A 57671-nucleotide genomic window follows, 5' to 3' on the forward strand; every position below is an offset into this window, starting at 1 on the left:
TGACAACGGGCTGTTTTGGTGGTCTTATGGCGGGAGGCCAAATGCGGTATCATGGGCGTATTGGTTTTTTGATCACAGGATCAGGTTCAGATGAGTCATCAGCAGCGTCCGCCTTCAATTCCGAGTGGCAGCAAATTCCGCAGTGAGCAGGGATTTACCGCGATCAAGGACGGGGTGAAAAAATCGTCCGGTGCGGTCGAGCAGGTTGTGCCGATGGCGCGTAAGCCCAAGTGGCTGCGGGCGCGCATGCCCGGTGGCGAGCGCTTTGAGGCGGTGAAGGCGAATGTGCGGGAGAACCGGCTGAGTACGGTGTGTGAGGAGTCACATTGTCCGAACATTGGTGAGTGCTGGAACAACGGCACGGCCACGATCATGGTGATGGGTTCGGTGTGCACGCGGGCGTGCAAGTTCTGTGCGGTAGATACCGGGAATCCCGGTGGCTGGCTGGATGTTGATGAGCCGGCGCATGTGGCAAAATCGGTGGAACTGATGGGGCTGCGTTATATTGTGCTGACCTCAGTTGACCGTGATGATCTGGACGACGGCGGCGCGGCGCATTATGCCGCCTGTGTGGCCGCGATCAAGGCGCGTACGCCGCAGGTAACGGTTGAAGCGTTGACGCCTGATTTCAGTGGCGACATGGAGGCAGTGGCCCGGGTGGTGGAGTCGGGGCTGGAGGTGTTTGCGCAGAATGTGGAGACGGTAAAACGTTTGACGCATCCGGTGCGTGACCCGCGCGCCGGTTACCAGAAAACACTGGATGTGCTGGCGTTTGCCAAGCAGCATCGGCCGCAGGTACTGACCAAAACCAGTCTGATGCTGGGGCTGGGTGAAACTGAGGCGGAAATTCTGCAGACCATGGATGACCTGCGTGCGATTGGGGTAGATATTCTGACGCTGGGCCAGTATCTGCAGCCAACTCGTAATCATCTGAAAGTAGAGCGTTTCGTCAGTCCGGAAGAGTTCAATCGTCTTCGGGAGCTGGGTCTGGCCAAAGGTTTTATGGAAGTGGCCGCCGGCCCGCTGGTGCGTTCAAGTTATCGGGCGGATCGGGTGTTCGAGAAGAACAATCTGGGTATGCCTTTGCCGGCGTTGCCTGAGCTGACTGAGAATGAGAATCTGATTCCGCTCAAGGCTGTTTAATACGCCCAAGGCTGTTTAGTACTTTCGTACGCTCAAGGCTGTTTTAGTCCGCTCAAGGCTGTTGTTGATCAGCGTCCGCCTGGCTGACGACGATCTGATTGCGGCCGTTTTCCTTGGCAACATAGAGCGCTTCGTCGGCGCGTTTTAACGTGCTTTCTATGCGTTCTCCTGGCTGGTAGACAGCCAGGCCCTGCGAGACAGTGATGCGTTCGCCTTCGGGCAATTCTGCAAAGCTCAGGCTGGCGACACAATCCTGGATGCGTTGGGCCGTCCGCTTGGCGGCGTCCAGTGTGGATTCCGGCAGAATGGCAATAAACTCCTCGCCGCCGAAACGTCCCAGAAAATCCCCCTTGCGCATGATTTTGCGTAACTCGTCGCTGATTTTGCACAGAATGGCATCACCGGCATCGTGGCCCCAGGTGTCATTGATGCGTTTGAAATGATCTACGTCGAGCATGCTGACGCACAGCTCATCCTCATCCGCTGTGCGTCGCTCCACCCGGGCGACCTCTTGTGACAGTTGATCCATCAGTGAGCGCCGATTGGGCAGTTGGGTAAGCGGATCGCGTGCCGCCAATTCGGCCAACTCACGGTTCTTGTCCTTCAGCTTGAGGCGCATGCTGGAAATGAAACTGCCCAGATAGGCCACGGTCAGCAAAACCGATGCGTAGGTAAATACAATAATGATCTCAATCCGCCAGTCCATGCGTTCTGGCGCGAGCAGTTGCAGTGCTGCCAACAGCGCCATATAACTGGTCAGAATAAAGGCGCCGACAGACAACATGCCGCGGCGTGTCATGACAAATGAACCAAACATCAGGCCGCTGGTCGCAGTCAACAGGAAAACAGTACGTGCCTGTGGGTCGGTGACAAAAAACATGATGAACACCGCCGGCCAGATGGGGGTGACAATTTGTGCTGCGGTCATGCTGGGGTCTTTGAAGCGCAGATTGATGTCGGTTTTAAGCAGGAGAATAAAGCTGAGATCGGCGGAAAAGATCAGCAGAAAATAGATGGCGACGGGTAATCCCGGCAGCATGCCGAACAGGTAAAGTCCCCAGATAACCAGCCAGGTGCTGAATTGAGCGCCGAAGCCCCAGGTCATGCGTTGCAGGCGCAGCCGCTGATCCTTGGCATTCGAGTCAATTGCCTGTTGCTGATCCAGATCCATTTTGTTCCCGGGGCTTTTTATATCGGCATTCAATATCGGCCGATTTTGTTATTTTGTTGGGTGCGTATAGTGTCTCGGCAAAGTCAAAATTTCAAGCGTTAAAAAACACCGCCGATACTATCGTCCTGGTTGTCAGAGAGTATAGCCATGGTATGGCGGGCCCGAGTCAATGTAAGATTGAATCTATCTATTGATATAGACCTGATAATCGAGAATTCATAATGAATTTACAATGTCTAGTGCACCTGCCGCGATCCTGGCCTGGTATTGCTGTTATGGCCCTGGCGTTGACATCCTGCATGTCCCGGGTGGCCAGCACGGATATTGAGTATCAGACAGTTGATGCTGGCGTAGCCTACAGCGCGGTGGAGGCACTGACCTATCGCGAGCCGCATGCCCGCATTGCTTATGGCAATGACCCACTGCAACACGGGCTGCTTTGGTTGCCGAAAGAGCAGGCAGGCAGTGCCCGGTCGGCGGACAAGGCGCCGGTAGTGGTGTTGATTCATGGTGGTTGCTGGCTTAACGCCTACGACATCAACCATACCTATGCATTGAGCACTGCGCTGGCGCAGGCCGGTTATGCGGTATGGTCACTGGAATACCGACGCAGTGGGGATGCCGGTGGCGGTTGGCCGGGGACTTACCAGGATGTGCTGGCCGGTATCAATCACATAGAGCAGTTGCAGAACTATCCGATAGACAACGGGCGTTTTGTTATTGTTGGTCACTCCGCCGGTGGTCACCTGGCCCTGCTTGCCGGACGTGAGACGCCCGCTGCCAGTGCCGTTGTGGGCCTGGCGGCAATCACTGATATTATTGCTTATGCTGCTGGCAGCAACAGCTGCGAAACAGCAACAGCCCGGTTCATGGGCGGTACACCACAGGAGATGCCTGCCGACTATGCGGCGGCCAATCCCGCCGACCATACCACTCATGCCACCACCTTGCTGTTGCACGGCGGATCTGATGCCCTGGTGTCGGTCAACCAGGCGCTGCTGGTGGGGGCGCGCACGCTCTTTGTCGAGAGCGCAGGCCATTTCGATTGGGTGCACCCGGGCACGCGCAGCTTTAATGTGTTGTTGTCCACTCTGCAAAGTGTGTTGGCAGAATGACAAACGACCAACTGACGCTTATGGACGATCACGATCCGTTGGCCACAAAGTATGCCGACTTCGAACTGCCGACTGATATCGTTTATCTGGATGGCAACTCACTGGGTTGCCTGCCGCGGACTGCCAGACAGCGCGCCCGGGAGGTTGTCGAGCAGCAGTGGGGGCAGGACCTGATCAAAAGCTGGAATCTTCATGGGTGGATTGATCTGCCGGTGCATGCGGGGGATAAGATTGCCCGGCTGATCGGCGCTGCATCGGGCCAGACCCTGTGCTGTGATTCGGTGTCTGTCAATCTGTTTAAACTGCTCAGCGCTGCCTTGATGATGCAGAATGGCCGCAATGTGGTGTTGTCGCAACAAGGCAACTTCCCGACCGACCTGTACATGGTGCAGGGGCTGGGTAATCTGCTGGGCAGCGACAAATGCACATTGCGTCTGGCAGACGATGACGACGACCTTGAATCAAACATGGATGACGATGTGGCGGTGTTGTTATTGTCACATGTCAACTTCCGAAACGGCACTCTGTACGACATGAAAAAAATCACGGCGCAGGCGCATGCCAGGGGTATTCTGGTGATCTGGGACCTGGCTCACAGTGCCGGTGTGGTGCCGGTGCAGCTGGATGAATGTCATGTCGATTTTGCTGTGGGTTGCGGATACAAATACCTGAATGGCGGTCCCGGTGCGCCCGCGTTTTTATACGTTGCGGCGCGGCATCAGGGCACGGTCACGCAGCCCTTGAGCGGATGGATGGGGCATCAGGCGCCTTTTGATTTTGACAATAAATATGAAAGGGCGGCGGGTATCAGCGCTTTTCTGACGGGCACGCCACCTGTTGTGTCTCTGAGTATTCTGGACGCAGCGCTGGATGTGTTTGCTGACATCGATATGCTCGCCGTGCGCAAGAAATCGCTGGCGCTTGCCGCGTTGTTTATGCAATTGGTTGAGCAGATGGCCGGGCAGACACCCGCGATGTCAGCGCTGGTGCTGATCTCGCCACGCGATGAATCAATGCGGGGGGCTCAGCTGGCATACCGGCATCCGCAGGCCTTCGAGATCTGTCAGGCATTGATTGCCCATGGCGTGATTGCGGATTTCCGGGCACCGGATATTCTGCGCATGGGTTTCAGTCCCCTGTTCCTGCGCTACGCCGATATCGCCCGCAGTGTGCAGGTTCTGACCACCATCATGCGTGATGAATTGTGGCGCGATCCGGCTTTTGCTGTGAGACACAAAGTCACCTGAACCCGAGCTTGCCTTGCTCGCCTTAACAGGCAGTGTTAGCCCGGTTTGGCGGTGAATCGCAGCCGGTACTTGCGACTGAGGCGGGCAATGGCGAAGCCACCGATAACACCCGGCGCCACCCAGAACACAATGCCCAGACCGGCGAAACTGCCGCTCTGCAACAACGGCTCCAGCAGGCTGGCTGCCCCGACCACAAAAAATGCCGTGTAGGCGCTGATGCCGCCAACGATAAGTGCTCCCAGGTGCTCGATCCACCACTCTTTGGGGTGCGCAAGGTCGGCCTTGAAGCTGTAACGCAGATAACCAATCGCCAGCCAGGTTTCAAGGGCGCCAAATATCAGCAATAAGGTATTGCCTCCGCGTGCCCCGACGACCAGCAGGGTCAGGCCGGCAGCCAGCAATGCCAGGCACAAGGCGACCTGCGAGGGCTTGCGCAGGATACGGCGATCCTCCTTGCCTCTGATAACGAGCCAGCCGTGCCGCGTGGCAGTCAGTACCAGTATGCTCAGCGACAGCAAAAAAGTGGCGGTGGAACGGATGCCTGCACTGATCGCGACCTGAGATTCGGGTGTGGTTACATCCGCCGCCGGGTGCATAGTCAGCGGCCGCCAAAGATCCAGCGATGCCATCAGTACCCCTGACCAGCCCACGGTGTACATGATAAGGGCGAAAATTCGGCCAACGCGCTTGTGATTGACGGATCCCTTTTTGCTGAGGGCGGGTACCCAGAATATGATCAGGGCGACGATGCCAACGGCGATATGCAGATAAAGAGCGGATTGATGCAGCCAGATCATAGGGCGGGTCTCCGTTGCCTGATGTTGGTAAATATCGAGGTTTATGATGAGATGCCTGTTCTGATAAGGACAGTGCCGAAAGGCATTTTCATGAGGGTGACTTATGACCTAGTGCTAGCGGAATTGTCTGTATGGCATACTGTAACTGGAATAACTGTCACTCAGCGATGTCCGTTCCGCTGTCGGAGCCCTGAATGAAAATACGTGTCATGTTGGCTGAAGATCAGAATCTGGTGCGCCTGGGTATTTGCAGTCTGCTTGAGCTCAGCGAGGACATCGAGGTTGTGGGGCAGGTCGAAGACGGCAGCCAGGTGGTCGACGGCATCAGGCAATTCAAACCGGACGTTCTGTTGATTGACATTCGGATGCCAAAAATGACAGGCATCGACGCTTTGCATGCCATGCGTGAAGCCGATTGTTTGGTGCCCAGCATCATTCTCACCACGTTTGATGACAGTCAGCTGGTGATGGAGGGCATCACGGCAGGTGCCAAAGGCTATTTGCTGAAGGACGTATCGCTGGAGAGCCTGGTGGGCGCGATTGAGGTCGTTCATGCCGGTGGCACCCTGATGCAGCCGGCGCTGACAGAACGCATTCTTAAGGGCCTGTCGACCATGGAGCCACGCTTTGACAATATGAGCGCGGCAGAGGCCCTGAGCGACAAGGAGATCGAGGTGCTGCGATTGATGGCCGGTGGTTTCAGCAATCGCGAAATTTCCAATACCATCCACAAATCCGAGGGCACCATCAAGAATCAGGTGTCCTCCATTCTGGAAAAGCTGGGCGTGCGTGATCGCACCCAGGCCGTCCTGCGGGCCATCAACCTGGGTCTGCTTTAAGGCTCAGGACAGGCTTTTGAAGGCGGCCAGTGCTGCCTCGCGTGAAGCCTTCAACGCAACGACCGGGTTGGGATAGTTCTCGTCCAGACGAATGCCGGCACTGCGCAGCACATCAGCAGGGGCATCAAACGGAGCGTGAATATGCTTGTCGGGCAGCGCCGCAAGCTCCGGCAGGTATCGCCTCAAGTAGTCACCTTCCTTGTCGAATTTCTGGCTTTGCAGCACCGGGTTGAACACACGGAAATAGGGTGCAGCATCGGCGCCGCAGCCTGCGATCCACTGCCAGCTTGCGCTGTTGCTGGCCAGGTCGGCATCCACCAGGCAGTCCCAGAACCAGGCTTCCCCCTCATGCCAGTGCAACAGCAGGTTTTTCACCAGGAATGATCCCACGACCATTCGCACCCGATTGTGCATGTAACCGGTCTGCCACAACTCGCGCATGCCGGCATCGACCAATGGTATGCCGGTATTACCTTGCTGCCACGCGCGCGAGCGCCCGGCGTCCTTTTGCCAGGGGAAAGCATTAAAGCGCTTCTGGATGGCGACGCTCGGCAGTTCAGGGTTGTGATACAGCAGAGAATAGGAGAATTCGCGCCAGCCGATCTCGGACAGGAAGGTATCCAGGTCGTTCTCCAGGCCGCCGACAGTCCCCGCCGACTGCGCTTCGTGCCAGACCTGCCGGGGCGAAATTTCGCCGAAATGCAGGTAGGGGGATAAACGCGACACGTTTGTCCTGGCCGGGAAATTGCGGCCTTCCTTGTAACCGTGCAGGCCCTCGTTGAGAAATTGTTGCAGTCGCTGCCAGGCTGCTTTTTCCCCGATGTGCCAGGTGGCGGCCATGGTCTGGTCCCAGGGTATTGTTGGCAACAGGCCCAGCCTGTCGATACCAGCCTGGCCCATATGATCTCTCAGCCAGGAGGCACTGTTTCCTGCTTTGCTGGCATCCATGACAGTATTGGCAAGCTGGCGTGGCACTGGCAAAGGCTGCGCGGGCGGTTCTGCTTTTAGACAGCCGCGTCGATAGAAGGGTGTAAAAACCCGATACGGCGTCTGGTCATCTTTTAATATACGCCACGGTTCCCACAACAGGGAGCCATTGCTGCTGTAGACCACGGTGCCATTGCCGTTGAGTTGTTTCTTGAGTTCACTGTCCCGCTTGATGCGCCAGGGTTCGTAGCAGCGGTTCCAGTAGACGTCATCTGCCTGCGCAGCCTCGACCAGCCTGGGCAGCAAGGTCAGCGGATCACCCTGCAATACCAGCAACTTGCCGTTCAGGGATGCGGACAGCGCGCTGAGCGAATGATGCAGCCACCAACGGCTGGCGCCGCCCATGGCCCATTCGCCACTGTTGCTGTCATCCAGTATGTAGACAGGAATGCTATTGCCGTTGTTGCTGGCTTCGTACAATGCGGGATTGTCGGCCAGACGCAGGTCCTGGCGGAACCAGACGATGTTGGTGCGTGGTGACGACATGGCAAAACCCTCCCTGTAAATGGCGCAATGATGTTCATACGCATTCCGGCGGGTCAAGGATCAACTGTGATCCGTCATTGCAGAGTGAACCGGCTCAACAAAATACGGCTCAAATCTGCTATCTTGTGTCTGTTCATGATCTTCACTGTCACCCGGGTCGTATATACCCAAGAGGATTTTATGTCTGTCAGCTCTGCTGAAAAATCAGTACATTCAGTGCGTGGAGAAATCCCCGTGATAAATCTGGTATCACCTCGCTACGCGGACAGCTGGACCCATACGCGCGCAGGAGAGCCGCGCGGCTACATTGATGCGAATCAGTTGCGCGAACTGTGGATACATACCGGCACCGCCTGCAACCTGGCCTGCCCGTTTTGCCTGGAGGGCTCAAAACCCGGTGACACGCGTATCCCCGCCATGACGCTTGATTTGCTCAAGCCCTTCATTCACGAAGCGGTGGATATTGGCGTTGAACAGTTTTCCTTTACCGGCGGCGAACCTTTTGTGATCCGTGATTTTGTTAACATCCTGGATTACGCCAGCCAGCATAAGCCCTGTTTTGTGCTGACCAATGGTACCCGGGTTTTGATGCAGCGCTCGCATCAGATCCTGCCTTTATTGAACAATCCCTACCCTATCAGTTTTCGCATCAGTCTCGATTACCCGGATGCCGCCCGTCACGACGAAGGTCGGGGCGAAGGCAGCTTTGCGGAGTCCCTGCAGGCAATCCGCTGGCTGCACGAAAACGGGTTCAAGGTATCAGTGGCGCGGCAGATGGAAGCCAATGAAAACAGCGCCGCAATCGAAGATGAGTATCGTTCACTCTTTCGCCGGCATGAAATACCACAGTCTGTGGCTTTCACTGCATTTCCCGATTTTGGGATACCTGGCACTGAAGATGGAAGTCCCGAAGTGACCGAGAGCTGCATGGATAAATATCCCACGCAGCAAAGCCGCGACCATTTTATGTGTACCCACACTCGTATGCTGGTCAATTCGGAGCGAGGTGTGCGGGTTTATGCCTGCACGCTGGTGGATGACGATCCGGATTATGATCTGGGCGGGAGCCTGGCCGACAGCATGCGTACGCGCATCATGTTGCGACATCATCGGTGTTTTAGCTGTTATAAATTTGGTGCCAGCTGCAGCGCCCCGGTTTAGGTAAATGGTTATGGGTAAGGACATCCACGCCGGATTCGAGAGCATTGCTACCGACGACTCCTCCGTGCACGCGCAGGCTCAGGCGTGGCTGCAGGTAGAGTATTCCCAGATTGACGCGGGCCAGTTCAGTGGCAGCATTGCCAGACGGGAACTGGGCCCGGTTACCACCTTTCTTGAGTATCAAAACAAATCGGTGCATAAACGTGCACAGGTGCCCTCGAATCGCTGTACGATATCGATGATTGACCATGGTCACGATGCTGCGCGTTTTATGCGGCACACGATGGAAGATGATAATCAGATTTACCTCATGCATGCCAATACCGATTGTGACCTGGTCATCCCTGGTGGTGTGTCCACGTGTTATGTGGTGATGGAGGAAAGCGAACTGATGGGCAGTATTCGCGCCCTGGGTGCCGAAGGCTGGGATACGGATGTGACTGGCTTGCAGGTGTTCAAATCTGGCAAAAGCCGTCAGTTGCTGGAACAGCTGACCGGTATTGCATTGCATCAGACACAACTCACAGATAGTGCGCAAAACCAAGGCGCGGAGCCGGGCAAAGCGCTGTTGCATCAGCTCGCACTTATCGTTCATAACGCCTCACTGGCCGGAGCGGACGGCGCGCCGGGACAACAACTGCGGCAGCGCAGACTTGAGGTCGTGCGAAGGACCCGGGACTATATTCTGAGCTGCCTGGATCAGCATGTCAGCCCCAGTGTGGTTGACATCTGCAATAATGTGGGCGTTGGCGCGCGCGTGTTGCAGTACAGCTTTAACGATTACCTGCAGATTACCCCGGTCGCGTATTTGCGTATTCTGCGCCTCAACAAAGTACGCCAGCAGTTAATGGCGCCTGCCCATAAAGAGCTGACAGTCACCGACATTGCCACCCGCTTCGGCTTCCTGCACCTGAGTAACTTCGCGCGAGACTATGCCAGCCTGTTTGGTGAGCGCCCCTCGGCAACGCTTCAGCGCGCGATGCGCTGAGCCTGCTCAAAAGGTTTTTCGCCCACCTGTGACACAACAAATCCTTCAAAAAAGCGGAAATGTGATAGTCGTCCCCCCGCGTTACCCGGATCATGACTGGTTATTTGTAATCATTCATGAATCAAGGGTCCACCGCCATGCCCCGCCTAGTTTCCAGATACAAGTGTCAAATCGTCAGAACTATTGTATTGGCCGGCCTGCTGTTGACCGTTGCTGACGCAGCATCGGCACAAGACCGGATTTACTGGGACGGCGGCAACACGATACAGAATGGTACCGTGGACGGCGGCGATGGTACCTGGGACGAGGTCTCCACTAACTGGACCAATCAAACGGGCACAGCGAATTACGGCGCCTATGGCCTTGGTGCCCTGCCGGACCGGCGGTTCACTGGCACGGGGGGCACGGTCAATGTCACCGCGGCTGCGGCACAGGCAGGCCGGATGCAGTTCAGCAGCAGCGGTTATCGCCTGGAGGGGGCCGCCGTTGATGTGCAGGGGCGGCTGGTACTGAGCACCGGCACTACCACTACCATAGCAAACGCCCTGACTGCCGATGGTCTGGAGTCGGCCAGCACTGGGGCGCTGATCATCGATGCCACAGGCACGCTGCAAATAGACATGGGCGAGTCGGTGGCGGCCATGGCCGGCAATATCACCAATAATGGGACGCTGGTGTTTAATCGCTCTGACGACCTGACGCTATCTAACCCAATCAATGGCTCAGGCCTCATCCGGCAACAGGGCGCGGGTATGCTGACATTAAATCGCGCAGGTGCGACGTATAGCGGCAATGTGGAAGTCATCAATAGCACATTCAGGCCTAACAATGTCGAAATCCTTGGGGTCGTGGCGCTGGATGGTGGCACCTTGAGGAATCTTCAACCGACGGATCCGCCCGCCGAAATAGCATTAAGAGCAGGTGGTGGCACGATTTTTGTCGATGTTCCGACTTTTGGTACGGGCAACAACATCAGCGGCATTGGCAAACTGACCAAGACCGGGGGCGGTCAGCTGCGACTGAAAGGCGACAGGACGTTCTCGGGCGGCATGGACATTAACGAGGGTTCGGTTGTTTTTCGTGACTCGGGCAGCGCGGTAACCTCCCCGTTTGGCAGCGGTCTGCTCACGGTGGCGGCAGGTGCCCGTCTGGACCTGGCCGACACAATGACTGTGCCAAACGCGGTCTCACTGGTAGACACCAGTGACTTGCGAATATCAACTGTTTTTCCGATAACGCTGTCTGGCAACATCAATTTTGGCGGTGGCTCCGAATCATTAAGATTGCTGGGAGGGACTACTTCTGAGCAAACAGTGAATTTTTCCGGCATATTGTCCAACGGGGGTTTTATTGTTGATGCGACTGCCGTCAGCAGCGCTCGCACACTGGAGTTCAGTGGCGCGGCCGCCAATACCTACACCGGTCTCACACGGTTGCAAACGGTCGCCGGGGCCGGTCTGCGTTTTCGTCTCAACAAGAGCGACAACGTCATGGCGGTTCCCGGTAACCTGACCGTGGATACGGGTACGCAGGTGGTTGTCGCCGCCCATGAACAGATTGTGGACACCGCCACCGTGGAGTTGGGGACGGGCGCCGTAATAACACTTGGTGACGGTTCGGCTGTTACCGAAACGATCAACGTATTAAGCGGCGCCGGTGCCATGGGGTTGACCTCTCTCAGTGAGGTACGTGTGGCCAGCGGTACCTTCAGTGGGGTTATCAGCGGCGACGGTTCTTTGGTGAAGCAGAGTAGCGGGACGCTGACGCTGTCAGGTGACAGTACTTACACCGGCAGTACCACTACCGCTGCGGGTCAGTTGCGGGTCAGTGGCAGTCTGGCCGGTGGTGTGGCCGTAGCCAGTGGCGCCACCCTGTCAGGAACCGGCACAGTCGGTGCTGTGCAGGTGGCCAGTGGCGGGATTGTGGCGCCCGGCGCGAGTGCGGGCACCCTGAGCGCTTCGGATCTCGAGCTTGGTGCAACATCAGTGCTCAATTTCGAATTAGCGGCACCTGGCACTGTGGGTGGAAACGTTAATGACCTGATTCAAGTCACCGGTGATCTGGTGCTGGATGGCTTGCTGAATGTTTCGGATCTGGGCGGTTTGGCGGTTGGCACCTATACATTATTCACCTACTCGGGTTCGCTGACGGATAACGGGCTGAGTATCAACACGGTACCAGCGGGATTTGTTTACAGTATCGATGCCACGCAGGCGAATGCAGTCAATCTGGTGGTGGCGGCTGTCGATTCAAAAATTGCCCTGTCAGTCAGCGTGCTTAACTTTGGTACGCGCAGCATCCATGCGGCAGCGACGACCCGGACGCTAAGCATTACTAATGATGGCAATGTGCCTGTCAACATAGGTGCGCTTGCTCTCGGCGGAGATCATGCCGCCGATTTCACTGTGGTGACCGATGCCTGCAGCAACAGTGCGCTGGCCGTAGACGGTGACTGCAGCATCAGCGTCAGTGTCGACGCTTCTGTCTCGGGCTTGCGTAGCGCGCAGTTGAACATCCCTTCCGATGCCGGGGATAACCCGCACGCTGCGGCACTGACCGTGCGCATGATCGGTGATCCCGTTCTTGGGGGGCTCGATGGCAGCAGCCAGACCTTCCGTATTGGCAATGGCCCGCTGCAGCTTGACCCGAACGCGGCCGCGCGCCTTGAGATGCCGGGTGCGGTGAATCTGGATGGCGGCAGGCTGAAGGTGGAGATGATCAGCGCCGCGAACGCTGCCGAAGATGTGCTGTCGTTTTTGACCAGCGGCGCTGTCAGCCTGTCGGCAACCACGGTAGGCAGCGATGTGCTGGTGAACAGTGTGGTGATCGGCACGCTGGATAATGCCATCGGTGCTGGCGAAGTACTCAGTGTCACATTCAGCGACGCGGCAACTGTCATTCGGGTACAGACGCTGATGCAGGCCATCACCTATCGGAATCTAAACAGCGCAGACCCGGTCAATGGCGTGCGTGAGGCACGGATAACGCTGAGCTATCTGGGTCAGGATATTGCGGCCACCGTGGCAATTGATGTGCAGCCACAACCTCCCGCGCCGCCACCACCGCCAACACCGGCGCCGCCGACAGTCGTGACGGGCAATGTCACCACGGATACAGCCGGGGAGCCCGGTCAGCCAGTGACTATAAGTAGTGCGACGGTTAGTGGCGATGTCTCTCTCGCTCATGTGATCATCGGATCTGGCGTGACCCTTGAGTCGGGCATCATGCTGGGCGCAGGAGTGATATTCCAGGCGCCCGGTCTGATTCAGGCTATTGGCGACATTGCCGTCTTCACTATTGACGGGGCGACCATCGAGCAACTGGCCAACGGCCAGCTACGGATTACAGCTGAAGGCTATAGGGCGTTGATACTGCCAGTGGAGATTGTGCAAGCCCAGGGGGCACAAACCGCCGGCATCTACTTCGGCAACAATGGTGATGTCTTGCTGTTTACGGAAACGGGTCTGGGTATCCGTGCCTATGCTTTGCACGTGGATACTGAACTACTCCAGAACCTGTTGTCGACGCTGGCGCTGCAGCCGACCTATACCTCGACAGGCAAATTGGTGGTCACACCATTTGAGGAGCAAACGGAAACTTCCGACCAGGTCAATGTCGCGAGGGTTCAGGCGCTGCAGAGAGAGGAGATTTATTTCAGCGCGCGCGCCGATGTAACGGCCATTTCGGCAGACCAGTCAGGAACCCCGGGTATCACGGCGTACACGGTGCCGGGCCTGGGGACTGCGCAGCAGCAGACCTCGGTGTTTACCGGTGAAGACGGAACGCTGATGCAGCAAGACCTGATGCCCACACCTGCTGACTGGTCTGCGCTGCAGGGTGCCTTGCTGGGTCTGGGTGGTGTGACCGCGGTGAGTATCGATACGCGTGGTGTGATTCAGGTCAGTATTGATGGGGTTGTTCTGCGCGGCGCGATGGACTACACCGTTGTGCGGGCTGCTGCGGATGGCAATGCGGATGCATTGGTGCTGGATACAGTGGGCGACCTCACCGGCAATGGCGTGGATGACTACCGTGTCACCTATGCCAATGGTGATAAACAGTACCTGTTCGTGTATGAGCAGGAGTAGCCAGCGTGGTCAGGGTTTAACAAGCAGGCGGTTGTTGGTGTCGCGGCTGCGTTTTATCACGTCATTGCTATCGGCAGTGATCTCTGATTTGCATAGCCGGTCGTATAATACGACGTTGACCGACGCCGCCAGATTCATGCAGCCGACCGTGGGTATGAATACGACATGGTCGGCGGCATCAATCAGGGTCTGCGGCAGGGAGCCATCTTCCGGTCCGAACAGATAAATCGCGTGCGGCGGATGGATGAAAGTCGGCAGCAGAGTGGCGCCTTCGGCAAATTCCACGCAGACCACCTGGGTGTCGACCGGCAGGTTTGCCAGCAGATCAGTGACATGTGTCAAGGGTATTTTTGAACTGATATTTTTGGTATCGGTCTGATACTTCACGGCGCGCGAAAAGCGCTGGCCGGTATAGCGCACCGCACCGGCCTGATAGCAACCGGCAGCACGCATGACCGAGCCGACATTTTCCGGGCTCTTGGGGTTGTGCAATGCAATTGTGACCGTCTGATATGACTGCATCATGATCAATGTTGACCTGGTTCCCGATCGGGCGTACGCATCAGTTGTCCTTGAATGCCGGCGGGCGTTTCTCAAAGTAGGCTTGCACCGCTTCATTCTGGTTGGGTGAGCCGATCAGTTTGTAGATTTCCTCGCGCTCAGCCGCAAACTGCTCAGCGGCCTCTGCCCTGAGCTTGCGGCTCAGCAGGCGCTTGGCGGCGCGCACAGCGTCGGGGCTGCGACTGGCGATCTCGGTGGCGAGGGTTTGCGCCGCCAACAGTGGATCCTCCGACAAATGGCTGATCAGCCCCAGCGTGTGTCCTTCGTCGGCCTGAAGAATTTTTGCCGTGTAAATCAGTTCGCGAGCCACATCTGGTCTCACCAAATGTGACAGCATCAACGTACCGGTCATGTCCGGAATCAGGCCCCAGAAAACTTCGCGCACCGACAGTTGGGTATCGGGGTGGGCAATACGGATGTCGGCGCACAACGCAATCTGCATGCCGCCCCCCAGTGCATGGCCTCGCAGGGCGGCAATCACCGGTACCGGAATTTCCTGCCAGACCCAGCACACCTGTTGCGCCAGATGAGTAATGGCGTCGTCGGCGACCATGGTGCCGATGGTGGAGGTTTTGCCATCACGCTGCGACATGCCTTTAAATGATCCGAAATCCAGTCCTGCGCAAAAGGATTCACCTTCGCCGGACAGCACCACGGCGCGCAGGCCCGGTAAAGTCTTTAACGCTTCGCCGGCCGCAGCCAGCGACTGAAACAGGGCGTCATCCAGCGCATTGCGTTTGTCTGCCCGATTCATGCGCACATCGGCGACGCCCTGGTTCACGCTGACCGTCACGCGGTTGTCCTTGATTCCGTTGATGTGCATGTGGCCTCCTGACGGGCACTAACTAACGTTACGTTTCTATAAATACGGGTGTCGCTGTGGCGGCGACAGGTGCGAGTGGCCCGGAAAGCGTGGATTATACGCGACGCCGCAGCCGGAACAAGCGGTTGTTCGGCAGAGCCTGTGCTATCGCGTCGCTGCGGTCGGATGGCTCATGACTCATGCGCTGGGCCTGGGTATGTGCGGTGTGCGTGATATTTGGTAAAAAGGTTAATTTTTTTGTCAGTGTATAAACTGAGCGTTCCTGCAATTTGTTAATTTACTATCTGTATTATTGAACGTAATTATTGTCATGTCTAAAAATGTGATGTTCATCACATGTTGGGATTGTTGTTTGTTGATAGCCTTGATTGATCAGTTCGACATGCGCAAAATGTCCAGATGTCAATTCACCCTGAAGCTCTGGGCACAGCAACGCTAACCCTGCCTGACAAGGCCTCTGTTATGACTGCTTGCACTGAAGTCTGTCTGCGGCGATCTGTGCCGTCGCACGATGCCCCGTTTCTTTTTGCACTGTATATCGCTACGCGAAGACAGGAGGTGGCGTCCTGGGGTTGGAGCGATGCCCAGACGCGTGATTTTCTGAGTATGCAATGGGAGCTGCAGAAAAAAGCCTATGATATTCAGTACCCCGATGCCTGCGATATGCTGATTATGTGCGGCAGGGAAGCATCGGGCCGATGTCTTATTCAAGAATCAGCAAATATTCTGCATTTGATTGACATCGCGCTGTTACCGGAATTTCGCGGCCTGGGTATCGGCAGCCATGTATTGCAGCTGTTGCAGCGTGCCGCCACGGAGCGTTGTATACCCCTTAAGCTTAGCGTTGCTATGAATAACTCCGCGCAGGATCTTTATCGTCGTCATGGCTTTTACGAAACCTACAGTTCTGAAACGCATATTGCCATGCAGTGGCAGCCGTCAGTCGCTGTGAACAGGAACATTTAGAACAGGACCATTTCTAGATTGTAAAACAGACTGGAGAATAATAATGAGTGATTCCTATGTTGGCGAAATCCGCATGTTCGGCGGCGACTTCGCACCGGTAGGCTGGCATGTTTGTGATGGCAGACTGTTGCCGGTCAGCGACTATGACGCGTTGTTCGCGCTGATTGGCACAGCCTACGGAGGGGATGGTCAACGAACGTTTGGTCTGCCGGACCTGCGTGGTCGGGTTCCTGTGCAAATGAGCAACAGCATGCAGTTAGGCGCCACAGGAGGCGTGGAAACGGTGACGCTAATCGCCCAGCAGCTGCCCGCTCACACCCATGTCGTCAACGCGAGCACGGCGGCAGGTAGTAGCAATTCACCAACCAATCATGTCTGGGCGAGCAGCGATGCCATAGCGCCTTATCAATCAGCCGCACCCACCGTCACCATGAGTCCGGACGCTGTCGCTGTGACAGGTGGCAACCAGTCACACGAAAACGTCATGCCGAGCCTGGTCGTCAACTTCATCATCTGTCTGTATGGCAATTTTCCGACCGGGTAGGTGGCGCAGTCGGAGCAGGTAACCTGATCACACAACAATACAAAAAGGAGCGGACTCATGGCGGAACCCTATCTGGGCGAAATCAGGGTGTTTTCATTCAACACCATCCCCAAAGGCTGGATGCGCTGCGAAGGGCAGTTGCTGCAGACTAATCAAAATCAGGCGCTGTTTTCTCTTCTGGGCGACGTGTACGGGGGCAATGGAAGTACAACCTTCGCGTTACCGGATTTGCGCGGTCGTGTTCCGATGCACGTATCACCGGCGCACAAGCAGGGCGAGGCCGGTGGTGAAGCAACTCATACCCTGACTATCAACGAGCTGCCGCCGCACAGTCACGCTGTGGCCGCCAGTTCCGCTGTCGGCACGGTAACCACGCCGGAGGGAAATGTGTGGGCGAACAGCGGCGACAATCCGATGTATGCCGAGCGTCCTGATACCAAAATGCAGGCGGACGCCCTGGCCCACAATGGTGGCGGTCAACCGCATGAAAATATGCAGCCCTGGCAGGTGCTGTCACTTTGCATCTCGGTTGAAGGCATTTATCCCTCGCGAAACTGAACAGGAGAACAACAGACATGGAGCCTTTTATTGGAGAAATTCGCCAGTTCGCTGGCACCTTTGCGCCGCGAGGCTGGCAATTGTGTGATGGGCAGTTATTGCCGATAAGCAACAATACCGCACTGTTCTCAATTCTTGGGACAAAGTTTGGTGGCGATGGCCGAAACACATTCGCGTTGCCCGATCTTCGTGGCCGGGCACCGATGGGGCAGGGAAGCGGCCCGGGCCTGACCCCGCGCAAGATGGGAGACAGGCCGGGGAAAGAATCGGTAGGGTTGCAGGAAGCACAAATGCCCTCGCACAGTCATACGGCCAATGCGTCTACAGTGGCATCCAGTACGCAAGCGTCCCCCGGCGAGAATGTGTGGACAGCGCGAGGCAGTGGCCGGGGCGGAGATGGTCACCCGATCTACAGTGCTTCGACCAATACAAATATGCACCCGATGGCGTTGGGAACAACTGGAAACGGGCAGCTGCATAACAACATGCAACCGTATTTGCCGGTCAACTTCATCATTGCTGTTCAGGGGTTGTTCCCGAGCCGTCCCTAGACACTGAATGCAGGAGTAAACAGTGACAGCCGGCGAAACGCCGACTGTCACTTATAACTATTCCGATGGGTAAGCTATAAGGCAAGCGCAATGAGTCATCTTTTAGAATGCAGGCCACCGATGTTAACTGCTTGCCGGAAAGAAGCTATTTTTCGTCTTTCTGCAACCAACGTCAATGTCAAAAACCGGGGAAGAAAAGCCTGGCATTGTCTGTTTCAAGGCGTTGCCATACTGCTTTTCTCGCTCACCAGCTTAGCGGTTCACGGGCAGGCGCTGGTTGAGTACGATATACGAAACCTCACCTGGAATGGCAGTCCCCTGGCAGCAACCACGGTTGATGCGAATGTCGAGGCCGGCGATATTACTGTGACCGGTCCTGCCGCGTTCGATAACGATTTCTGGGCAGGCTCGTCACAAAATATGTTTCTCACGGGCTGGGCTGGCAGCCAGAACATGAGCCAGGACTACTATGAGTTCACCGTATCAGCCGCATCCGGGTATGAACTGAACCTTGATAATGTCGCGGTGGGCGTGGCGAATGAAAACGACATTACCGATAGCGTAAACGAGTTCAGAGGACCGATTACGTTTCGACTCTACGCCAGTGTGAACGGCTTTGGCATCAATGACTACATTGCCGAAGTTGCTATTCCACATGAATCCGGGGGGGTCATCAGGCAACGTATTCTGTCTGCGGCGCTGGGTGCGGCGTTTAAAGGTATTACTTCGGCGACGTTCCGCGTCTACGCGTTTGGTGACGTTGGCGCCAGTGGGGCAGGAGGCATTGCCAACTTTAGTGGCGATTTTACCCACAGTAGCACAGAGTTCTCTCCTGTGATCGCCAGCGAGACTTCAAACGTCATTATCAGCGGAACCTCTACAACCGTGCCAGATGCTCCCACCAATGTGCAGGCGACAGCAGGTGACGCACAGGCGAGTGTCGCCTTTGACGCGCCGGCGTCCAACGGCGGGGCGGCGATCACCAGCTATACCGTGACATCAAGCCCCGGCGGTTTGACGCAGAGTGGCGGCAGCAGTCCGATCGTGGTGACGGGATTGACCAACGGCGACGCTTACACCTTTTCAGTGACGGCTACCAATCCTACGGGCACCGGTGCCGCGTCGACGGCCTCCAGTGCCGTCACGCCAATGGGTGCGCAGACCATAACGTTCGCCAACCCGGGTGCGCAAGACTTTGCCACCTCTCCGACGCTGACTGCCACCGCCAGCTCAGGATTGACCGTCAGTTTCAGTTCCACCACAGCAGGCGTGTGCACAATCACCGCCGGTGGCGCATTAACGCTTGTGGCGCCAGGTACTTGCACCATCAATGCGAACCAGGCGGGCAACCCGGAATTTAATCCGGCGCCACAGGTGGCGCAAACTTTCCAGGTGAATGCCGTGCTCCCGGGCGCGCCTGAGATAGGCACTGCAACGCTGAGTAGTGCGGAAGCAACAGTCACCTTCACGCCGCCCGCATTCACGGGCGGCGCCGCAATCACCGGGTACACCGTCACCTCAAGCCCTGGCAACATCACCGCCAGCGGCACCGGCTCGCCCATTACTGTCACGGGGCTCGGCAACGGTACCTCGTACACCTTCACGGTCACCGCGACCAACAGTGCGGGCACCGGGCCGGCATCGGCAGCGTCAAATTCCGTCACACCCACCGTCACACAAACCATCACTTTTGCTGACCCGGGCAACCAGGATTTTGGCACCAGTCCGCAGCTGGCAGCCTCGGTCAACTCGCCCCTCGATGTCGAGTACAGTACTGACACACCGGCAGTGTGCACGGTGACCACGGGTGGCGTGCTCACGTTTGTTGCCACGGGCAACTGTACCATTCATGCGGATCAGCCCGGTGCCAGTGGATACGAGCCGGCACCTCGCGTCACCCAGACCTTTGCTGTCAATGCTGTGGTGCCGGGCGCACCGACCGCCGTGACAGCGGTGGCGGGAGACCAGCAGGCTACCGTATCCTTTTCGCCGCCGGCGTTCGACGGTGGCGCAAGCATTACCGGGTATACGGTCACTTCCAACCCCGGCGGCTTCACTGGCACCGGCGCGGCCTCGCCGATTACGGTATCGGGCCTGAGCAATGGCACGTCGTATACCTTCAGTGTCACCGCCACCAACGCTGCCGGCAGCAGTGCTGCTTCGGCTGCGTCGACTTCCGTGGTGCCACGATCCGCTCAGACCATCACCTTCGCTCAACCAGCTGATCAGGACTTCGGTACCACGCCGCAATTAGGCGCAACGGCCAGCTCGGGTCTGACCGTGGTATTCAGCTCGACCACGCCTGCGGTCTGCACCGTCACCACTGCAGGTTTGTTAGGCTTTGTGTCGGCAGGAAGCTGCGAGATTGACGCGGACCAGTCGGGCGATGCCGCCTGGCTGGCGGCGACAACGGTTACACGCAGCTTCGAGGTGCTGGCCGTGGCGCCCGGCGCGCCAACCATTGGCAGCGCCACGGCGGGAGACGCCGAGGCGACAGTCACCTTCACGGCGCCGGGTTTCGAAGGTGGCAGCGCGATCACGCAGTATACCGTGACGGCATCGCCCGGTGGCCTCACCGGTACCGGCGTTGCCAGTCCGATCACGGTAGGCGGTCTCACTAACGGCACGTCGTACACGTTTGCGGTTACCGCTGCCAACGGCATTGGCAGCGGCGCCGCTTCGGCGGCTTCCAACGCGGTTGTACCGAAAGCTGACCAGGTCATTACCTTTGGCAATCCGGGTGTGCAAAACTACCATGAGACACCTACCCTGAGTGCCACGTCTGATTCGGGCCTGGCAGTGGTGTTTACAGCCGATGCCGGCTCCTCGGCCGTGTGCGACATTACCACCGGCGGCACGCTGAACTTCCTGGATGTTGGCAACTGTACGATCCATGCAAACCAGCCCGGCAGCAGTGCGTTCAACGCGGCTACCCAGGTCTCCCGGACGTTCACGGTCGAACAGGTCAACCGGGCGCCGGAACTCACCGTGGTGGCGACAGTGACCTATGTGCAAGGCGCCGCGCCGCAAAAACTGGATGCCAGTGCTGCCGTTGCTGATCCGGATCTGGATGCCCTGAACGCGGGTGACGGTAACTATACGGGCGCAAGTCTGGTCATCGCGCGCGACGGCGGTGCCAATGCCGACGATCTGTTCTCTCTGGTCGGCGTCGGCTCGCTGACTGTGGCTGGCGGGCCCGATGGCGGCGGATCAGTCAGCGTTGGCGGCGACATCATTGCCGTGATTGCCGATACCGGCGAAGGACAGTTGCAGCTGAGTTTTCAGAACAATGGCACCATTGCAACGCGCGCATTGGTCAATGAAACCCTGCGCGCGGTGCATTACGCCAAGGTCAATAGCAGTCCAACGGGAAGTTTTGTTATGGTCTGGACGTTCAATGACGGTAATTCTGTCGCGGATGAACAGGGCACAGGCGGCGCCAGGGACGATGCGGCATCCCAGACTGTTAATGTGCAACTGCCACAGCCAGCTGACCAGGGCAATGTTGTCAGCACCCAGACATCGGTGAATCACACCAGTGGTACGCTGACAATCACTGCGGGTGGCGTGGTGACCGGCGGCACCCTCGGCGGCACGGTCGTTAACAACGGCACCATCGGTGGCAATATCACATTGCTGGCGAATGTTACCGTCAGCGGCGGTACGATTTCCGGCCGGCTCACCGGAGACCCGGAGCAACCTGCCCTGATCAATGGCGGTAACATCACGGCCGGCGCAGAATTGTCCAATGTTGTGATCGGTGCTGATACGGTGCTGGAGCCGGGTGTCGAACTGGGCCCGAATGTGAAGTTCGAATCGGAGGCGTCCATCCCTCCGTCCATGGATCTGACGCGCGCGCTGAAGTCCGTTCCGTGGGGAACGGGTGATGAATTTCAGTTGGTGGATATGTCGGATGATGTCCTGGCAGGGAGCGAGAACCAGCCGCCGGTGCCCCTGATAAACTTCGTACAACTGATGCAGGGCCTTGCGCAATCCGACGTTGATGTTACGCAGAATGGCGAAATCGAGGTGATCACGGATGACTTCAGGAGTCTTGTGCTGCCCGTGTCCGTCAGCCAGGCTGACCCGGATACGCCGGAGGGCGTTTATTTCAACGACGATGGCGATATTGTCCTGATCACAGAAAGTCGTCGTGTTGTGGTGGCATATCCGGCACTGATAAACGAGTCTGCGTTTCTGGCTGCGCTGAATGCGCAAGGTCTTCAGCTGCAATATGATACGCGGGCGAACCTGGTAGTTGGTGCAGGCAATGACCAACAAAGTCTGATGGACGGTGGTCCGAACATTTTGTCGCTGGCGTCAAACCAGTACTACTCTGGTCGGCCCGAAGTCATGGCCGTACCTGCCCATCGCGGCACAGTCCCCGGGCTGGTTGACTACCCGATTGCCGGGCTGGGCAACGTAGGCGGAATATCACTGATATTCGAGAACGGCGAAGGAGACCTGATGGAGCAGGATATCGTGCCCGTGCCGTTAGACTCGAAGGCGTTGCGTGAGGCGATCGCAAACATCGATGGCGTAACCAGTGTCCGCATTGGTACCGATGGTGTGATCGTTGCCAGCGTTGATGGAGTAGCTATCAGGGGCCGCGTAGACTATGTGGTCTACCGTGCGGCAGGATCCCAGCGCGACGAACTGGGACTTCGCCTGGTTGGTGACATCAGCGGCAATGGTCTTTCTGACTATGAAATCACCTACACCAACGGAGATCAGCAAATACTATTCATCTACCCGGTTGAGTGACCGTGTTACCCATCGTTTGTCGGGTACATACAAACCTACATTTCCCTGAGTGAATTGTAGGCCTTGCTCAGTGCTATTCGCTCCAGTTCCTCCCCATCGTGCAGGTCCTTGAACACGTCGCGTACCTCGGGAACATTGCTGCTGTCGTGCAGCACAGACAGCAGTTCTTCAATATGGCTGTCGGCGCGGCTGCCAAGGCTGTAGATGTCATCCGGGCTCAGCCTCGCAGTTGTTTCTGGTTTCATCTGAGCTTCCATCTCGCTGAGGAGGTCATTGGGGTTCTCCGGATAGGACTTCTGCAGCATGGTGTCCAGAATGCGCTCGGGCGCATTTTTCTCATAACCGGACAGCGTTTCAACCAGACGCAGCTCGCGGCGCTGCATTTCTTCAGCCAGCAGTTTGGCGTACTTGTCGTCCACCATGGCGTTGAGGCGGCCATACATGTCGGCAAGCTGTGAATGGAAGCTGATCAATATCTTCAGCAGATCGGCTACGCTGTCATAACTGGGTACGCGAGTCATGCGTTTTCCTCCTGGGTCGTTTGTTTCATGTCTTATCCCGTACAAGATTACCTGTTTCCACCCCCGTTCGTCAGTTCGGATAAGCTCATAGTGTACTGATATTGCGTCGGAGAGGTTTATGTCTGTGCCGTTTTAGGAGAAAATGCAGCACTCTTGGCGCCGGATTTTCGGCGCGATGTCAGGTTTCCAGGGGACAACCGGCAATGATCTTGATGATCGACAATTATGACTCGTTTACCTACAACATCGTGCAATATCTGGGCGAGCTGGGGGCCGATGTGCAGGTGTACCGCAATGATGCGCTGTCATTGGCGGATATCGAGGCGCTGGCACCTGCGAAAATCGTGATCTCGCCGGGCCCGTGTTCGCCCAGCGAGGCGGGCATCTCCATTGATGTAATTAAACACTTCGCCGGCAGGATACCCATTCTGGGTGTCTGTCTGGGCCATCAGAGCATTGGTCAGGCCTTTGGCGGTGATGTGATCAGGGCCCGCCAGGTCATGCATGGCAAGCTGTCGCCGATCTGCCATAGCAATACTGGTGTGTTCCGGTCCTTGCCCAGTCCGTTTACAGCCACCCGTTATCATTCGCTGGTAGTGGACAGCAAGACCTTGCCTGAGTGCCTTGAAGTGACGGCCTGGACCCAGATGGAAGACGGCAAATTGGACGAGATCATGGGTTTGCGACATAAAACACTGGCAATTGAAGGGGTGCAGTTTCACCCTGAATCCATCCTCAGCGAGCATGGTCATCAGTTGTTGAAGAATTTTCTGCAAAGCTGATTCAGGCTGACAAAAACCGGCCCAGATAAACGAGAACGCATTTATGGATATCAAGCAGGCCATCCGGCACCTGGCCGAAAAACAGGATTTAAGCGCTGATGATATGGCTGGTCTGATGCGGGAAATCATGACCGGACAATGCACTGATGCTCAGGTGGGTGCCTTTCTGGTTGCCTTGCAGATGAAAGGGATAAAAACGCCTGAGTTGCTGGGCGCGGTGCGTGTCATGCGTGAACTGGCAACGCCGGTAGCGGTGCCGCCGGATGCACATCTGGTGGATACCTGTGGTACCGGTGGCACCGGCACGGATACCTTCAATATTTCGACATCGGCGGCCATGGTCGCTGCCTGCGCGGGCGCACGTGTGGCCAAACATGGCAATCGTGGCGCAACCAGTAAAAGCGGCAGCGCTGATGTGCTGGAGGCAGCCGGGGTTAACCTGGCGATAAAGCCGGCGCAGGTCGCTGAATGTATTGAGCAGATTGGTGTCGGGTTCATGTTTGCGCCCGGGCACCACAGCGCCATGAAACACGTTATTGGCCCGCGTCGCGAACTTGGTGTGCGCACCATTTTTAATATGCTGGGGCCGCTGACCAATCCGGCCTCGGCACCGAATCAGGTGTTGGGGGTATTTGATCCGGTCTGGATTGAACCGATACTGGAGGTCCTGAAGGAGCTGGGCAGCCGCCACGTCCTGGTGTTGGCATCGGAAGACGGTCTGGATGAAATCAGCATTTCGGCCACTACCCAGATCGGTGAACTGCGCGATGGGCACATTGTGCGGTACAGTGTCAGTCCGGCAGATTTTGGCATGAATCAGCGCGATGGTTTTGCCATGTTGCAGGTCAGCTCGCCACAGGAAAGTTATGAACTGGTACAGAGCGCACTGACCTATGACAACGAAGCGGCCGGCGATATAGTTGCGCTGAACGCGGGTGCGGCAATTTACGCCGCCAATCTGGTGGACGATTTGCCGGCAGGTGTTCTCCGTGCGCAAGCCATTTTGCGCACGGGTGAGGCCCTGCAGAAACTGCAGGCCCTGGCTGCCTTTACCTCCGCCATGAAAGGCTCGGATGCTTAACACCTCAGGGTTTGCCACTTCTGGTCCAATGTACGTTTGATGATGAGAATAACACTGTGAAAACCAGCACTATTCTGGAAAAAATCCTTGCGCATAAACAAATCGAGCTTCAACGCAACAGCCAGCGCGTCAGCCAGGCTTTTCTGGAGAAACAGGCAGTCGACAGCATGGCCGATCGCCGGGGATTCATCCGGGCGCTGCGCGCGCGTATGGAGATGCAGCAGGCCGCAGTGATCGCTGAGATCAAGAAGGCTTCGCCCAGCCAGGGTTTGATCCGCCCGGATTTTGACCCTGCCTGGATCGCGCGTCAGTACGCCGATGCGGGTGCCACCTGCCTGTCGGTGCTGACCGATGAGCAGTTCTTTCAGGGTAGTACGGCGTACCTGCAGCAAGCTCGGGCAGCGTGCGCGCTGCCGGTGATCCGTAAGGATTTCATCGTGGATCCTTATCAGGTAGCCGAGGCCGGCGCCATGGGTGCCGATTGTATTTTATTGATTGTGGCGGCACTGAACCCGCCGCGTCTGCGCGATCTGGCGGCCTGCGCAAAAGATTTTCAGCTTGATGTACTTGTTGAAGTCCATAATGAAACGGAGCTGGATATCGCCCTGTCTGCCGGCTTCGATCTGATTGGTGTCAACAATCGTAATCTGCATGATTTCCACACTGACCTGGAGACCACATTCCGACTGGCCGCACTGGCACCTGACGACAAACTGATCGTCACCGAAAGTGGTATTGCCACAGCGGCTGATGTCAAACGCATGATGTCACAGGGGATTTACGGATTCCTGATCGGCGAGACCTTCATGCGCGCGGAAAACCCGGGCGAGAAGTTCGCAGAGCTGTTCGCCTGACGCTAAATTCCTGAAGACTGCCGCCGATACACAGAGAAGGTTACTTTCATCCTTCTCTGTGAGCCGGGCATGGTTGCTTCATACTTTCTGTCGACGCTGTTTCTGTTATGTCTGATGCTGGCAGGATTAATTGTGGCGCAGCAGGCGGCGCTAAGGCAGGGACAGCATATTAATCGCCTGAGTCGCTTGTCGGCGCTGGAGTCCCGGCGTAAGCAGGTGCATCAATCTGCTCGCGCCCTGCAGCAGATGGAAACCGACCCGGAAGTGCTGGCGCTGCTGTTTGGCAGTCTGCTGGAAGACCTGCAAACCATCAAGGCGCTGGATCCGGCTCGCACTGATCTTGACAAACCCATCAAAGAGGCTGAGGCCGGCAGCAAGCTTAGCGGAAGCAGCAAGAGCTCGGGGAGCAGCGCGGCCGTGGCAACAGAGGAAGAGCTGACCATGACGCAACGCCATATTCAACGCGCCATGAAAATTTTTGCGACCTTGTACAAAAGCGACAAAATCAGCGCAAGTCAGTATCAGTCGTGTCGCGACAAGCTACGCATGCTTGGTTTAAGGGTGGCGGTAAATTCCTGTCTGTTAATGGCTCAGCGCGCAGCAGACAGTGAAGACACGATCAAAGCGATGTCATGTTTCCGGCGCGCCGAGAGCTTCCTGGGCATGAAAGGTCTGCCGGGGGCGGAGATCGCAGAAAAGCGGAGTTATATTCAGGCCGAGCGGGAAAAACTGATGACACAATCAGCCGCCGGGCGAGGATTGCTGTTAATGGCGACGCCGGATTAACGGGTACCGTAGACCACAATGGTCTGTCCGCTGACGGCAATCAATTGTTGTTCTTCCAGGGTCTTTAGCACCCGGCCCGCCATTTCGCGTGAACAATTGACCAGCCGTCCCAGTTCCTGGCGGGTAATCTTTATCTGCATGCCATCGGGGTGAGTCATGGCGTCAGGCTCGCGGCTCAGTTCTATCAGTGTCCGGGCCACGCGGCCAGTGACATCGTAGAACGCCAGATCACCTACCTTGCGTGTCGTATTGCGTAAGCGGCTGGCCATCTGCTGGCCAATGGTGAACAGGATCTCGGGGTGCAGGCGGATATACTGATTGAACTTCTCGTAGCTGATTTCGGCGAGCTCACACTCGGTCTTGGCCCGGCAGCTTGCGCTGCGTGCCTTGCGGGTGTCGAACAGCCCCATTTCACCAAAAAAGTCACCCGGATTCAGGTACGCCACGATGACTTCTTTGCCTTCATCATCTTCCAGTACTACGGATACCGTGCCACGCATGATGTAATAGAGAGTGGTCGGGACATCGCCTGCATAAATCAGCGTCTGGTTGCGGTCGTATTTGCGCAGGTGGCTAAAGCTCAGGAAATTTTCCAGATCTGCGATGTGCGGGGTGATGGCCATCAATGCCATTAATATTCTCTCCTGACCCTTGATTACTGACCCTTGCTAACACACTAATCCTACCCCATTGTGGACCCGCTTGCTAACCTTTGGCGATGGTCTGTGGTAATCTTGCGATCCTCGACAACAGGTGTCGGACGAACGGAAGGAGAGAGTTGATGAAGGCAACAGTGCGCTGGGTAGACAATGCCATGTTTCTGGGTGAATCGGGCAGCGGTCACACCGTGGTAATGGATGGTCCCGAAGCAAACGGCGGGCGCAATGTTGGTATTCGTCCCATGGAAATGCTGCTGATCGGCGCCGGTGGTTGTTCGTCTTTTGACGTGGTCAGTATTCTGAAAAAGTCGCGCCAGGATGTCAGCGGCTGCGACGCCGAGGTTACCGCAACCCGTGCCGACGCAGTACCGGCCGTGTTCGAAACCCTGAACCTGCATTTCAGGATCAGCGGTAAAAATCTCAGTGAGAAGCAAGTGGAACGCGCCGTTGCCTTATCCGCAGAGAAGTACTGCTCGGCCACCATCATGTTGGCCAACGGTGGCGTCAATGTCAGCCACAGTTTCGAGATCATCGAGATCTGACCGGCTCACCGGCAGAGCAACTCCAGGTCAACGGTTTTTAACAACAGACTGAGGCTCAGGCTCGCAATGTCCTGATCGGGGAATTGGTGTGCGAGCCGCGAACAGATATCGGCAAAACTGTCACCAGCACCAATGGCGCTGAGGAAGCAGTGCATGGGTGCGTTGATGCGCTGAAACTGCATGCGATGCTGCACCCGGCGGATCAGATAAAAATTTCCCTCAACATCGGTGTCCTGATTGACGCGTCTTTTCTGAGTGACCCGCTGTTCCTGAGTAACGCGTTCCACGCCAAACGGAACTTCGCCCGGCTGCGCCTCGCCACTGGCCAGATATTGCTGCATCGCGGCCCAGTATCCTTCCAGATCAAAATCGCTGCGCATCAGTGCCCAGTCATCACGTGCCGGCCAGCGAGTTGCGGGCCATTGTTCGGCCGGTAATTGCTGTAGATCTGCCCGCGTGAAAATGCTCTGATCGGCCCGGTCGAACAAGGTTATCAACCGTGTTTCCAGCTCGATTATGTCAAGCATGGCCGGCAGTCTGCCGAATTGTGGATGCTGGCGGGCGAACGCATGCAGATCTTCGCCCAGCAGTCCCATGGGGCCTGGCCGCGGCGGATGTTCCGCCAGATACGCAAGCCAGAGCCGGGCGTACACTTCTTCGCCAAGCGTATGGTAAAGAATGGGATACAGTTCAGAGGAGATGTTAATCAAGCGCTGATGATAGGCATTGTTATAAATGCCCAGCGCTTCAACCTGGCTCAGCTCGCGATGGGGGGCGAACATGCGTGTGATGTCAGCGCTGCTCTCGCGCAGATCCTGTGGGCGGGTAATCCAGTCCCAGAAGGCCTGTTGTTCGTCCTCCCAGCGCATGCTCATGCCTGGTGCTGTTCGGGTTGGCAGGGCGTCGGCTGCGCCGGTGCTGTGTCGGCCAGCGCTGCCAGCTGCAATTGCCGGGCCTGATCCAGCTCCCGCATCAGTTCGGTAAATGCCGGAATATGGTCGTCGCGCTCCAGCAGCGTTGCCACCGGGCCTGTGTGCTGGCAGGTTTTGCTGTATAGCGCCCACACCTCGTCGCTGACCGCCTGATCATGGGTGTCGATAATGTGGCTGACATTGTGGGTGTGCCCGGCCAGGTGAAACTGTTGTACGCAATCGGGCCGGATGGCCCGGATCTGGGCCAGGGGGTCCAGGCCCAGATTAAAGCTGCTGACGTAGATGTTATTCACATCCAGCAGAATGCGGCAGCCAGTTTTTGTGGCCAGTGCGTTGATAAAATCCGCCTCGCTCATGGTCGATGACCTGAACTGCAGATAGACCGAGGGGTTTTCCAGCACGATGGTTTGCTGCAGGGAGTCCTGAATCTGACTCACCTTGCTGGTCACCTGATCCAGTGTGTGTTGATTGTATGCAATGGGCAACAGGTCATGCGAGGTGCGGCCATGAAGGCCGGTCCAGCACAAATGGTCGGACACCCACTCTGGTTCGCATTCGGCGATAAGCTGCCTGAGCTGTTGCAGGTAGTGGGCGTCAGGTGCTTCGGAAGATCCGATGTTGAACGAAAGGCCGTGCAGGACGACGGGGTAGTGCTCCCGGATCTGGCGGAGGATGGCGCGCGGCCGACCACCAGGCGCGATATAGTTCTCCGTGATCAACTCGAACCAATCCACTGCTGGCAGATTCTCCAGCACGTAGTCATAGTGGGGGCTGCGCAGTCCGATACCGAAACCAAGCATAGAATCCCCCGCAGAGCCGGATGCTTTTACAGTGACGACAGGACGGTGCCGCCGAGTTTCGCGCACAGTGATTCGGACAGGGCCTTGTCGCCTGTGTAGACACCGACAAAGCCGATGCCATGGCAGGTATTCTGACCGGCACAGCTGCTGTTGGCGTTGCCTTTGCAGGCGCTGAGGCCGGCGCAGGTGAAAACGTCGTTACAGTAGGCCACGTGCACAGCCTCTTCGGCAAGATCGGTGTCCGGCATGGCTGTCAGGCTGGCAGCTTCGCTGCCGCCCATGACCTGGCACATGGCGGCGGAGAAGTTTGCATTGCCGGTGCTGACTGCAACAAAACCCACGTCGCCGCTGGCATTGGCGCCAGCGCCCGCCTCATTGCCCAGACCATTGCAGGCGCTCTGGCCGGCAGCGTGCACGCTCTGGCACAGGCTGATTTTGACCGGTGCCTCGGGGTTCTGGCTCTCAACGTCAAAGGCAGCCATGCTCGAGCCAGACATCATCAGAGCGGCGGCAGCGGATGCGAGCGTAAAACCGTCAGTCTTTGTCATGTGAAATACTCTCCCGGGTCGTCGATCATTATTTGATGATCCGAAACCCATTATGCGGCAAACATGCCTGAATGATCGCTGAACAAGGCGTTATCTGGTGTTATTACGTTGTTCAGGCTTTGCTGGATTATGGCACTGTAGTGTGCGATTACAAGCGACTGCGTCAATTTGTCACAAGTCGCTGAAGCTGTTCAAGGCTCTTTGGCGCAGCCGCTGAAGGCTCTTTACCCGAGACGCTGAGGGCTCATTACCCCAGCCGCTGAAGGCTCTTTACATCTGCTGCTGAAGGCTCTCGATACGGGCCTGCAGGCGGTCCAGGCGCAGGCGGAGTGCGTCGAGCTCGGCGGTAAAATGCTGTGTTTGCTGGCGGGTTGGCATCAGGCCGGCTTCTTCCTGCACAAAATCGGTGATATTGCGTCTTAACGCCTGACCTGCCTGCGCTGCAGTGTCGCGGGTGTGTCGCCAGCCGGTTGCTGTGGTGCGTGTCGCCACATCGCCGAGAACCGGCCCGAGCAGATCCTGCCAGTCGAGATCAAGCTGGTTCAGTGTCCGATGCAGGCGCTGGACAAGCTGGACGTCACCGCTGAGTTCGATATCGGGATCGTGCAGGGCGGTGGCCTGATCGTCACTGAACAGGAGCCGGCTCAGTGCGCGGCGGCTACCGGCAAGACTGGCGTCAGGTGTGTCCTGACTATTGGACATCAGCAGGATTCTGTCGGCGGTAATCAGCAGACTTATTTGCCAGCGGGGCATGCTGGTGCAGCGCACGGCGATGGTTTTGTCTTTGGCTGCTTTTGCCAGCATCTCGATGATGTGCGGGTCCCTGGCAATCAGTCGATTAATCGCAAATTCAATCGGTTGCAGGAGCGCCGTGCCTATTAATTCGATGCCTGGTAATTCGATACCTGGCAATCCGATACCTGATAGTCCTGATCGCGACATAACCATAGTGATGGGCGCCCCCTTACTTGTAACCGATATGAACGGCGCTGATGCCGCCCAGCAGGTTATGATATTTGCAGTCGCGGAACCCGGCATCCTGCATCATGTCGCGCAGTGTTTCCTGATCCGGATGCATGCGAATGGACTCGACGAGGTAACGGTAACTGTCGGCATCGCCGGTAACGGCTTTGCCCGCCACCGGCCATAACGTAGACCAGGCGTCATAGGCCTTGCCCAGCAATGGATTGACGGGTTTGGAGAATTCCAGGACCAGCGCCCGGCCGCCCGGTTTCAGAGTGGCGTACATGGAGCGCAGGGCGGCGTCTTTGTCTGTGACATTACGCAGTCCGTACGCAATGCAGATACAGTCGAAACTTTCGTCGCCAAAGGGCAACTGTTCGGCGTTGACCTGAGCAATGCTGACGTTGCCGGTAATGCCTTTGTCGATCAGACGGTCACGGCCCACTCTGAGCATGGAGTCATTGATATCGGCCAGCACCACGTGTCCGCTGTCACCGACCAGGGGGGCAAAGCGCATGGAAAAATCGCCGGTGCCACCGGCCAGGTCCAGCACCGTTTGCCCGGCACGAATGCCACTGAGCTCGACCGTGAATCGTTTGATAACGCGATGGGTGCCCATGGAGATCAGGTCGTTCATGGCGTCGTAACGATTGGCAACCGAGTGGAACACCTGTCCGACACGCTGAGCTTTGTCACGGGTGCTGACGGTTTCGTAACCGAAATGGGTGGTCTCATTCAGGTTTTGATTATCCTGATGCTGATCGTCGCTCATAAGTGTCATTGTCCACCGGCAGGGCCGGAGTTGCGGGTCGGATCAACAATCTTAATGGCTTGTGTGCCTGCTGGCAACGCATCACGACTGGCCTGCGCCTGCTGCAGGCGATCCAGGTATTGCTGCCACAGGGTCTGCTGTTGCTCCCCGAGGTGGTAAAGATAGTCCCAGCTATAGATGCCGGAGTCGTGGCCGTCGTCAAAGCTCAGGCGAATGGCGTACTGGCCGATGGGCTCAATCGCGGTCATCTGCACAAGGCGCTTGCCGGTCTGCAGCACTTCCTGGCCCTTGCCATGTCCCTTGACTTCGGCAGAGGGAGAGAACACCCGCAGCAGTTCTGCGGGTAGTTCGTGTCGGGTGCCGTCATTGTAGCGCAATTCCAGCAGTCCGCTTTTTTTGCGCAGCCGAATGTCAGTAGGGACTGCTATGTGCCCGGTATTGTGCTCCGTAGCGGGCCCGGGTGCGATCACAGGATGAACCGGCTCAGGTCTTCATTGCGCGCCAGGTCACCCAGTTGCTTCTCGACATATTCGCTGTTGATGGTCAGGGTTTTGTTGTCGCCAACAGACAGATCGGCGGCGGTGAAAGAGACCTCTTCCAGTAACCGTTCCATCACGGTATGCAGGCGGCGGGCGCCAATATTTTCGGTACGCTCATTCACTTCAAAGGCGATTTCGGCAATGCGACTGATGCCGTCGTCGGTGAAGTTTATCGCAAGATTTTCCGTCGCCATCAATTGCTGGTACTGTTCGGTCAGCGACGCGTTGGGTTCGGTCAGGATGCGCTGGAAATCGTTTGCAGTCAGCGCGTCGAGTTCCACGCGAATCGGTAATCGGCCCTGCAGCTCGGGAATCAGGTCCGAAGGCTTTGACAAGTGGAAGGCGCCGGATGCAATAAAAAGTATATGATCAGTTTTGACGCTGCCGTACTTGGTCGTGACGGTGGAGCCTTCTATCAGCGGCAGTAAGTCGCGCTGTACACCTTCGCGTGAAACGCCGCTGTTGCCGGTGTCGCCGCGCTGGGTCACTTTGTCGATTTCATCGAGAAATACGATACCGGTCTGTTCGGTGACATCAATGGCCTGGTTTTTGATCTCTTCTTCGTTGATCAGTTTTGCGGCTTCCTCTTCGCGCAGCAGACGCAGGGCGACCTTCACCGGCATGCGGCGTGACTTCTTGCGGCCCGTGTTCATGGATGAAAACATGTTTTTTAACTGACTGGTCATTTCTTCCAGACCGGGCGGAGCCATGATTTCTACACCTGCGGGGTTGTCGCTGACGCTGATCTCGATTTCCTTGTCATTCAACTCGCCTTCGCGCAGTTTTTTGCGGAACATCTGGCGTGTCGGTGACGGTTCGGCCAGCGGCGACGATTCCCGATTGGATGAGTCATGGCTGTCGGCGCTGCGCGCCGGTGGCAACAAGGCGTCAAGCACGCGTTCTTCCGCAGCATCTTCGGCGCGGTGCTGTACTTTGCGGATCTGCTCATCGCGCAGCATTTTGACCGCAATATCGACCAGGTCGCGGATGATGGATTCAACGTCGCGGCCGACATAACCGACTTCAGTGAATTTGGTGGCTTCCACTTTGATGAAGGGCGCATTGGCCAGCTTGGCCAGACGGCGGGCGATTTCGGTTTTGCCGACACCGGTCGGGCCTATCATCAGAATGTTTTTGGGCGTGATTTCCTGGCGAATATCGCTGCCCAGCTGCATGCGGCGCCAGCGATTGCGCAGGGCTATCGCTACGGCACGTTTGGCTGATTGCTGGCCAACGATGTGGCGGTCGAGTTCGGAGGCGATTTCTCGCGGCGTCATGGTGGTCATTACATCATCCTGTGGGGCGGGCTACGCAGCCCTGCCCGGGTAAAATTCAATTGGGGCGGCCAGATCAGCTCAGATCAAGCTCTTCGATAATGTGCTGGTGATTGGTGTAGACGCAGATGTCTGCGGCTATACCCAGGCTCTTGCTGACGATGTCGCGTGCTTCCATGTCGGTGTTGAAATACAAAGCACGTGCGGCTGACAGTGCGAACGAGCCTCCCGAACCAATGGCCATCAGGCTGTCCTCCGGCTCTATGACATCACCGTTGCCGGTAATGATCAGCGATGCATCTTTGTCGGCAACAACCAGCAAGGCCTCCAGGCGGCGCAGCGAACGTTCCGTGCGCCAGAGTTTGGCCAACTCGACAGCGGAGCGCACCAGCTTGCCGTGGTGTTTGTCCAGTTGTTCCTCAAACCGTTCGAACAGGGTAAACGCATCGGCGGTGCCGCCGGCAAAACCGGCCAGGACCTGATCCTTGTAAAGTCGGCGCACTTTACGGGCATTGCCTTTGAGCACGGTATTGCCTTGTGATACCTGGCCATCGCCGCCGATCACGACTTTGTTGCCGCGTCGTACTGAAAGTATGGTGGTGCCTCGGAACTGCTCCAAACCGATTCTCCTGTGGTCGCTGCCCTCTGCCTGCGAGCAGACAGAGGGTTGGGTGTTGTTATAGGGGCGGTACTGTTCGTTTGGTACTGTTTGTATAGCACTGCCTGCAGATATGGGGCCGGGCGGGACGCTTTCAAGGCTGACTGAGTGTGATGCGCATGCTTTCTATGCTGTTGTTACGCAATATGCGTTCGGCCTGCATCATCTCGTCGCGACTGTCATACGGGCCGGCCTGGACCAGAAACAGGGTGCGTCCGGGCAGGTCTTCCTGCCTCACCCGGGTGTCGAGCCCGAGCGCCAGCAGGCGGTTGGCCTGGGCATTGGCTGCGGTCTGTTGCCGGAAAGCGCCAGCCTGCAGCATAAACAGGCCTGTTGTGGAAGTGGTGGCAACAGGGTCTGGAACTGGCACGGCTGGCGCCTGTTCTGCTATCGTCTCTGGTGTGGTTTCTGGTGTCGTTTCTTGCGGGCTCTCTTGCGGGGTCGCAGGGGTTATGTTCTCGCGCGCCTGTGGTGTATTGACCGGACTGGCATCCACCACGACTTCATAATTGGGCAGTTCCTGATAGAACTCCAGCTGCAACCGGGCTGCTTCCCGCTCCTGTTCGGCCGACACTCCGCCATTGCCGTTGCCATCTGTGCTGGCCACATCCTCAGCGGGCGTTGCTGCCCGCTCAGCATTGCCGGCGAGCGCATTGTCCTGGCCGGGAGCGGGTGGCAATACGCCCGACAGATACACCAGCAGACTGATAAACAGGCCAATTGCAATACCCGTCAGCAGGCCGGTAACCAGTAACCCCAGGCTCGACGTCGAGGGTTTGGGCTCGGGCTCGGCCAGCGGCGTACGTGTGCGTTTTTTGGCGAAATCCTGAACCATGGTTTGAGCTGTCCTTCTGATAAAATAGGGGCGTTTCTGATCTTGCTTGCCCTGAGCGGCTTATATCATATCCTGCGGGTCAACATCGACCGACCAGCGCACCTTGCGTTGCGTGTTCGTCTGTTCCAGTTGCTGACACAGCACCGATAGCAGCATCTGCAGAGCGGCACGTTGCGGGCTGCGCAGCAACAATTGCTGCCGGTAACGATTGGCGCGTTTCTCCATGGGCGCTGGCAGCGGCCCGCTGATTTGTACCTGATGTCCGTTTGGCATTTGTGCCAACAGCTGTTCGGCCTGTTCCCGGGCCGAACTCAGGAACTGTATCGGCGCCGAGTCATTCAGGGCTTCGGCTCGCAACACCGCCATGGAGGTATAGGGTGGCATGCCAGCCAGTCTGCGTTCGCTCAGCAATTGTTCCGCCAGCGCATGATAACCCTGATTAAGCAAAGTCTGCAGCGATTGATGGGTACTGTGACGGGTCTGGATGAGAACCTCGCCTGTCCTGCCGGGAGTGTCAGCGCGGCCGGCGCGGCCGGAGACCTGCACCAGCAGTTGCGCCATAAACTCCTGGCCGCGGAAATCGGCGCTGAACAGACCACTGTCGGCATCCAGCACGGCAACCAGCGTAACCGCAGGGAAATGGTGGCCCTTGGCCAGCATCTGCGTGCCCACCATTATGCAGGGCCTGCCCTGATTGATTTCGGTCAGCAGGCCGTCGAGTTCATTTTTGCGGGCAGTGGCGTCTCTGTCTACCCGAATCACCCGGGTGTCCGGAAAATGGCGCTGCAACAGGGCCTCGCTGCGTTCGGTGCCGATGCCCACTGCCAGCATGGTTTTGCCCTGGCACTCGGGGCAATGTGTGTGTACCGGTTCGCGCCGCTCGCAGTGATGACAGCGCAGATGCGCAGGCGTGCGATGCAGTGTCATACGGGCATCACAGTGTCGGCATTCGGCGGTCCAGCCACAATCCTTGCATTGTAGCACCGGGGCAAATCCACGCCTGTTGATGAAAATCAGTGCCTGGTTGCCCTTGTCGACATGAAGCTTGATGCTGCGCAGCAGTTCCGGGGAAAAGCCATCCTCCAGCATCTGCTGGCTGGTGTCGATCAGACGTGTCACTGGCAGGCGGGCATTGCCGGGGCGCCGGGTCAGGCGCAGATGCTGATAGCGCCCGTCCAGGGCATTGTGCAGGCTCTCCAGGCTAGGTGTGGCGGATCCCAGAACAATGGCAATGCTTTCGCTTTGCGCACGGATGACGCCGAGGTCACGCGCGGAGTAGCGGAAACCATCCTGTTGCTTGAAGGAGCTGTCGTGCTCTTCATCAATCACGATCAGGCCGGGCCGTGCCAGTGGCGTGAAGATTGCCGAGCGGGTGCCAATGACAATGTCGGCATCGCCCCGGGCTGCTGCCAGCCAGGCATTCAGTCGCTGCCGGGGCGTCAGGCCGGAATGCATGATGGCGATGGTTTTGTGCGGAAAGCGCTGACGAAATCGGGCGACCGTTTGCGGTGTCAGACTGATCTCGGGCACCAGTACCAGAACTTGTCTTGCATGCACTAGCGTGTGGCTGATGACCTGCAGGTAGATTTCCGTTTTGCCGCTGCCGGTGACGCCGTCGAGCAGGAAGCAGCGAAATTTATCGCGTTCGGCGCAGATCGAGTCGCACGCCTGTTGCTGTTCCTCAGTCAGCTCGCCTTCGCGGTCCGGATGATCCGGCTCAGCTGCGCTGGTGATCACCTCGTCGCTTTTGCGGCGTTTGATGTCTGCCTGTGCCTTACCGCGCAACCCGGTTGGCATCAACGTATGCAGGGCATCGCCGATCGGGTGCTGGTAGTAACGGGCCGCCCATAGCCAGAGCTTTAGCAGATGTCCGGGAATCAGCGATTTCTGGTCAAGGATTGATATGGCAGGTTTGAGTTTGTCGCTGCTGACCTCTGTGGTGTTGCTGACCTCCAGCAAAATGCCGGTCAGTTCCCGATTGCCGAACGGCACACGAATGCGTATGCCGGGTTCAAGCACTGCCGGCACTGAATGCCGGTCTGAGGGCAGGGCATAGTCGAAACTGCGACGCAGTGGCGATGGTACTGCCACGCGCAGAATAGTGCCTGTTTTTGCTGCGTTGGAAGGTGGTGCTGGCATGAAAACGGATTTCCGGGAGTGCGTTGACAGGCTGTCAGGGGCCAACGCATAAAAACAATCCACGCCAGTATAACCGGTTTTAGACTGGGCTGGCTTCCATTATACTGTGCTGCAGCCCGGCGGCCCGCATGCACCAGCGGCACCAGAGATCGACCACGGAGTATGGATGAGCAACAATCAAGAGCCAACCAACGAATTGCTGGAACTGAGAAAGCAGATAGATCGCCTTGATCAGAGTCTGGTTCTGCTGCTTGCCAACCGCTTCGCCCTGACGCGCAAGGTGGGCGAGATCAAGGCGCGTGCCCAACTGGAGTCCTTTGATCCGCAACGCGAGGAGCAGAAGCTGGTGGATATCCGCAACGCCTGCACCCGGCATGAGCTCAATCCCGACATGATGGCTGATATACTTGCGCAGATCATGCGCGAAACCGTCAGCAATCATGAGCGTATCAAGGCGGAAATTGCACAGTCTCTTGCGTCCGGCTGATTCTCTGCTACAATAGCGCCCCTTTTTCCAAGGTCTTGCGGCACAATTTCTGTCCGCAGTCACTGACTCAGGTATGGTGCCACGGCGCTGGCAACCCGCAGTTCGGGTTGGGCGATGTGGTGGCGATGCCGGTTAAATATGAGGTAATACCATGCGAGCCGATATTCACCCGAACTACCAGGCCATCAAAGCCACCTGCAGCTGCGGGAACGTTATCGAAACCCGTTCTACCATCGGTAAGGACATTCTTGTTGACGTTTGTTCACAGTGTCACCCGTTCTACACGGGCAAGCAGAAGATCATGGACAGTGCCGGTCGTATCGATCGCTTCAACAAGCGCTTTGGCAACCGTACACTGAAGTAACCGCAGTCGAGTATCGGTCTGCACAATAAAAAAGGCCTTGTCAGCGTATGCGACAAGGCCTTTTTTTGTCCCCGATAAAACGTTCGCCAGGGGCTGGCACCACGGCCTAAAAAATGATCTCTGTGGACAGGCTCTCGTCGTTGTTCCGGCCTGGGGTGGTGGTCCGCCTCTCGTTGCCGGTGTCCGGCGCTGATTCCGCCATGAACACTTCAAACATCGTGTTTGCCTGGCCCGGACGCGCGATCTGGCCAGTATCGCGATCAATCAGGCGATCCACGAGGCCGTCAGGCCGGGGCATGATATTTTCCGGGGTGCCTGCCACGGCAACTTTCATGAAGTCTATCCAGATGGGGACGGCCACGGTGGCGCCCTGCTCGGATTCGCCGAGCGGCTCGGGTTGATCGAAACCAACAAAAACACTGGTAGCGATATCGCGATTAAATCCGGTAAACCAGACTTCTGTCGGACCGTTGGTAGTGCCGGTTTTGCCCATCAGGTCGCGCCGGTCGATTTCACGTGCGACGCGTCGGCCACTGCCCTCTTCGACCACGCTGCGCAACATGGTGTTCATAATGTAAGCAACGCGTGGGTCGGTGACCTGTTCCGCCATGAGTGCTTCGGGAATCGGTTCGGGCAATGGCACTGGGGTGGCGCCGGGATCCACAGTAATACCTTCGCCGTCGCCATCAAACAGGGACTCAGTCAGGAGCGAAGCTGCTGCCTGTGATTCGATTGGCTGATCCGCGTCGCATTGTTCACACACAGTGGGCTGGCGAGCACGGTAGACCACACCATCAAGCGTGCTGATGGTCTTGATCAGCGTTGGTTCTATGCGATAACCGCCGTTGGCTATCATGGCGTAGCCGGTGGCCATTTCCAGAGGCTGTACGTCCTGGCTGCCCAGTGCGACGGTCAGGTCGTTGCGCGGGAAGTTATCGGTTTGAAAACCGAAGCGGGCCGCGAAATCGAACAGTTTGGCGGTGCCCAGTTGATCATAAAGTCGCACCGCCGGCACATTGCGGGAATCCTTGAAGGCATTGCGCAAGGTGATTGGGCCCACAAAATTGCGTTCGTAATTCTGTGGTCGGTATTCTCCGCGTGCAAACGGCGCGTCGTTTATCATCGTTGCCGGGGTGTAGCCGTCCTCGATGGCGGCGCCATACAGAAATGCCTTGAAGCCGGATCCGGGCGGGCGTGATGCCAGCGCCCGGTTGACCTGGCTGTGCTGGAAGTCGTAGCCGCCAGTCAAGGCCAGAATATCACCATTGTCCGGTGAGACTGATACCAGTGCGCCCTGAATCTCCGGCACCTGGCCCAGCTGAAGTTCGCCGGCGTCAGTGCGTCGGACGCGGATAAGATCACCGACAGCGGCAACGTCGCTGGCCTGCTGGGGAGGCGGCCAGGCGTTGTCGCGCGTGATAAATGGTCGGGCCCATTCCAGGCCCGACCACTCTATGGTGTGTTCACTGCCATCACGCATCAGGATGCCAAGACTGCGTTCGTTGACGCTGGTGACCACTGCCGGTTGATGGTTTCCGTAACCGGGTATGACATTCAGGTCCTGCAGCCAGCGTTCGCGCGGGTCGGCGCCGATTGCTGGCAGATTGGCTTCAGGGCCACGGTAGCCGTGGCGACGATCATAGTAGTTTTCCAGGCCCGAGCGCAGGGCGTTGTTGGCTGCGATTTGCAGATCGCTGTGGATGCTGGTTGTCACCTCGATGCCCAAGCGATAGATGTCATCGCCGTAAAGTTCATACAGCTCCTGTCGTACCATTTCAGCGACATAGGGCGCATTGACCTCGATACTGCGCAAATGCCGTTCTGCTGCAATCGGTTCGGCCAGGGCTGCAGCATGCTGACTGCGATCAATCATGCCTTGCGCGAGCATTTTGTTGATGACAACGTTGCGACGCCCTTCGGCTCGCGACGGATCAGTAACCGGATTGCAGACCGACGGGCAGGGCAAAAGGGATACCATGGTGGCAAACTCACCGAGCGTCATCTCGTCAACGGTTTTGTCATAATATACCGCCGCAGCGGCGCTGATACCGTCTGCGCCCTGACCAAAGTACACCAGGTTGAGGTAGAGAGTCAGGATCTCCTCTTTACTGAGTTCCTGCTGGATACGCAGGGCAAAGGGAATCTCTTTGAGTTTCCGGGCGTACACGTTGTCGCTGTCAAAGGAGATATTGTTGGCCAGCTGCATGGTAATGGTACTGCCACCGCCCAGATTGACGCCGCGCAGAAAGCCGTAAAAGCCACGGACCAGGCCACGAAAATCGACACCGGGGTGGGAGTAGAAGCGTGAATCCTCGCTGGCAATGACGGCCTGTACCATCAACGGGGGTATTTCTTCATAGCTTATGGGATCACGGCGAACGCCGATTTCTTCGATCAATTTGTTATCCGCGGTCAGGATACGCAACGGTGTTTCCAGTTGCACCTCGCGATAACTTTCGGCTGACGGAAGTTGGGGGGACAGGTAAAGATACGCCGCCGATGCCACCATGAAAATGCCGCTGAGGCAGAATACACCAAACCAGAACAGGATTTTCAGGGTCTTTTGCAGGGTCTTTTGCATGCAGGCAATCCCGCGTTGATGTATCGGGTGATTTGGTTCTGATTTGGCAGACTGGTTGATTATATACCCCATTGACCCGAATTTCCTGTGATAAATCCCGGCAAAGCTGACAGAAATCGGCTAAACAGACACTGTGATGGCTAAGGAGGGCAATCATGCTGGGAATTGACATCGGGCATCAGGCAATCAAGCTTGTGGTGCTGGCAAGACGGCGTTATGGCTGGTGTCTGCAGGCTTACGCCGTGCAACCTTTGCCGGTCGCTGCCCGCGGCGCTTCGTTGCTGGCCAGTGCGGCAGTGCGGGATGGTCTTGCTGCGGCGTTGCGACAGTTGCCAGGCAGGGTTCGTGACGCCGCTGTGGCGCTCAATTGTGATGAGGCAATCACAAGAACCATAAGGCTTGATGCGGGTCTGACAGATCAGGGCATCGAGAACGAACTCGCAATCGAAGCCGACCAGCACTTGCCTTTTCCATTGTCTGATTCGAGCATGGACTTCTGTCGTGTGCCTGCCAGCGCAGGTGGCAAGAGTCCGGGGCAGGATGTGTTTCTGGTGGCATGCCGTCAGGACACGGTAGCTCAACGCGTGCAACTGCTGACCGAGTTGGGCCTGCGGCCTGCCGTGGTTGACCTGGATGCCATGGCCCTGGGCAGGATGGCCGGATGGCGCGTAACAACCGCGCCACAGGTGCTGATGGATCTGGGCGCAAGCGGATTTCGTCTCCACGCCTTCGCTGACAGGCGGCTGGTGTACAGCCGTGCTCATCAGATGACTGATTTGCCGGGATCTGATTTTTCTGCCGGCTCAGTGCCACAGCAGAATCCGGATCACACGGCCAGGCTGGTACAGGAGGTCAGGCGAGCCATTCAACTTTTCCTGATATCAACAACATGCAAGGAGCCGGAAATCTCCCTGGTCGGCGGCCTGGCATCGCTGCCGGGGCTGGCTGAAACCATCTCCGGCTCGTGCGGGCAGCCGGCCAGCCTTCTGCAGCCGCCATCACATATAAAACTGCATGCGCAAGTGGATGCGCCGCGTTGGCGCCAATCGCTGCCGCAGCTGGCGCTGGCGTGCGCCCTGGCGATGAGGGAGAGGGGGTGACGGAATGCATGGAGGAATGCATGGCGGCATGCGAGTCAGCACCCTGATGACGATTAACCTGCTGCCATGGCGAGAAGCCCGGCAGCTCAGACGGCGTCAATGGTTTTGGGCAGGTCTGGCAGCAGCTGCATTGCTGGCAGTGGTGGCAGTTGCGACTGCCGCCCTGATCGCGCAGTCCGTCATATCCGGGCGTGAACGTCATAACAGCGGTATGGCTGCGCAGTTGGATGCTCTGCAACAGCGCGTCAGCGAGCAGGATGCGCTATTTGAAGCGTACCAACGGCAGGATGCTGAATGGGCGGGCACACGACGTCTGCACTCGGCACGGCTCAGGCAGACGCGGACACTGGTTGCGTTGCTGGCCAATGAACCGGAGGGCCTGACCCTGGACCGGCTGCGTTATGCTCCGCCGGCAATCGTGGTTGAGGGCGCTGCTGAGTCCGCCGGCCGCGTAAGTCAATGGATGATGTTGCTGGGTAATCATCCGTATATCGACAATCCAGAGTTGCAAGCGCTGCGTGTCGAGGACATCTCTTCAGGTGGGCGCCCAATCTATTTCTATCGTGTCAGGTTCGAGCTGCCCGTTTCCGGGGCTGCATTCGCTGACACCGCATTCATGGTAACGGAGCCTGATGACTGATGATGAGTGGGCTGATATTGCGCGGGTTTTTCGATAGCCTGCGTGGCTTCGATTGGTCGGAACTGCGTTATGTGTCCGCCTGTGGCTACTGGCCGCTGGCGGTTTACGCGGTTGTCTGGTTGGCGTGTCTGTTGTTGGTCATGCTGCTGTGCAGCCTTTTGCTGATGCCTAAAATCAGTGCGTCCTGGCATGACGTGAGCGATCGCTTCGCCAGACTGGAGCTCAGGCGCGCAGCTCTTCAGGCGCAGTTTGACGCAGTCGCGGCCAGGAATCTCAGTATGTCCGCGCGCTATCCGCAGCGACCCTATCCTGGGAAACATTTTCGGCCCGGTCATCCCATGCCCGCGGTGCTCGACCTGGTGGGTGGAGCAGCGACGGCGCGCGGTATCGTCATTGCCGCACTTCGTCCTGAAAAACTTTGGCAACAGGCGTCACTGGAGGCTTTTCAGATTGAAGCCGAACTGAGCGCAGACAAACGCCAATTGAGAGCCTTCCTCATGGATATCGGGGCTGTTGCCGTGGCGTTGGCGATCAAACAGGTCGACTGGGACATGACGTCGTCCCGCGGAAAGCTGACACTGTTCCTGATCGTTGATGACAAAGGCATTGTGCAACGCAGCAATGCCTTTGCTGTGACAGAGCCTGCGGGCGCGGACGAGGCTGTCAGCCCGGGTGATGCGGCTGGCGGTGCCGGCTGGCGTCGCGTCGCCTATATTCAGCGTGGCGATCGTTTCCTGGAGGTGCTGCGAAGTGTTCAGGGAAAGGTTCGGCAACGTGAGGGACAGGTGATGGCTGTGAAAGAAGCAGCCGGGAAGGATGGTGTGGTTGCGGAGGCATTACCGTGAAAGCAGTGGTCGACTCCCGACACTACCGGGTCGTTGCGCTATGCCTGCTGGCTGCCTGTTGTTTGATGACGCCAGCAGTCGCAGCCGACGATGTCGCCGAGCGTGTGCCGATCAGCATTGATTTTGAGGCGCTGGATTTACGTTCGGCCATACAGCTGCTCGCGAATGAACTGGGGCATGAGTTGGTGCTCGACGAGTCTGTCAGCGGGCGTATCACGCTGCGCCTGGATGATGTTGACCCATGGCAGGCGCTCGAGACTGTATTGCGTAGCCGCGAGCTGGAAAAGCGGATAAGAGGCGGCCTGCTGCATGTGGCGCCGATGAGTGTGTTTCTGGCCAGGGATGGTGAGACCCGGCGGATGCAGGAAGCGATGGCGGCGTTGCAGACCGAGTACCTGCAGGTAAATTACGCCGACGTGGCCGTGATTCTGGCGCTGGTCATCGGTGAAACTGAGGCGTCCGGTGGTCTGTTGTCCGGGCGTGGTTCGGCGAGCATGGACGTCCGGACCAATACCCTGATCGTGCGCGATATTGCCGCCAGGCTGGCGGATATCAAAAAGCTGCTGCGCAAGCTGGATGTGCCGGTGCGGCAGGTTCTGATCGAAACCCGCATTGTCAGTGTGTCCAGCGAAATCGGGCGTCAGCTGGGTGCGCGCTGGGGTGCGTTCAGCGCGGAGTCCGTGCAGACTGCACCGGACGCGGAGAGTGGCACCCTGGCGAACGCTGATGCTGGTTTGGCCCTGTTCGCTGACCACCAGCAGGTCAGCTCAATTGCTGGCAGTGTGCTTCGTCGCAGCCTGCTGCTGGAGCTGGAATTGTCGGCGCTGGAAAATTCCGGGCAGGCTGAGCTTATTGCCCGCCCCCGGATCACGACCCAGGACAATGTGTCGGCAAATATCCGCTCTGGTGTGCGTATACCTTATCAGGCGCAGGCGGGCGGCACGGCTGGCGGCTCGATTACCGAGTTTGTGGACGCGGTGTTGTCGCTTGATGTGACGCCGTTGATCACGCCGGATGATCGCATTATCATGCAGTTGGGAATCCGTCAGGATTCGGTGGCCTCTGGCAGTGGTGATATACCTGCCATCAACACCAACACCGTCAGCACCCGTGTTCTGGTTGAAAATGGTGATACGCTGGTGCTAGGTGGCATTTTTCGCGATGAACAGACGCGTGAGGAGACCCGTACGCCGCTGCTGGGCGACGTGCCGGTGCTGGGGCGCCTGTTCCGACGTTCGCAGCAGGCTGCCAGACGCACTGAACTGCTGATTTTCATTACCCCGCAAATAGTTCAGCCGCGATAACGGTCAGTTTCATTAAGGCAGCGCACTGCCGCTTTTTACTTGAGTTTTCACGCGCAGACGGGTTAGATTGCGCCCTTCAATTTGCAACCGCCCGCCAAGGATATCTGACCGCTATGCAGCAAAGCGCCAATCTTTACCTGATCGGCCCCATGGGGGTTGGCAAAAGCACGATCGGGCGGATGCTGGCGTCGGCCCTGGACAGGCCGTTCTTTGATTCCGACAGAGAGATTGAAGCGGCTACCGGTGCGGATATTCCGTGGATTTTTGACGTTGAAGGCGAGGCCGGTTTCCGGGTCCGGGAGGAGCGCATGATTAACACGCTGACTCAGCGCGAGGGCATTGTGCTGGCCACCGGCGGCGGCGCCATATTGTCGGAAAACAGCCGCACCAATCTGAACCGTCGGGGCACAGTGGTGTACCTGAAAGCGTCGCTTGCGCAGCAGTTTGAGCGCACCAGCAAGGATCGAAACCGGCCGTTACTGCAGACGGCTGACCCGATGTCGCGAATCCGCGAGTTGATGAAGATACGAGATCCTTTGTACACCGAAACGGCCCACATCACCGTTGACACCAGTCGCCGGGGGCCGCGAACCGTGGTGACCGAGATATTGCGCCGTTTGCGCGAATACGAAACCCCGACTGTGCCTGATGCCTGATGTGTCGCCGGCACCCGTTGCCTGCCAATTGAACCGAACACGGAAATTGATGTAATGCTGAATCTTGACGTTGATCTGGGGGAGCGCAGCTACCCCATACTTATAGGTACCGGTTTGCTCGGGCAGGCTGATATTCTGAGTCCCTTTATCAAGGGCTCACGGGTACTGGTGGTCACCAATTCAGTCGTGGCGCCGCTCTACCTCGACACGTTGCAGGCTTCATTGCAGCACAGCAAAGATGTGCAGGTCGACACCCTGGTACTGCCTGACGGTGAGCACACCAAAACGCTGGCAACGCTGCAGCTTATTTATGACGAACTGCTCAGCAATCGACATGAGCGCAGCACAACACTGATTGCACTGGGTGGCGGTGTGACCGGCGATATCACCGGCTTTGCTGCCGCGACCTATCAACGGGGAGTTAATTTTATTCAGGTGCCCACAACGTTGCTGGCGCAGGTCGACTCATCGGTAGGCGGCAAGACAGGTGTCAACCATCCTCTGGGCAAAAACATGATAGGGGCGTTTTATCAGCCGCAGTGCGTGCTGGTTGATATTGATGTGTTGTCTACATTGCCGGTCCGGGAGCTGCAGGCAGGCTTGGCTGAAGTCATTAAATACGGCCTGCTGGGCAGCTACGAATTTCTGGTCTGGCTGGAGCAGCACATCGAGGCATTGCTGGCAGGTGATGCTGAATTGCTGACGCAAGCGGTGAAGATTTGTTGTGAAGAGAAAGCCCGGATTGTGGCGGCAGATGAGCGTGAAGGTGGCATGCGCGCCTTGCTTAACCTGGGCCATACCTTCGGGCACGCGATTGAAGCGGCGATGGGTTACGGAACCTGGCTGCACGGTGAAGCTGTTGCCACCGGTATGGTCATGGCGGCGGATCTGTCCCGGCGCATGGGCTGGATCAGTGCTGCCGATGCTGCCCGCGCACGCGACCTGGTGGCGCGCGCAGGTCTGCCGGTGAGTCCGCCACCGGGAATGACCGCTGACCAGTTTATGTCATTGATGTCAGTCGACAAAAAAGTGCAGTCTGGCAAAGTTCGTTTCATTTTACTGCGTGGCCTGGGAGAAGCCGCCATCGAATCCGAAATCGACCCGGCATTGTTGCGACAGACATTGACCGCTGGCGAACAGCTTTGTCGCTAGCACCACACCCGGGACGGGTTTACGTGTAAAATACCGCCTCACCACCGATAGGAGTTGCCTGTGGCACCGCTGAAAAACGACCGATTTTTACGAGCTCTGACCGGGCAGTCCGTGGATGTGACGCCAGTATGGATGATGCGCCAGGCAGGTCGCTACCTGCCCGAGTACCGTGCTACGCGCAAAGTTGCCGGGGACTTTATGAGCCTGTGCCAGGCACCGGACATGGCGTGTGAAGTTACCCTGCAGCCACTGCGACGCTATCCCATGGATGCGGCCATTCTGTTTTCCGATATTCTCACCATTCCCGATGCCATGGGCCTGGGTCTGTATTTCTCCGAAGGTGAGGGGCCGCGCTTTCGCAAGACGGTTCGCACCGCGAAGGATGTGGAGCAGTTGCCGATACCGGATGTTGCCCGTGACCTGTCCTACGTGACGGACGCCGTGTCGTTAATCCGGCGTGAGCTGAATGGCTCGGTTCCGCTGATTGGTTTTTCCGGCAGCCCATGGACACTGGCGACCTACATGATTGAAGGCAGTGGCAGCAAGGATTTCAGGCACGCAAAAGAGTTCATGTATAACCACCCGGAGCTGATGCATCAGTTGCTGGATAAGCTGGCACAGACGGTGACAGCATACCTGAATGCCCAGATCGCCGCCGGCGCCCAGGCTGTGCAGATCTTTGATACCTGGGGCGGCATCCTGTCGACTTACGCCTACCAGGCATTCTCGCTGGATTATATGAAAAAAATTATTGCCGGCCTGACGCGCGAGGCCGATGGCCGCAAGGTCCCGGTGATTCTGTTCACCAAAAATGGCGGTTTGTGGCTGGATCAGATTGCTGACAGTGGCTGCCATTGCGTGGGGCTGGACTGGACCATCGAAATGGGACGTGCCAGGGCTATGATCGGGGACAAGGTGTCTTTGCAAGGCAATATGGATCCGACCATTTTATATTCATCCCCGGCCGCCATCCGTGCCGAAGTGGAACGGATTCTGGCGTCATATGGTGACGGCAATGGCCACGTGTTCAATCTGGGCCACGGCATAACGCCGGGGGTAGATCCGGACAATGTGGCGGTCTTTATCGATGCAGTGCATGAGCTCTCAGCCCAGTACCATCGCTGAACTCGTCGCGCGCCATGGCGACGAGGGGCTCTGCGCTGAGCGTCTGGCTATTGTGGCGCTGGGCGCAAATCTGCCGTCACGCTTCGGGTCTGCCCGTGACACCTTGATACGCGCGGCGGAAGCACTGGCCGCGCTGAGTGCCTGGCCGGTGGTGCTGTCGCCGATCATAGAGACAGAGCCGGTGGACTGTCCGCCCGGTTCTCCACCATTTTTTAATGCGGTGGCCGCGCTGGACCCTGGCGAAACGCAAACACCCGAGCAGTTTTTGCGCGAACTGCAGGCCATCGAGACCGCATTCGGGCGCTCGCGCAGTGGTCTGGTTAATGAGGCCAGAGTGTTGGACCTCGACCTTGTCAGCTATGGTCAGCAAAGACGAAATACGCAGGAACTGGTCTTGCCCCATCCGCGAGCCGCGCAGCGGGATTTTGTGCTGGCGCCACTGGCTGTGATCTGGCCCGAATACCGGCTTCAGGACGCTTGATACTGGATTTGAATTATGTATACTGAAGTGCTCAGGATAAGGTTGAAATCCTGAGCTGCATTGCGGTAAAAAGCATTGCGGTAATAAGAAAGCATTGCGGCCTTTTTAGAAAGGCAGTGAGTGGAAGAGCAGTGAAGAAAGCATGGCAGTGAAGAACGCATGAGAACGGCCTGAGAACGGAATAAAAGCAGAATGAACAAAGCCCGGCCACAAAAGGCCCGCCCACAAAAAGCCCGCCCACAAATTGTCAGCTTCGTGCTGGCAATGAGCACGCTGATGGCTATGTCGTCGGCAGCGGCGCAGCAGTCAGTGGGTGATGAGTTTGACGAAAGTGCACGCAGCGGCGAGATGAGTATGTTTGCCAGCGCCGCGCAGTCAATTTCGCAGCGTGTGGGACGCTGGTTTGGTTCAGACAATGACCTGTCAGTGCCGGAGTCGGCTGAGATCAATGTTGACGATACCCGTATTTTTGAATCCGATCTCTTGCTCGAAGCGTTTCCCGCTCTGAGCTCAGCGGATGATGCCCTGCATTTACTTGATGTCAGTCGTGAGCACAGTTTTCTTCGGGCAGATCCCGGCGCCCCGCAAGAGCTTGATCTGAGCGCTTCCTATGTATGGGAGTCGCCCCGGTTCGGGCAATTCATCCTCAGCACCAACACAACCTACATATACAATACCAGTCACGCTGATGTGACACGTGATGTGACAGCCAGTTTGCCGCCCGCGGAGCATAATGCCGCGGCTTTTGGTATTAACGCAGGGCTGGCCCCGGAGCTGCAGAGCAGTCTGACGTTTACCTGGCAGATGGGCAATCACACGGCAACAGCGGTCACCAGCTATGCAGACGGAATGGAAACGTTTGGCAAACTCGGCGCTGACACGCTGAATATTGAGCAATTGAATGAATTGATGGGTGAAATTGCGACACTTGACCTGAGCTACGGCTACAATGTGAAGGCTGGCCGTCAGGGCAATGCATCGATTTCTGTGGGTGTGCGCAGTCAGTTTGACCGTCGCCAACTGATACCCGTCACCAGCCCGGCCAGTGCCCGGTTGGTCAACACGCCGGAGCGTATGGCCTACGGTACAATCAAATACCAGTTCTGAGATTCGCCAGCTTTGGCTGCGCTTTTTTAACCACGACCCCTTACGTACTCCCCTTATTACACCCCTTGCTGCCCTGTGCAGACTCCTCTTTGCCAAGTTCCGCCACCACGGTCGCCACTGCCGAGCACAGCTGTGACAGTTGTGTTGCCGTAATGATATACGGCGGCATCAGGTAGACAAGTTTACCGAACGGCCTGACCCACGCGCCCAGTTCCACAAAGCGCGGCTGTACGCGTTGCATGTCTACAGCTTGTCTGAGTTCGACAACACCAATAGCGCCCAGCACCCTGACGTCGGCCACGTCCGCAGATTTCCGGCAGGGAGCCAGCCCCGCAAGCAACTGCTGTTCTATGCGGGCAACGTTTTCCTGCCACGGGCCGCTGAGCAGCAGATCCAGACTGGCGTCGGCCACCGCGCAGGCCAGTGGATTGGCCATAAAGGTCGGGCCATGCATAAAGGTGCCGCCATTTTGTGAAATGGTTGCGGCAACGTGCTCAGTGGTCAATGTCGCTGCCAGTGTCATGTAGCCCCCGGTCAGGGCTTTGCCAACGCACATGATATCGGGGCTGATACCGGCGTGTTCACAGGCAAACAATTTGCCGGTACGGCCAAATCCGGTGGCAATTTCATCGGCGATCAGCAGCAGGCCATAGTCATCACATAGCGCCCGCGCTTCGCGCAGGTATTGTGGTGAGTAGAAGAACATGCCGCCGGCGCCTTGCACCACAGGTTCCAGGATAATGGCAGCGAGGCATTGATGGTGCTCGTGTACCAGCCTGCGCAGGGAAACAATGTCGGCGCCGTCCCAGGGCTCGTTGAAGCGACACCGGGGCGCATCGGCAAAGAACTGCCGGGTCAGATTGTTTTCAAACAGTGAGTGCATGCCGGTGACCGGGTCACAGGTCGACATGGCAGCAAACGTGTCGCCGTGGTAAGCCCGGCGCAAGCTTAGCAGGCGGCATTTGCCCGGCCTGCCCCGGGCCTGCCAGTACTGAATCGCCATCTTGATGGCGATCTCCACCGCAACCGAGCCGGAATCGCTGAAGAATACTTTTTGCAGGCCTGCCGGGCAGATACTGAGCAGGCGTTGGGCCAGACGAATGGCGGGTTCGTGGGTCAGGCCACCAAACATGACGTGAGACATGTTTTCCAGCTGTTTGTGGATGGCGGCGTTAAGCACCGGGTGGTTGTAGCCGTGCACTGCGGCCCACCAGGAGCTCATGCCATCAATGAGTGTACGGCCATCGGCCAGGTGCAATTCGCAGCCGCTGGCGCTTTCCACAAGGAACACGGGCGAAGGCTCGGTCATGGATGTGTAGGGATGGATCAGGTGGTCATGGTCGAACTGGCCAAGCAACGCCCGGGTGTCAGCAGGCATGGGAAGGCGGTCAGGTGTGGGCATGGGGGTCAGGACTCTTTCAGGATTCTGGTTGATGATTGCTGCGGGCCAGTGCCCACACATCGATTCTGGCGGCAGCGCAGTCGCTCAGGGCGGTGGCCATGGCCTGCGTTGTCGCGGTTGTGGTGACAACATCATCAATGATGGCAAGGCGTCTGCCTGGCATCATGGTCGCGCTGGCCGAGGGGCGAAAAGTGCCCTGCATATTATCCATGCGCTCTTCAGCGTTCAGGCCCCGTTGCGCGCTTCCGCCCTGACGGCGCTGGCAGCTGTTGTCCAGCACCGGAATGCCGCTGCGTTGTGACAGTCGCCGCGCGAGCAGCAGGGCCTGGTTGAAGCCGCGCAGGCGAAGTCGCGATGGATGCTGTGGCACAGGAAGCAGCAGCTCGGGCCATGGCGATGCGCTATCGTCGTAATGTTGCATGAAATGCTCGTTGAAGCAGTTGGACAGGCCCCGGAACTCGGGAAACCCGGCCCTGTCCTTGAACTGCCGGATCATACCGGAGACCGGAGCCTCATAGGCAAAGGTGCAGTGACAACTGCTGAAAACCGGTGGCCGAACGCTGCAGCGTGAGCACAGCGGGTCAGACCAAGCCTCCCCCAGGGCAACCCCGCAAAGTTGACAGCCGGGCGGCTGCCAGGGAAGCTCCTCCTCGCAGCTTGTACAGAATCCTCGCCGCCGGGCAGGGACCGCGAGGCAGACCAGACAGGGTGTGGCCATCAGCCTGCTGGCCAGGTTTTTTGCGACTTTTATCATGGCGCCCTTCTGTCAGTAGTCAACTTATTATGACATATAAAGTTGACAATGGTGTGGGCTGACTTAGAATATGTAGTCCTCACCACCTTTCATTACTCCATTTTAGCAGCGAGGCCGCGCCTGTGCTGTTGGATCAAAGCCAGGAACTCAAGATGACTCATACTGCTGCAGGCATTCGACACGACTGGACGCGCAAGCAAATCAGGGCTCTGTTCGAGCAGCCTTTTATGGATCTGATCTATCAGGCGCACACCGTGCACCGTGCCAATTTTGATGTAAACCAGGTGCAAATGAGCACGCTGCTATCGATCAAAACCGGCGCCTGTCCGGAGGACTGCAAGTACTGCCCGCAAAGCGGTCACTACAATACAGGGCTGGAAAAGGAAAAACTGCTGGCAGTAGACAAAGTCATTGCACAGGCCCGGATTGCCCGTGACAACGGCGCGGCCCGCTTTTGCATGGGGGCAGCATGGAAACATCCGTCGGACAAGGATTTTCCGTATGTACTGGAGATGGTCCGTGAGGTGCGATCGCTGGGTATGGAGACCTGCATGACGCTGGGCGCCCTGTCTGATGAGCAGGCGGACGCATTGGCTGAAGCCGGGCTGGACTATTACAACCACAACCTCGACACGTCACCGGAGTATTACGGCGAAATCATCACCACGCGCAGCTATCAGGAACGCCTCGATACCCTGGGCAGGGTCCGTGAAGCAGGCATGAAAGTATGCAGTGGCGGCATCATTGGCATGGGGGAGACGGCAGCCGACCGCATTGGTTTGTTGCAACAACTGGCCAACATGCCGCAGCATCCGGACAGTGTACCGATCAATAACCTGGTCAAGGTCAAGGGTACGCCGCTGGACAATGTGGACGACCTGGACCCATTTGAATTTATCCGTACTGTTGCGGTGGCCAGAATCATGATGCCGGCTTCCTACGTGCGCCTGTCGGCAGGTCGGGAATCGATGAATGAACAAGTGCAGGCAATGTGTTTTTTTGCGGGTGCCAATTCGATCTTTTATGGGGAGAAACTGCTGACCACGCCGTTGCCGGAAGAAAGCGCTGACCTGGCATTGCTGGCGCGACTGGGGCTGCGTCCGGAGCGCCGGCATCAAACCAGCAGCGACCCGGAGCAGGGTTCGTCAGTCACTGCGCGGGAAGACTCGCGCTTCTATGCTGCCATGTGAGCATGGCATCTGCTCAGTCTTCAATGGCATTTGCGCAGCGATTGCAGCATCGCCTTGACGCGCACGAACATCAGGGTCTGATGCGTAACAGGCTGCTGCGAGAGGGCCCCTGTGACGCGGTGCAGCGTTTTGCCTGCGGCGAACTGGTGTCGTTTTGCAGCAATGACTATCTGGGGCTGGCCAATCACCCGTTGGTCATTGCCGCGCTGCAGGAGGGTGCCGCCCGTTATGGCGTGGGCAGCGGCGGTTCGCATCTGGTGACCGGACATTGTGAGGCGCATCATGCGCTGGAAGAGGCGCTGGCCGAGTTTACCGGGCGTGACCGGGCTCTTCTGTTCTCCACAGGTTACATGGCAAATATCGGCGTCATCAACGCGTTGATGAGTGATGGCGGCGTGGTGTTGCAGGACGCACTCAACCATGCCTCATTACTGGACGGTGGCTGGCTCAGCCGGGCTCGCTCGATTCGTTATCCGCACAATGACATGGATGCGCTGCATGCCTTGCTGACCCGGCATCAGAACCAGCCCTGCCTGATTGTCAGTGACGGTGTGTTCAGCATGGACGGCGATGTGGCGCCGCTGCCGATGCTGGCGAAACTGGCGGCCGGGTCTGGTGCCGGTCTGATGATTGACGATGCTCATGGGTTTGCCTGTCTGGGCGCTACAGGGCGCGGAATCGTTGAGCTGTTTCCGGAGCACAGCGGCAGCGGTGCCGTAATGACACAGCATGAACTGCCGGTGTTGGTAGGTACCTTTGGCAAGGCCCTGGGCACGGCCGGGGCCTTTGTGGCCGGAGATACAACGCTGATTAAGTACCTTGAACAATTTGCCCGCAGCTACGTCTATACCACGGCGATGCCACCCGCGCTGGCCCTGGCTACGCTGGCCAGTCTGCGCGTAAGTCAGCAGGAAGACTGGCGCCGGCAGCGCCTGCAGGCGTTGATCCTGAAATTTCGGCAGGCCATGCGTGGTATGGCGTTTCCCGTCCTGGATTCACACTCCGCAGTGCAGGCAGTGGTGTTGGGAGATGTCGCTGCGACACTGGCGGCCAGTGCGATTATGCGTGATCATGGCTTGCAGGTATCGGCGATCAGGCCGCCCACTGTGCCCCGCGGTGAAGCCCGATTGCGGATCACCCTGAGTGCGGCACATACGGATGCCCAGTTCGATCAATTGGTACAGGCGCTGACGGTGGTCAATGAACAGTATCGCGCCAGCGCGGCAGGGACACGAGATGAAAATTGAACAACCTCATGCTGTTTTTATCACCGGTACTGATACGGAGGTCGGCAAGTCGCGGGTGGCGGCCTCGTTGCTGGCGGCTGCTCGTGCTGCGGGTCTGTCGACAGCGGCATTCAAGCCGGTAGCCTCCGGTTGTCAGGAAGAGTCGGGCATGCTGCGCAACGAAGATGCCTTGCTGCTGGCGCAGTACTGCACCTTGCCGCTGACATATGAGCAGATAAACCCGGTTGCGCTGCGCCAGGCGATCGCGCCGCATCTTGCCGCAGCGAATGAAGGGCGTAGCCTGCACCTGGACAGACTGGTGGGTTTTGCCCGGGGGCTGTTGATGCAGCGGGCGGACCTGACGGTCGTTGAGGGTGCGGGTGGCTGGCGCGTACCGCTGAATTCCCGTGAATTTCTGTCCGGCTTACCTGCGGCACTGAATATGCCCGTCATTCTTGTAGTTGGCCTGAAACTGGGTTGTATCAATCACGCGATACTGACTGCCGAAGCGATTCGCCGTGATGGTTTGACACTGGCGGGCTGGGTTGCCAATCACCTCAGTGTCGACATGCCGGTCGCCAGCGAAAATATTGCCACGCTCCGCGACATGCTGCCCGGCCCATGTCTGGGCGAGTTGCCCTGGGCGCCAAAGGCGTCGCCGGAGGACTGTGCGCGACACCTTGATCTGGCTGGTTTATTGACTGCCGGCATTTGACTGGCTGTTGTTGAGCTTATGTCTAGATTGACGTTGACGTTAACGTCAACTGTCGGTAATTTAGGCGTCTAATCCAATCGAGTTAGCTGTTCGAGCAGCCGGAGTTTGATCGTGTCTGATTACAAAGCCCCTGTCCGGGATATGAAGTTTGTCCTCAACGAAGTACTGGCCGCTGACAAGCTGCTGGCGACCATGCCGGGCACCGACGAGGTCAGTGAAGATCTGATCAGTTCGGTGCTTGATGAAGCCGGCAAGATGGCAGAATCTTTGTTGGCCCCGCTCAATCGAAGTGGCGACGAAGAAGGCTGTCATTTCGCGGACGGCAAGGTCACGACACCGACCGGTTTTCGCGATGCCTACAAGACCTTTGCCCAGGGTGGCTGGATCGGGCTGGCCGGTGATCCGGCCTATGGCGGTCAGGGTATGCCCAAGATGCTGGCAGTCTGTATTGAAGAAATGATCATGGCCGCCAACAGCTCACTGGCCTTGTACGCTGTGCTCAGCGCCGGGGCATCTTTGGCACTGGCTCGCCATGGCAGCGAAGAGCTGAAACAGGCATACCTGCCCCGGCTCTATGATGGCAGCTGGAGTGCCACCATGTGTCTGACGGAACCGCACGCCGGCACCGATCTGGGCATTATCAAAACCAAAGCGGTGCCTCAGGCAGACCACAGTTACAAGCTTACCGGTACCAAGATTTTTATTACCGGGGGTGAGCACGACCTGACCGACAATATTATTCACCTGGTGCTGGCCAAATTGCCCGATGCGCCCGCAGGTCCACGAGGTATCTCCCTGTTTCTGGTGCCAAAATGCCTGCCTGACAGCAACGGCGCAGCAGGGGAGCGCAACAGCCTGAGCTGCGGTTCCATCGAGCACAAGATGGGTATCAAGGGTTCGGCAACCTGCGTCATGAATTTCGACGGTGCCACTGGTTATCTGGTGGGCGAAATCAACAAGGGCCTGGCCTGCATGTTCACCATGATGAACTATGAGCGCCTGACCATTGGTCTGCAGGGGCTCGGGCTGGGTGATGCGTCATACCAGACTGCAGCCGCCTACGCCAAGGATCGCCTTCAGGGGCGGGCGGCGACGGGACCGGTCGCGCCGGATCAGTCTGCGGATCCTTTGCTGGTACATCCGGATGTGCGTCGGATGCTGCTCACCATGCGAGCCAACACTGAGGGCGCGCGGGCGTTGGCAATGTATGTCGGCAGCCAGCTGGATGTTGCCTATTTTCATCCTGACGAGGCGGCGCGTAAACGGGCCGCCAAGCTGGTGGCATTGTTGACACCTATTGCCAAAACCGCTTTCACCGACAAAGGTTTCGAAGCCTGTGTCCTGGGTCAGCAGGTTCTCGGTGGGCATGGTTATGTGCGTGAATGGGGCCAGGAACAGCATGTTCGTGACGCCCGTATCGCACAGATTTACGAGGGTGCCAATGGTATTCAGGCACTGGACCTGATGGGCCGCAAGGTGGTCTTCGACAAGGAAGGCCTGTTGGAAGTTCTGGTCGATGAAATTCGCGACTACGTCAAGGCCGAGCAAAATGGACGTGCCGCGCCGTTTGTTGCGACTCTGACGCAAGCGCTGGATTGTCTGGTGACAACCACTGACTGGGTCCGTACTGCCAGCGCGGATAACCCCAATGAAGTAGGCGCTGCTTCGGTTGCCTACCTGGAATTGATGACATTGATTCTGTACTGCTACATGTGGGCGAGAATGGTGTCGGTGGCGAGCGAGGCACTGGAAAACAATGCCAGTGACAAGGATTTTTATACCGCCAAAGTGCAGCTCGGCTGCTATTTCCTGGATCGCCTGATGCCGCGCTACAAATCGCTGGCCGAAGAGATCAGGGCTGGCAGCGATGTTGTCATGGCCATGGATGAGGCGCTGTTCTGAGCGTCGGGAAATTGTGTCAGATCGACCACTCGATGTTGTCGCGAAGCATGCTCTCGTAGCGATCCAGGGGTTCGTTTTTCTCGCCGATGACGGCCATGTTGCCCTCATTCACCGGGATGATGCGCCCCTGAAAGCGATCATCGCGCAGCTCCACACCCCGGCTCACCGGTGCCGTTCTGATAAAGATAATCGATATCGGGCCATGTTCGCCCCGCGCGACCAGGTGTGCACTGCGTGAACCGCCAAGGCCACAGAGCCTGGCAAAGATCATATGCAAGGCAGCGAGTTCTTCAGGTGTTTTCAGGGACGTGCCGGCGGCTGCCAGGATGGTTTCGATCTCATTCCAGCTGATGCCACTGTCATTGTTGATATCAATGTCCATGCGGTTGTCAAAGCTGGGCGCTTCCTGGTGCATATGCTCCACCAGTTCATCGTGCAGGGCCAGATCCTGAGCACTGAGCCCGGGTTGCAGGAACAGATTAAGGGCCAGCCCGGTGGCTACCACAAGACTCGCAGCCAGCGCTAAAAAGCGCCGGCTTCGCAGCGGCGAAGCAGGGCGGGCATGCTGGTTGAGCTTGCGTTTAAGTCCGCCCGGGATATCGACCGCCATCAATGTGCGTTGCAGATCTTTTTCGAACTCGTTGAGTTCTCCGAGGAGCTGGCGTCGTTCCGGGCTGGCGTCAGCGGCCGCCCTGAAGTCTTCCTGCTCGTCGAGCGGGTTACTGAAGGCGCGCGTGCGAAATTCCAAATCATCCATCGTGTGAGAGGCTCTAGGCTGTCAATTTTTATAGGTATCAGTCTGTTATTTTATCTGTCAGGTCGTTGTCCGCATCTTCGGCGTCGTCTTCAGGGACCAGTATATTTTTCAGCTTACTGCGCGCCCGGAACAAACGGGTCATCACGGTGTTGTTATTAAGATCGAGAATGTCGGCGATTTCTTTCCCGCTGAAGCCACCAATGACCTGTAGCAGCAGAGGGTCTCGGTAGTCTTTGTCGAGCCGCATGATGGCCTGATGCAATTCCACCTGTTTCTGCCGATGATCCGGTTCGCCGGTATCGTCCTCCGCGACAGAGACATCGTCTATGTCTACCAGTTCCGGGCGATAGCGCTCGTAAAGCCGGGCATTCTCGCGGCGCAGAATCGTGAACAGCCAGGCTTTTGCCGC

At 57.5% G+C, this 57671-nt stretch carries 54 protein-coding genes and 1 pseudogene (1 of these 55 running past the window's edge); 32 read left to right on the plus strand and 23 right to left on the minus strand.

Translation table 11 applies throughout. From position 1 onward, the window contains the following. Nucleotides 1-90 precede the first annotated feature (90 nt). Nucleotides 91-1143: a lipoyl synthase gene (lipA, locus tag WD071_RS08365; protein WP_368047908.1), complete on the plus strand. Its 1053-nt coding sequence runs from the start codon at nt 91-93 to the stop codon at nt 1141-1143. A 52-nt stretch (nt 1144-1195) separates the two neighbouring features. On the opposite strand, the gene WD071_RS08370 is transcribed toward lipA, so the two are convergent. Next, nucleotides 1196-2314, minus strand: a complete 1119-nt coding sequence (locus tag WD071_RS08370) for a GGDEF domain-containing protein (protein WP_368047909.1) — start codon at nt 2312-2314, stop codon at nt 1196-1198. Nucleotides 2315-2589: 275 nt separating this feature from the next. Between WD071_RS08370 and WD071_RS08375 the strand changes: the two genes are divergently transcribed. After that, nucleotides 2590-3429: an alpha/beta fold hydrolase gene (locus tag WD071_RS08375; protein WP_368047910.1), complete on the plus strand. Its 840-nt coding sequence runs from the start codon at nt 2590-2592 to the stop codon at nt 3427-3429. Beyond that, nucleotides 3426-4676 (plus strand): kynureninase, encoded by a 1251-nt coding sequence (gene kynU / locus WD071_RS08380; protein ID WP_368047911.1) that lies wholly within the window; start codon nt 3426-3428, stop codon nt 4674-4676. Before WD071_RS08375 ends, kynU begins: the two co-directional genes overlap by 4 nt. Nucleotides 4677-4711: 35 nt before the next feature. On the opposite strand, the gene WD071_RS08385 is transcribed toward kynU, so the two are convergent. Then, complete coding sequence (locus WD071_RS08385; RefSeq protein WP_368047912.1) at nt 4712-5473, minus strand: hypothetical protein; 762 nt, start codon at nt 5471-5473, stop codon at nt 4712-4714. Nucleotides 5474-5667: 194 nt separating this feature from the next. Between WD071_RS08385 and WD071_RS08390 the strand changes: the two genes are divergently transcribed. Next, on the plus strand, nt 5668-6312 hold the full coding sequence (locus tag WD071_RS08390; RefSeq protein WP_368047913.1) for a response regulator: 645 nt from the start codon (nt 5668-5670) through the stop codon (nt 6310-6312). 3 nt (nt 6313-6315) lie between these two features. On the opposite strand, the gene WD071_RS08395 is transcribed toward WD071_RS08390, so the two are convergent. Then, nucleotides 6316-7785 carry a deoxyribodipyrimidine photo-lyase gene (locus WD071_RS08395; protein ID WP_368047914.1) on the minus strand — a complete coding sequence of 490 codons (1470 nt, stop codon included), beginning with the start codon at nt 7783-7785 and terminating at the stop codon, nt 6316-6318. A gap of 180 nt (nt 7786-7965) precedes the next feature. Between WD071_RS08395 and WD071_RS08400 the strand changes: the two genes are divergently transcribed. The 3 genes from WD071_RS08400 to WD071_RS08410 all read left to right on the plus strand — a co-directional run bounded on the left by WD071_RS08400 (nt 7966) and on the right by WD071_RS08410 (nt 14022). Further along, on the plus strand, nt 7966-8946 hold the full coding sequence (locus WD071_RS08400; protein ID WP_368047915.1) for a radical SAM protein: 981 nt from the start codon (nt 7966-7968) through the stop codon (nt 8944-8946). A 10-nt stretch (nt 8947-8956) separates the two neighbouring features. Then, nucleotides 8957-9934 (plus strand): helix-turn-helix domain-containing protein, encoded by a 978-nt coding sequence (locus WD071_RS08405; protein WP_368047916.1) that lies wholly within the window; start codon nt 8957-8959, stop codon nt 9932-9934. A gap of 137 nt (nt 9935-10071) precedes the next feature. After that, a complete protein-coding gene (locus WD071_RS08410) occupies nt 10072-14022 on the plus strand; it encodes a choice-of-anchor D domain-containing protein (protein WP_368047917.1) in 3951 nt (1316 codons plus the stop codon). Nucleotides 14023-14031: 9 nt separating this feature from the next. Here the strand turns inward: WD071_RS08410 and WD071_RS08415 are convergent, their stop codons facing one another. Both WD071_RS08415 and WD071_RS08420 read right to left on the minus strand, forming a co-directional pair. Next, nucleotides 14032-14544, minus strand: a complete 513-nt coding sequence (locus WD071_RS08415; RefSeq protein WP_368048144.1) for an RNA methyltransferase — start codon at nt 14542-14544, stop codon at nt 14032-14034. 40 nt (nt 14545-14584) lie between these two features. Next, nucleotides 14585-15406 carry a crotonase/enoyl-CoA hydratase family protein gene (locus WD071_RS08420; protein WP_368047918.1) on the minus strand — a complete coding sequence of 274 codons (822 nt, stop codon included), beginning with the start codon at nt 15404-15406 and terminating at the stop codon, nt 14585-14587. A 462-nt stretch (nt 15407-15868) separates the two neighbouring features. Between WD071_RS08420 and WD071_RS08425 the strand changes: the two genes are divergently transcribed. From WD071_RS08425 to WD071_RS08445, 5 genes are all read left to right on the plus strand, one after another. Continuing rightward, nucleotides 15869-16372: a GNAT family N-acetyltransferase gene (locus WD071_RS08425; RefSeq protein WP_368047919.1), complete on the plus strand. Its 504-nt coding sequence runs from the start codon at nt 15869-15871 to the stop codon at nt 16370-16372. A gap of 43 nt (nt 16373-16415) precedes the next feature. After that, nucleotides 16416-16916 (plus strand): phage tail protein, encoded by a 501-nt coding sequence (locus WD071_RS08430; RefSeq protein WP_368047920.1) that lies wholly within the window; start codon nt 16416-16418, stop codon nt 16914-16916. Between the two features lie 57 nt (nt 16917-16973). After that, a complete protein-coding gene (locus WD071_RS08435) occupies nt 16974-17474 on the plus strand; it encodes a phage tail protein (protein ID WP_368047921.1) in 501 nt (166 codons plus the stop codon). Nucleotides 17475-17491: 17 nt separating this feature from the next. After that, nucleotides 17492-18025, plus strand: coding sequence for a phage tail protein (locus tag WD071_RS08440; RefSeq protein ID WP_368047922.1), 534 nt, complete (start codon nt 17492-17494; stop codon nt 18023-18025). 90 nt (nt 18026-18115) lie between these two features. Further along, nucleotides 18116-22789 (plus strand): beta strand repeat-containing protein, encoded by a 4674-nt coding sequence (locus WD071_RS08445; protein ID WP_368047923.1) that lies wholly within the window; start codon nt 18116-18118, stop codon nt 22787-22789. A 35-nt stretch (nt 22790-22824) separates the two neighbouring features. On the opposite strand, the gene WD071_RS08450 is transcribed toward WD071_RS08445, so the two are convergent. Next, nucleotides 22825-23310 (minus strand): hypothetical protein, encoded by a 486-nt coding sequence (locus WD071_RS08450; protein ID WP_368047924.1) that lies wholly within the window; start codon nt 23308-23310, stop codon nt 22825-22827. Nucleotides 23311-23513: 203 nt separating this feature from the next. Here WD071_RS08450 and WD071_RS08455 point away from each other — a divergent pair, with 203 nt between their 5' ends. The 4 genes from WD071_RS08455 to WD071_RS08470 all read left to right on the plus strand — a co-directional run bounded on the left by WD071_RS08455 (nt 23514) and on the right by WD071_RS08470 (nt 26813). After that, nucleotides 23514-24092, plus strand: coding sequence for an aminodeoxychorismate/anthranilate synthase component II (locus WD071_RS08455; RefSeq protein WP_368047925.1), 579 nt, complete (start codon nt 23514-23516; stop codon nt 24090-24092). Nucleotides 24093-24135: 43 nt separating this feature from the next. Then, nucleotides 24136-25173 carry an anthranilate phosphoribosyltransferase gene (gene trpD / locus WD071_RS08460; protein ID WP_368047926.1) on the plus strand — a complete coding sequence of 346 codons (1038 nt, stop codon included), beginning with the start codon at nt 24136-24138 and terminating at the stop codon, nt 25171-25173. 56 nt (nt 25174-25229) lie between these two features. Further along, on the plus strand, nt 25230-26027 hold the full coding sequence (gene trpC, locus WD071_RS08465; RefSeq protein ID WP_368047927.1) for an indole-3-glycerol phosphate synthase TrpC: 798 nt from the start codon (nt 25230-25232) through the stop codon (nt 26025-26027). 69 nt (nt 26028-26096) lie between these two features. Then, a complete protein-coding gene (locus WD071_RS08470; protein WP_368047928.1) occupies nt 26097-26813 on the plus strand; it encodes a hypothetical protein in 717 nt (238 codons plus the stop codon). On the opposite strand, the gene crp is transcribed toward WD071_RS08470, so the two are convergent. Then, a complete protein-coding gene (crp, locus tag WD071_RS08475) occupies nt 26810-27445 on the minus strand; it encodes a cAMP-activated global transcriptional regulator CRP (protein WP_368047929.1) in 636 nt (211 codons plus the stop codon). The genes WD071_RS08470 and crp overlap by 4 nt on opposite strands. Before the next feature lie 149 nt (nt 27446-27594). Here crp and WD071_RS08480 point away from each other — a divergent pair, with 149 nt between their 5' ends. Beyond that, nucleotides 27595-28014 carry an OsmC family protein gene (locus WD071_RS08480; protein WP_368047930.1) on the plus strand — a complete coding sequence of 140 codons (420 nt, stop codon included), beginning with the start codon at nt 27595-27597 and terminating at the stop codon, nt 28012-28014. Between the two features lie 5 nt (nt 28015-28019). Here WD071_RS08480 and WD071_RS08485 read toward each other — a convergent pair whose 3' ends face one another. From WD071_RS08485 to WD071_RS08530, 10 genes are all read right to left on the minus strand, one after another. Continuing rightward, nucleotides 28020-28889 (minus strand): putative DNA-binding domain-containing protein, encoded by an 870-nt coding sequence (locus WD071_RS08485; RefSeq protein WP_368047931.1) that lies wholly within the window; start codon nt 28887-28889, stop codon nt 28020-28022. Next, a complete protein-coding gene (locus WD071_RS08490; protein WP_368047932.1) occupies nt 28886-29746 on the minus strand; it encodes a DUF692 domain-containing protein in 861 nt (286 codons plus the stop codon). Before WD071_RS08490 ends, WD071_RS08485 begins: the two co-directional genes overlap by 4 nt. Nucleotides 29747-29772: 26 nt before the next feature. Beyond that, complete coding sequence (locus WD071_RS08495; protein ID WP_368047933.1) at nt 29773-30294, minus strand: hypothetical protein; 522 nt, start codon at nt 30292-30294, stop codon at nt 29773-29775. A gap of 270 nt (nt 30295-30564) precedes the next feature. Further along, nucleotides 30565-31242: an SCP2 domain-containing protein gene (locus WD071_RS08500; RefSeq protein WP_368047934.1), complete on the minus strand. Its 678-nt coding sequence runs from the start codon at nt 31240-31242 to the stop codon at nt 30565-30567. 16 nt (nt 31243-31258) lie between these two features. Then, nucleotides 31259-32029 (minus strand): bifunctional demethylmenaquinone methyltransferase/2-methoxy-6-polyprenyl-1,4-benzoquinol methylase UbiE, encoded by a 771-nt coding sequence (ubiE, locus tag WD071_RS08505; protein WP_368047935.1) that lies wholly within the window; start codon nt 32027-32029, stop codon nt 31259-31261. Nucleotides 32030-32034: 5 nt separating this feature from the next. Then, a complete protein-coding gene (locus WD071_RS08510) occupies nt 32035-32499 on the minus strand; it encodes a gamma-butyrobetaine hydroxylase-like domain-containing protein (RefSeq protein WP_368047936.1) in 465 nt (154 codons plus the stop codon). Next, a complete protein-coding gene (gene hslU, locus WD071_RS08515) occupies nt 32496-33854 on the minus strand; it encodes an ATP-dependent protease ATPase subunit HslU (RefSeq protein ID WP_368047937.1) in 1359 nt (452 codons plus the stop codon). Before hslU ends, WD071_RS08510 begins: the two co-directional genes overlap by 4 nt. A gap of 64 nt (nt 33855-33918) precedes the next feature. Then, nucleotides 33919-34461 (minus strand): ATP-dependent protease subunit HslV, encoded by a 543-nt coding sequence (gene hslV, locus WD071_RS08520; RefSeq protein WP_368047938.1) that lies wholly within the window; start codon nt 34459-34461, stop codon nt 33919-33921. Between the two features lie 133 nt (nt 34462-34594). Beyond that, nucleotides 34595-35335, minus strand: coding sequence for an SPOR domain-containing protein (locus WD071_RS08525; RefSeq protein WP_368047939.1), 741 nt, complete (start codon nt 35333-35335; stop codon nt 34595-34597). A gap of 60 nt (nt 35336-35395) precedes the next feature. Then, entirely contained in the window at nt 35396-37474 is a 2079-nt protein-coding gene (locus tag WD071_RS08530) for a primosomal protein N' (RefSeq protein WP_368047940.1), read from the minus strand. 166 nt (nt 37475-37640) lie between these two features. Here WD071_RS08530 and WD071_RS08535 point away from each other — a divergent pair, with 166 nt between their 5' ends. Continuing rightward, nucleotides 37641-37961, plus strand: coding sequence for a chorismate mutase (locus WD071_RS08535; protein ID WP_368047941.1), 321 nt, complete (start codon nt 37641-37643; stop codon nt 37959-37961). A gap of 151 nt (nt 37962-38112) precedes the next feature. Beyond that, a complete protein-coding gene (gene rpmE, locus WD071_RS08540; RefSeq protein WP_368047942.1) occupies nt 38113-38325 on the plus strand; it encodes a 50S ribosomal protein L31 in 213 nt (70 codons plus the stop codon). 106 nt (nt 38326-38431) lie between these two features. Here rpmE and WD071_RS08545 read toward each other — a convergent pair whose 3' ends face one another. Further along, complete coding sequence (locus WD071_RS08545; protein ID WP_368047943.1) at nt 38432-40906, minus strand: penicillin-binding protein 1A; 2475 nt, start codon at nt 40904-40906, stop codon at nt 38432-38434. Between the two features lie 155 nt (nt 40907-41061). Here WD071_RS08545 and pilM point away from each other — a divergent pair, with 155 nt between their 5' ends. The 9 genes from pilM (at nt 41062) to WD071_RS08590 (ending at nt 49316) form a co-directional block, all read left to right on the plus strand. Continuing rightward, nucleotides 41062-42006 (plus strand): type IV pilus biogenesis protein PilM, encoded by a 945-nt coding sequence (gene pilM, locus WD071_RS08550; protein ID WP_368047944.1) that lies wholly within the window; start codon nt 41062-41064, stop codon nt 42004-42006. Nucleotides 42007-42034: 28 nt separating this feature from the next. Beyond that, a complete protein-coding gene (locus WD071_RS08555; RefSeq protein ID WP_368047945.1) occupies nt 42035-42646 on the plus strand; it encodes a PilN domain-containing protein in 612 nt (203 codons plus the stop codon). After that, nucleotides 42646-43491, plus strand: coding sequence for a hypothetical protein (locus tag WD071_RS08560; RefSeq protein ID WP_368047946.1), 846 nt, complete (start codon nt 42646-42648; stop codon nt 43489-43491). Before WD071_RS08555 ends, WD071_RS08560 begins: the two co-directional genes overlap by 1 nt. Beyond that, the gene (gene pilQ / locus WD071_RS08565) at nt 43488-44795 is read left to right on the plus strand and encodes a type IV pilus secretin PilQ (RefSeq protein ID WP_368047947.1); all 1308 of its coding nucleotides are present in this window, start codon (nt 43488-43490) and stop codon (nt 44793-44795) included. Before WD071_RS08560 ends, pilQ begins: the two co-directional genes overlap by 4 nt. Nucleotides 44796-44908: 113 nt before the next feature. Beyond that, entirely contained in the window at nt 44909-45451 is a 543-nt protein-coding gene (aroK, locus tag WD071_RS08570) for a shikimate kinase AroK (RefSeq protein ID WP_368047948.1), read from the plus strand. A 54-nt stretch (nt 45452-45505) separates the two neighbouring features. Then, a complete protein-coding gene (gene aroB / locus WD071_RS08575) occupies nt 45506-46603 on the plus strand; it encodes a 3-dehydroquinate synthase (protein ID WP_368047950.1) in 1098 nt (365 codons plus the stop codon). Nucleotides 46604-46663: 60 nt separating this feature from the next. Then, entirely contained in the window at nt 46664-47728 is a 1065-nt protein-coding gene (gene hemE, locus WD071_RS08580; RefSeq protein WP_368047951.1) for a uroporphyrinogen decarboxylase, read from the plus strand. After that, nucleotides 47700-48209 (plus strand): 2-amino-4-hydroxy-6-hydroxymethyldihydropteridine diphosphokinase, encoded by a 510-nt coding sequence (folK, locus tag WD071_RS08585; RefSeq protein ID WP_368047952.1) that lies wholly within the window; start codon nt 47700-47702, stop codon nt 48207-48209. The genes hemE and folK overlap by 29 nt, the downstream gene beginning before the upstream one ends. Before the next feature lie 192 nt (nt 48210-48401). Continuing rightward, entirely contained in the window at nt 48402-49316 is a 915-nt protein-coding gene (locus WD071_RS08590) for a hypothetical protein (RefSeq protein WP_368047953.1), read from the plus strand. Between the two features lie 40 nt (nt 49317-49356). Here the strand turns inward: WD071_RS08590 and bioA are convergent, their stop codons facing one another. From bioA to WD071_RS08605, 3 genes and pseudogenes are all read right to left on the minus strand, one after another. After that, nucleotides 49357-50718 carry an adenosylmethionine--8-amino-7-oxononanoate transaminase gene (bioA, locus tag WD071_RS08595; protein WP_368047954.1) on the minus strand — a complete coding sequence of 454 codons (1362 nt, stop codon included), beginning with the start codon at nt 50716-50718 and terminating at the stop codon, nt 49357-49359. A gap of 16 nt (nt 50719-50734) precedes the next feature. Further along, the gene (locus WD071_RS08600) at nt 50735-51214 is read right to left on the minus strand and encodes a ComF family protein (RefSeq protein WP_368048151.1); all 480 of its coding nucleotides are present in this window, start codon (nt 51212-51214) and stop codon (nt 50735-50737) included. A gap of 78 nt (nt 51215-51292) precedes the next feature. Further along, a pseudogene (locus tag WD071_RS08605) lies at nt 51293-51472 on the minus strand (double zinc ribbon domain-containing protein); the annotation flags it as partial. A 152-nt stretch (nt 51473-51624) separates the two neighbouring features. On the opposite strand from WD071_RS08605, the gene bioB reads away from it, so the two are divergent. The 4 genes from bioB (at nt 51625) to WD071_RS08625 (ending at nt 56505) form a co-directional block, all read left to right on the plus strand. Further along, on the plus strand, nt 51625-52662 hold the full coding sequence (bioB, locus tag WD071_RS08610; RefSeq protein WP_368047955.1) for a biotin synthase BioB: 1038 nt from the start codon (nt 51625-51627) through the stop codon (nt 52660-52662). A 23-nt stretch (nt 52663-52685) separates the two neighbouring features. After that, nucleotides 52686-53909, plus strand: coding sequence for an 8-amino-7-oxononanoate synthase (gene bioF, locus WD071_RS08615; protein ID WP_368048145.1), 1224 nt, complete (start codon nt 52686-52688; stop codon nt 53907-53909). Continuing rightward, nucleotides 53899-54603 carry a dethiobiotin synthase gene (gene bioD, locus WD071_RS08620; RefSeq protein ID WP_368047956.1) on the plus strand — a complete coding sequence of 235 codons (705 nt, stop codon included), beginning with the start codon at nt 53899-53901 and terminating at the stop codon, nt 54601-54603. The genes bioF and bioD overlap by 11 nt, the downstream gene beginning before the upstream one ends. Before the next feature lie 111 nt (nt 54604-54714). Continuing rightward, the gene (locus WD071_RS08625) at nt 54715-56505 is read left to right on the plus strand and encodes an acyl-CoA dehydrogenase C-terminal domain-containing protein (protein WP_368047957.1); all 1791 of its coding nucleotides are present in this window, start codon (nt 54715-54717) and stop codon (nt 56503-56505) included. A gap of 16 nt (nt 56506-56521) precedes the next feature. On the opposite strand, the gene WD071_RS08630 is transcribed toward WD071_RS08625, so the two are convergent. Both WD071_RS08630 and WD071_RS08635 read right to left on the minus strand, forming a co-directional pair. After that, complete coding sequence (locus WD071_RS08630) at nt 56522-57262, minus strand: DUF3379 family protein (protein WP_368047958.1); 741 nt, start codon at nt 57260-57262, stop codon at nt 56522-56524. A gap of 37 nt (nt 57263-57299) precedes the next feature. Next, on the minus strand, nt 57300-57671 hold the 3' portion of the coding sequence (locus WD071_RS08635; RefSeq protein WP_368047959.1) for a sigma-70 family RNA polymerase sigma factor. The gene runs 201 nt beyond the window's last position; 372 of the gene's 573 nt are visible here — the last part of the coding sequence; its start codon lies off the right edge, out of view; its stop codon occupies nt 57300-57302.

It is taken from the genome of Pseudohongiella sp., assembly GCF_040877505.1.
In the GTDB taxonomy this organism is placed as follows: Bacteria; Pseudomonadota; Gammaproteobacteria; order Pseudomonadales; family Pseudohongiellaceae; genus Pseudohongiella.

Coding starts and splice junctions, on each gene's coding strand:
- bioF (WP_368048145.1), top strand. CDS start 52,686: ATGGCATTTGCGCAGCGATTGCAGCATCGCCTTGACGCGCACGAACAT.
- WD071_RS08495 (WP_368047933.1), bottom strand. CDS start 30,294: ATGACAAAGACTGACGGTTTTACGCTCGCATCCGCTGCCGCCGCTCTG.
- bioA (WP_368047954.1), bottom strand. CDS start 50,718: ATGCCCACACCTGACCGCCTTCCCATGCCTGCTGACACCCGGGCGTTG.
- WD071_RS08405 (WP_368047916.1), top strand. CDS start 8,957: ATGGGTAAGGACATCCACGCCGGATTCGAGAGCATTGCTACCGACGAC.
- bioB (WP_368047955.1), top strand. CDS start 51,625: ATGACTCATACTGCTGCAGGCATTCGACACGACTGGACGCGCAAGCAA.
- WD071_RS08385 (WP_368047912.1), bottom strand. CDS start 5,473: ATGATCTGGCTGCATCAATCCGCTCTTTATCTGCATATCGCCGTTGGC.
- WD071_RS08600 (WP_368048151.1), bottom strand. CDS start 51,214: ATGATCCGGCAGTTCAAGGACAGGGCCGGGTTTCCCGAGTTCCGGGGC.
- trpD (WP_368047926.1), top strand. CDS start 24,136: ATGGATATCAAGCAGGCCATCCGGCACCTGGCCGAAAAACAGGATTTA.
- WD071_RS08425 (WP_368047919.1), top strand. CDS start 15,869: ATGACTGCTTGCACTGAAGTCTGTCTGCGGCGATCTGTGCCGTCGCAC.
- crp (WP_368047929.1), bottom strand. CDS start 27,445: ATGGCATTGATGGCCATCACCCCGCACATCGCAGATCTGGAAAATTTC.
- WD071_RS08400 (WP_368047915.1), top strand. CDS start 7,966: ATGTCTGTCAGCTCTGCTGAAAAATCAGTACATTCAGTGCGTGGAGAA.
- WD071_RS08430 (WP_368047920.1), top strand. CDS start 16,416: ATGAGTGATTCCTATGTTGGCGAAATCCGCATGTTCGGCGGCGACTTC.
- WD071_RS08545 (WP_368047943.1), bottom strand. CDS start 40,906: ATGCAAAAGACCCTGCAAAAGACCCTGAAAATCCTGTTCTGGTTTGGT.
- hslU (WP_368047937.1), bottom strand. CDS start 33,854: ATGACCACCATGACGCCGCGAGAAATCGCCTCCGAACTCGACCGCCAC.
- WD071_RS08390 (WP_368047913.1), top strand. CDS start 5,668: ATGAAAATACGTGTCATGTTGGCTGAAGATCAGAATCTGGTGCGCCTG.
- WD071_RS08440 (WP_368047922.1), top strand. CDS start 17,492: ATGGAGCCTTTTATTGGAGAAATTCGCCAGTTCGCTGGCACCTTTGCG.
- WD071_RS08395 (WP_368047914.1), bottom strand. CDS start 7,785: ATGTCGTCACCACGCACCAACATCGTCTGGTTCCGCCAGGACCTGCGT.
- WD071_RS08470 (WP_368047928.1), top strand. CDS start 26,097: ATGGTTGCTTCATACTTTCTGTCGACGCTGTTTCTGTTATGTCTGATG.
- WD071_RS08445 (WP_368047923.1), top strand. CDS start 18,116: ATGAGTCATCTTTTAGAATGCAGGCCACCGATGTTAACTGCTTGCCGG.
- WD071_RS08525 (WP_368047939.1), bottom strand. CDS start 35,335: ATGGTTCAGGATTTCGCCAAAAAACGCACACGTACGCCGCTGGCCGAG.
- ubiE (WP_368047935.1), bottom strand. CDS start 32,029: ATGAGCGACGATCAGCATCAGGATAATCAAAACCTGAATGAGACCACC.
- WD071_RS08415 (WP_368048144.1), bottom strand. CDS start 14,544: ATGCAGTCATATCAGACGGTCACAATTGCATTGCACAACCCCAAGAGC.
- WD071_RS08480 (WP_368047930.1), top strand. CDS start 27,595: ATGAAGGCAACAGTGCGCTGGGTAGACAATGCCATGTTTCTGGGTGAA.
- WD071_RS08370 (WP_368047909.1), bottom strand. CDS start 2,314: ATGGATCTGGATCAGCAACAGGCAATTGACTCGAATGCCAAGGATCAG.
- WD071_RS08590 (WP_368047953.1), top strand. CDS start 48,402: ATGAACAAAGCCCGGCCACAAAAGGCCCGCCCACAAAAAGCCCGCCCA.
- aroK (WP_368047948.1), top strand. CDS start 44,909: ATGCAGCAAAGCGCCAATCTTTACCTGATCGGCCCCATGGGGGTTGGC.
- bioD (WP_368047956.1), top strand. CDS start 53,899: ATGAAAATTGAACAACCTCATGCTGTTTTTATCACCGGTACTGATACG.
- rpmE (WP_368047942.1), top strand. CDS start 38,113: ATGCGAGCCGATATTCACCCGAACTACCAGGCCATCAAAGCCACCTGC.
- WD071_RS08555 (WP_368047945.1), top strand. CDS start 42,035: ATGCGAGTCAGCACCCTGATGACGATTAACCTGCTGCCATGGCGAGAA.
- WD071_RS08435 (WP_368047921.1), top strand. CDS start 16,974: ATGGCGGAACCCTATCTGGGCGAAATCAGGGTGTTTTCATTCAACACC.
- aroB (WP_368047950.1), top strand. CDS start 45,506: ATGCTGAATCTTGACGTTGATCTGGGGGAGCGCAGCTACCCCATACTT.
- WD071_RS08500 (WP_368047934.1), bottom strand. CDS start 31,242: ATGGTTATGTCGCGATCAGGACTATCAGGTATCGGATTGCCAGGTATC.
- WD071_RS08485 (WP_368047931.1), bottom strand. CDS start 28,889: ATGAGCATGCGCTGGGAGGACGAACAACAGGCCTTCTGGGACTGGATT.
- WD071_RS08490 (WP_368047932.1), bottom strand. CDS start 29,746: ATGCTTGGTTTCGGTATCGGACTGCGCAGCCCCCACTATGACTACGTG.
- WD071_RS08560 (WP_368047946.1), top strand. CDS start 42,646: ATGATGAGTGGGCTGATATTGCGCGGGTTTTTCGATAGCCTGCGTGGC.
- folK (WP_368047952.1), top strand. CDS start 47,700: ATGAGCTCTCAGCCCAGTACCATCGCTGAACTCGTCGCGCGCCATGGC.
- WD071_RS08450 (WP_368047924.1), bottom strand. CDS start 23,310: ATGACTCGCGTACCCAGTTATGACAGCGTAGCCGATCTGCTGAAGATA.
- WD071_RS08630 (WP_368047958.1), bottom strand. CDS start 57,262: ATGGATGATTTGGAATTTCGCACGCGCGCCTTCAGTAACCCGCTCGAC.
- kynU (WP_368047911.1), top strand. CDS start 3,426: ATGACAAACGACCAACTGACGCTTATGGACGATCACGATCCGTTGGCC.
- lipA (WP_368047908.1), top strand. CDS start 91: ATGAGTCATCAGCAGCGTCCGCCTTCAATTCCGAGTGGCAGCAAATTC.
- WD071_RS08535 (WP_368047941.1), top strand. CDS start 37,641: ATGAGCAACAATCAAGAGCCAACCAACGAATTGCTGGAACTGAGAAAG.
- WD071_RS08455 (WP_368047925.1), top strand. CDS start 23,514: ATGATCTTGATGATCGACAATTATGACTCGTTTACCTACAACATCGTG.
- WD071_RS08530 (WP_368047940.1), bottom strand. CDS start 37,474: ATGCCAGCACCACCTTCCAACGCAGCAAAAACAGGCACTATTCTGCGC.
- WD071_RS08410 (WP_368047917.1), top strand. CDS start 10,072: ATGCCCCGCCTAGTTTCCAGATACAAGTGTCAAATCGTCAGAACTATT.
- pilM (WP_368047944.1), top strand. CDS start 41,062: ATGCTGGGAATTGACATCGGGCATCAGGCAATCAAGCTTGTGGTGCTG.
- WD071_RS08375 (WP_368047910.1), top strand. CDS start 2,590: ATGGCCCTGGCGTTGACATCCTGCATGTCCCGGGTGGCCAGCACGGAT.
- WD071_RS08420 (WP_368047918.1), bottom strand. CDS start 15,406: ATGCACATCAACGGAATCAAGGACAACCGCGTGACGGTCAGCGTGAAC.